The following is a 57,671-nucleotide window of genomic DNA, read 5'->3' as shown; positions in this document are numbered from 1 at the left end:
CCGGGATCACCCGGCCGTCCGCGCCGCGGATCCCGTAACTGCCCTCCCAGCGGGACAGGGCGAGGGCCTCGGCGACGCCGGTGCCGGTGCCGGGGGTCTGCGGCCAGGCCGCCAGTTCGGCGAGCGGCCGGCCGATGGCCTTGGACGCAGGATGGCCGAAAGCGTGCTCCGCGTCCTCGTTCCAGGCCGAGACGGTGCCCGAGCCGTCGATCTGCAGGACCGCGACCCGGACCCGGGTCTCGGCCAGCGGCAGCAGCTGGTCGGGGACGACCGGCCCGGCGGAGCGGGTACCGACCGGCCGGTCCGGCAGGTCGAGGCGGAACCACACGTGTTTGCGGGTCGCGGTGTACTCGACGCCCCAGCGGGTGGCCAGGGCCGCGCACAGCATCAGTCCGCGGCCGCTCTCCCGGTCGGGATCGGCGTACGGCCGGTTCGGCGGCGACAACGGCAGCCCGCGGTCGGGATAGCGGTCGGCGACCTCCACGCGGACACCGTCCCCGGCGCGCAGGCACAGCACCTCGGCACCCGTCCCGGCGTGGACCACCGCGTTGGTGACCAGCTCACTGGTGAGGACCACCGCGTCGTCGACGATATCGGCGAAGCCCCAGCCCTGGAGGGTGTCGCGGACGAATGCGCGGGCCGCGGCGACCGAGCGTCCGACGGGGTCGAAGCTGGCAGCCGCCCTGGCGGTGATCACAGGACTCCTCACGAGCGGATGGACAGTCGGACGCCAGGGTACTTACCCCGGTCGGGGTGCGGGCGCCGTCGGGCGGGATTCCACCCGTGGGGTGTGGGCGATGTGCGAAGGTACCGAAGCGTTATGGCCGGGTTCGGCCAGGGTGAAACACTGGGCAGGCATGTACGGGCGGGGTTGTGCTGGACGGGCAGCCCGGTGGAGTGACGGTCGACCCTTTCGGGAGGGACACGGTGGAGTCTGGCGTAGCGGCGCGGCGGACAGGTGCGCGCGCGAAGGGCGGGCGGTCCCGGCGGGGCGGGACGACGGAGGTCGACACCGCGGCGCTGAACCGTCTGCTCACGGCCCTGGTGTCGATGCGGGACGGGAACTTCCGCAAACGGCTGACCGTCTCCGGCGACGGGGTGATGGCGGAGATCGCCGCCGTCTACAACGAGGTCGCCGATCGGAACCTGCACCTCAGCGGCGAGCTGTCCCGGGTCCGGCGGATGGTCGGCCGGGAGGGCAAGCTCAGCGAACGTCTGGAGACCGGGGCCTGCGAGGGGTCCTGGGCGGCCGCCATCGACGCCTCCAACCAGCTGGTGGAGGATCTGGCCCGGCCGGTCTCCGAGGTCGGACGGGTCCTGTCGGCGGTCGCCGAGGGCGACCTCCAGCAGCGGATGGACCTGCGGACCCAGTCCGCCGACGGGGTGGGGCATCCGCTGCGCGGGGAGTTCCTCAAGGTCGGCCGGACGGTCAACAACCTGGTGGACCAGCTGTCCGCGTTCACCGACGAGGTGACCCGGGTCGCGCTGGAGGTGGGCACCGAGGGCAAGCTCGGCGGTCAGGCCCAGGTGCGCGGGATGTCCGGTTCCTGGAAGGACCTGACCGACTCCGTCAACACCATGGCGTACCGGCTCACCGCCCAGGTGCGTGACATCGCGCTGGTGACCACGGCGGTGGCCAAGGGCGATCTGTCGCGCAAGGTCACCGTGCACGTGGCCGGCGAGATGCTGCAGCTGAAGAACACCGTGAACACGATGGTGGACCAGCTGTCCTCGTTCTCCTCCGAGGTGACCCGGGTGGCCCGCGAGGTGGGCACCGAGGGCGAGCTCGGCGGGCAGGCGCAGGTTCCCGGGGTGGCCGGGGTGTGGAAGGACCTGACCGACTCGGTCAACACCATGGCGGGCAACCTGACCGCCCAGGTGCGGGGGATCGCGCAGGTGACCACGGCGGTGGCCAACGGCGACCTGACCCGGAAGGTGACGGTCAGCGCGCGCGGCGAGGTGGCCCAGCTCGCCGAAACGATCAACCAGATGACGGACACCCTGCGGACCTTCGCCGACGAGGTGACCCGGGTGGCGTCCGAGGTGGGCGCGGAGGGCCTGCTCGGCGGGCAGGCGCAGGTGCCGGGTGCGGCGGGGACCTGGAAGGACCTCACCGACTCGGTGAACACGGTTTTCCGGAACCTGACCACCCAGGTGCGGGACATCGCCCAGGTGACCACGGCGGTGGCCAGCGGTGACCTGTCGCAGAAGGTCACGGTGGACGTGGCCGGAGAGATGCTGGAGCTGAAGAACACCGTCAACACGATGGTGGACCAGCTCCAGGCCTTCGGTGCCGAGGTGACCCGGGTGGCCCGGGAGGTCGGGGTCGAGGGCGAGCTCGGCGGGCAGGCGCAGGTGCCGGGTGCGGCGGGGACCTGGAAGGACCTCACCGACTCGGTGAACACCGCGTTCCGCAACCTCACCGGGCAGGTCCGCAACATCGCCCAGGTGACCACGGCGGTGGCCAACGGCGACCTGTCGCAGAAGGTCACGGTGGACGTCTCCGGAGAGATGCTGCAGCTGAAGAACACCGTCAACACGATGGTGGACCAGCTGTCCTCGTTCGCCGACCAGGTGACGCGGATGGCGCGGGACGTGGGCACGGAGGGCCGGCTGGGCGGTCAGGCCCGGGTGGAGGGGGTGTCCGGCACCTGGAAGGAGCTCACCGACTCGGTGAACTTCATGGCCGGCAACCTGACCTCCCAGGTCCGGCAGATCGCCCAGGTGACCACGGCGGTGGCCCGCGGAGACCTGTCGCAGAAGATCGACGTGGACGCCCGCGGGGAGATCCTGGAGCTGAAGAACACCATCAACACGATGGTGGACCAGCTGTCGGCGTTCGCCGAGCAGGTGACCCGGGTGGCCCGGGACGTGGGTACCGAGGGCCGGCTGGGCGGTCAGGCGCAGGTGCCGGGCGTGGCCGGGGTGTGGCGCGATCTGACCGACTCGGTGAACGGCATGGCCGGGAACCTGACCTCGCAGGTCCGCAACATCGCGCAGGTGGCCACGGCGGTGGCCCGCGGAGACCTGTCGCAGAAGATCGAGGTGGACGCCCGGGGCGAGATCCTGGAGCTGAAGAACACCCTGAACACCATGGTGGACCAGCTCTCGAACTTCGCGGAGCAGGTGACCCGGGTGGCCCGCGAGGTGGGTACCGAGGGCATCCTCGGCGGCCAGGCCGAGGTGAAGGGGGTCTCCGGGACCTGGAAGGACCTCACCCAGTCGGTCAACTTCATGGCGAACAACCTGACCTCGCAGGTCCGCAACATCGCCGAGGTGACCACGGCGGTGGCCATGGGCGACCTGTCCAAGAAGATCACGGTCGACGCCAAGGGCGAGATCCTCGAACTGGTCACCACCGTGAACACGATGGTGGACCAGCTGTCCTCGTTCGCCGAGCAGGTGACGCGGGTGGCCCGCGAGGTGGGTACCGAGGGCATCCTCGGCGGTCAGGCCCGGGTGCGCGGGGTGACCGGCATCTGGAAGGACCTGAGCGACAACGTCAACACCATGGCCGGGAACCTGACGGCCCAGGTGCGCGGGATCGCGCAGGTGTCCACGGCGGTGGCCAACGGCGACCTGACCAAGACGGTCACCGTCGAGGCCCGCGGTGAGGTGGCGCAGCTCGCCGACACCGTCAACACGATGGTGAAGACCCTGTCCTCGTTCGCGGACGAGGTGACCCGGGTGGCCCGCGAGGTGGGCACGGAGGGTCGGCTGGGCGGTCAGGCGCACGTGCCGGGGGTGTCGGGGACCTGGAAGGACCTCACCGACTCGGTGAACTTCATGGCCTCCAACCTCACCGGGCAGGTCCGGCAGATCGCCATGGTCACCACCGCCATCGCCAAGGGCGACATGACCAAGAAGATCGACATCGACGCGCGCGGGGAGATCCTGGAGCTGAAGACCACCATCAACACGATGGTGGACCAGCTGTCCTCGTTCGCCGACCAGGTGACCCGGGTGGCCCGCGAGGTGGGCACCGAGGGGATCCTGGGCGGTCAGGCCCGGGTCCGGGACGTGGACGGGACCTGGCGGGACCTGACCGAGTCGGTGAACGAGATGGCCGGGAACCTGACCCGGCAGGTGCGGGCGATCGCGGCGGTGGCGACCGCGGTGACCCGCGGTGATCTGAACCTGAAGATCGACGTGGACGCCTCGGGGGAGATCCAGGTCCTCCAGGACAACATCAACACGATGATCGCCAACCTGCGGGACACCACGCTGGCCAACAAGGAGCAGGACTGGCTGAAGGGCAACCTGGCCCGGATCTCCGGTCTGATGCAGGGCCGCCGCGACCTCGACGACGTGGCCTCCCTGATCATGAGCGAGCTCACCCCGGTGGTGTCGGCGCAGGCCGGGGCGTTCTTCCTGTCGGTGCCGGCCGGCGGTGCCGCCGAGCTGGCGGCCGACGGGACCGGCGAGGGCTCGTACGAGCTCCACATGCGGGGCAGCTACGCCTACGCGGGGGACCGGATGCCGACCTCCTTCCGGCCGGGGGAGGGGCTGATCGGGACGGTCGCCGAGGAGAAGCGGTCCATCCTGGTGGAGAACACCCCGCCGGGCTATCTGAAGATCTCCTCGGGGCTCGGTGAGGCTCCGCCGGCCCATGTGATCGTGCTGCCGGTGCTGTTCGAGGGCAAGGTGCTCGGGGTCATCGAGCTGGCCTCCTTCCAGCCGTTCACGCAGATCCAGAAGGACTTCCTCAGCCAGATCGCCGAGATGATCGGCACCAGCGTCAACACCATCAGCGTCAACTCCAAGACCGAGGTGCTGCTGAAGCAGTCCCAGGAGATGACCGAGCAGCTGAGGGAGCGTTCGGACGAGCTGGAGAACCGGCAGAAGGCCCTCCAGGCGGCCAACGCCGAACTGGAGGAGAAGGCCGAGCTCCTCGCCCAGCAGAACCGGGACATCGAGGTGAAGAACACCGAGATCGAGGAGGCCCGGCAGGTGCTGGAGGAGCGGGCCGAACAGCTCGCCGTCTCCATGCGCTACAAGTCGGAGTTCCTGGCGAACATGTCGCACGAGCTGCGCACCCCGCTCAACTCGCTGCTGATCCTGGCGAAACTGCTCGCGGACAACGCGGAGGGCAACCTCTCGCCGAAGCAGGTGGAGTTCGCGGAGACCATCCACGGGGCCGGCTCGGACCTGCTCCAGCTGATCAACGACATCCTGGACCTGTCGAAGGTCGAGGCGGGCAAGATGGACGTCTCGCCGACCCGGATCGCCCTGGTGCAGCTGGTGGACTACGTGGAGGCCACCTTCCGGCCGCTGACCGCGGAGAAGGGCCTGGACTTCTCCGTGCGGGTCTCCCCGGAGCTGCCCGCCACCCTGCACACCGACGAGCAGCGGCTGCTCCAGGTGCTGCGGAACCTGCTGTCGAACGCGGTGAAGTTCACCGACAACGGGGCGGTGGAGCTGGTGATCCGGCCGGCCGGGGCGGACGTGCCCACGGCCATCCGGGAGCAGCTGCTGGAGGCCGGCTCGCTGCGCGACGCCGATGCCGACCTGATCGCCTTCTCGGTCACCGACACCGGGATCGGCATCGCGGCGAGCAAGATGCTGGTGATCTTCGAGGCCTTCAAGCAGGCGGACGGCACCACCAGCCGCAAGTACGGCGGCACCGGGCTGGGCCTGTCGATCAGCCGGGAGATCGCCCGGCTGCTGGGCGGCGAGATCCACGCGGCCAGCGAACCGGGCCGGGGTTCCACCTTCACCCTGTACCTGCCGCTGCACCCGAGCGAGCTGCCCCCGCAGGGGTACGCGCCGCCGTCCCCCGGCGGCAGCCGGGACCTCTACCGGCCCGGGCAGGCGGCGCTGCCGGCGGCCGGGGCCCCCGGGGCCGATCGGGGAGCGCCCGCGCTGCCCGCGGGCTCCCGGGAGCCGGTGGAGGCGCGGCAGGAGGGCGGGGAGCCGGGCGGGCCCGGCGGCCAGGGCTCCTCAGCGCTGTTCCGGCGCCGCCGGAAGGCGCTGGGCGAGGCCGCGCCCCGGCCGGAGGCGGCGGGCCGGCCGGCCGCGGAGGAGTGGGTGCTGGCGGAGGACCCGCCGGCGCCGCCCCGCTCGTACGGCTTCCACGGCGAGCAGGTGCTGATCGTCGACGACGACGTGCGGAACGTGTTCGCGCTGACCAGCGTGCTGGAGCAGCACGGGCTCGCGGTGCTCTACGCGGAGAACGGCCGGGAGGGCATCGAGGTATTGGAGCAGCACGACGACGTGACGGTGGTGCTGATGGACATCATGATGCCGGAGATGGACGGCTACGCGACGACGGCGGCGATCCGGCGGATGCCGCAGTTCGAGGGGCTGCCGATCATCGCGCTGACCGCGAAGGCGATGAAGGGCGACCGGGAGAAGGCCATCGACTCCGGCGCGACCGACTACGTCACCAAGCCGGTCGACCCCGATTTCCTGCTGTCGGTGATGGAGCAGCACATGCGGGCGAAGTGAACGGGGCGGGGGGAACCTTCGGGTCTCCCCCCGCGTTTCCGCTACGTGCACAGTGACATCTTGGTGACAGGGTGTGGCGATCTCGGGACTGGGGCTACGATGACCGGCACAAGGACGGGCCGGGGAGGCCCTGTGCCGGGGCGAGGAGGACAGGGCATGGTGCAGAAGGCCAAGATCCTCCTGGTCGACGACCGGCCGGAGAATCTGCTGGCGCTGGAGGCCATCCTCTCCGCGCTCGATCAGACACTGGTGCGGGCGTCGTCGGGGGAGGAAGCGCTCAAGGCGCTGCTGACGGACGATTTCGCGGTCATCCTGCTGGATGTCCAGATGCCGGGAATGGACGGTTTCGAGACCGCCGCGCACATCAAGCGGCGGGAGCGGACCAGGGACATCCCGATCATCTTCCTGACCGCGATCAACCACGGTCCGCACCACACGTTCCGCGGCTATGCCGCGGGCGCGGTGGACTACATCTCGAAGCCCTTCGACCCGTGGGTGCTGCGGGCCAAGGTCTCGGTGTTCGTGGACCTGTACACGAAGAACTGCCAACTGCGGGAGCAGGCGGCGCTGCTGAGGCTCCAGCTGGACGGCGGCAGCCCGGGCGGCAGCGAGAGCAAGGAGGCGGCCGGGCTGCTCGCCGAGCTGTCGGCGCGGCTGGCCGCGGTGGAGGAGCAGGCCGAGGCGCTCACCAAGCAGTTGGGCGAGGAGGCCGCCGAGGCCTCCGTGGTGGCCACCGCCGCCCATCTGGAGCGGAAGCTGACCGGGCTGCGGAGGGCCCTGGACGCGCTGGAACCGGGGGCGGCCGGCGGTGCGCCCGTGCTGCCCGCCCAGAGCTGATCCCAGGTCAGGTCTGCCGGACCGTCAAAACGGTTGTCCGTAGGCCGACACGAACGGGTGAAGGGGTGGGCAGGCGTGTTCACCGGCGCCCGCACCGGTAACCTCGCCCCCATGGCCTCACGTACGTCCGGCAAGGGTTCCCAGAGCAGCGCGGGCAACGCGAAGGCACGCACCGGCCGTACGACGGCACCGGCCGGGAAAGCGTCGCCCGCGGCCAAGCCCCCCGCGAAGAAGGCGGTGCCCGCGAAGCGGGCCCCGGCGAAGAAGGCCGCGGTGCGCAAGGTGCCGCCGAAGCCCGCGCCCTCCCCGACCAACGGGGTGCTGCGGCTGGTCCGCTGGTTCTGGCTGGGGCTGGCCCATGTGGTGGGCGGAACGTTCCGCGGGCTGGGACGCGGGGCCAAGAACCTCGACCCGGCGCACCGCAAGGACGGCATCGGGCTGCTGCTGCTGGCCCTCGCGCTGATCGTGGCGGCCGGCACCTGGTCGAACCTGAGCGGTCCGGTGGGCGATCTGGTCACCATGCTGGTCACCGGGGCCTTCGGCCGGCTCGACCTGCTGGTGCCGGTCCTGCTGGGCGCCATGGCGGTGCGGTTCATCCGGCATCCCGAGGAGGTCGACGCCAACGGCCGGATCGGGGTCGGGCTGTCCGCGCTGGTGATCGGGATCCTCGGTCAGGTCCACATCGCCTGCGGCTCCCCGGGCCGCGGCGAGGGCGAGGCCGCGATGCAGGACGCGGGCGGACTGATCGGCTGGGCCGCCTCCAAGCCGCTGATCTTCACGATGGGGGCGCCGCTGGCCGTCCCGATGCTCGTGCTGCTGACCGTGTTCGGGCTGCTGGTGGTCACCGCCACCCCGGTCAACGCCATTCCGCAGCGGCTGCGCCGGCTCGGCATCCGGCTGGGGGTCATCCAGCCCAACGAGTACGACGAGGAGCACGGGGGGCCGGTCGGCGACCGGCACGACCCCGAGCGCTGGCAGGCCGGATCGGGGGCCGCCCGGCCCGGTGCCGAGGACGACGAGGACCTCGACGAGGTGGCGGCGGCCGAGGAGGCGGCCCTGGCCAAGCGCCGCCGCCGGCCCCGGCGCACCCCGGTGCAGCCCCCGCTGGACCGCGAGATGGACGCCGTGGACGTGGCCGCGGCGGCCGCCGCCGCCCTCGACGGGGCGGTGCTCGGCGGGTTGCCGCCGTCCCCGCTGGTGGCCGGTCTCACCCAGGGCATCACCACCGGCCGCACCGGGGCGGAACCCACCGCGCCGGTGCCGCCGGCCCGGGGGAGCGGCCCGGCGGAGCCGGCCGCCGAACCCGCCGTGGACCAGGACGGCCCGGGCGCCCCGGCCGGTGCCGCCGCCCCGTCCCCGGAGCGGACGGCCCCGGCCGCCCCGCCGGTGCCGGTCGCGCCGCCCACCGCCGGCACCGCCGACGGGGCCGGACTCTTCACCGTGCCCGACCTCACCAAGGCCCCGCCGCAGCCCTCCGTCTCCGCGCTGCCGCCCCGCGCCGAGCAACTGCTGCTCAGCGGGACCTCGTACGTCCTGCCCTCGCCGGAGATGCTGGAGCGCGGCGGCCCGGGCAAGACCCGCAGCGCCGCCAACGACGCCGTGGTCGCCTCGCTGAAGAACGTCTTCGCCGAGTTCAAGGTGGACGCCGATGTCACCGGGTTCACCCGGGGCCCGACCGTCACCCGCTACGAGGTCACCCTCGGCGCGGCCGTCAAGGTCGAGCGGATCATCGCGCTGACCAAGAACATCGCCTACGCGGTGGCCAGCCCGGACGTGCGGATCATCAGCCCGATCCCGGGGAAGTCGGCGGTCGGCATCGAGATCCCGAACACCGACCGGGAGATGGTCAACCTCGGGGACGTGCTGCGCCTGGCGGACGCGGCCGAGGACGACCACCCGATGCTGGTGGCGCTCGGCAAGGACGTCGAGGGCGGCTATGTGATGGCCAATCTGGCGAAGATGCCGCACGTGCTGGTGGCCGGGGCCACCGGCTCCGGAAAGTCCTCCTGCATCAACTGCCTGATCACCTCGGTGATGGTGCGGGCCACCCCGGAGGACGTGCGGATGGTGCTGGTCGACCCCAAGCGGGTCGAGCTGACGGCCTACGAGGGCATCCCGCACCTGATCACGCCGATCATCACCAACCCCAAGCGGGCCGCCGAGGCCCTCCAGTGGGTGGTCAAGGAGATGGACCTCCGCTACGACGACCTCGCCGCCTTCGGCTACCGGCACATCGACGACTTCAACAAGGCCATCCGCGACGGCAAGATCAAACTGCCCGAGGGCAGCGCCCGGGAGCTCAGCCCCTACCCGTACCTGCTGGTGATCGTCGACGAGCTCGCCGACCTGATGATGGTGGCCCCCCGGGACGTGGAGGACTCCATCGTCCGCATCACCCAGCTGGCCCGCGCGGCCGGCATCCACCTGGTGCTGGCCACCCAGCGGCCCTCGGTGGACGTGGTCACCGGTCTGATCAAGGCGAACGTGCCCTCCCGGCTGGCCTTCGCCACCTCCTCGCTGGCCGACAGCCGGGTCATCCTCGACCAGCCGGGGGCCGAGAAGCTGATCGGCAAGGGCGACGGGCTGTTCCTCCCGATGGGCGCCAACAAGCCCGTCCGGCTCCAGGGCGCCTTCGTCACCGAGGAGGAGATCGCCGGGATCGTCCAGCACTGCAAGGACCAGATGGCCCCGCAGTTCCGCAACGACGTGACCGTCGGCCAGAAGCAGGTCCGGGAGATCGACGAGGAGATCGGCGACGACCTCGACCTGCTGTGCCAGGCCGCGGAGCTGGTGGTGTCCACCCAGTTCGGCTCCACCTCGATGCTCCAGCGCAAGCTCCGGGTGGGTTTCGCCAAGGCCGGACGGCTGATGGACCTCATGGAGTCCCGGAGCATCGTCGGCCCGAGCGAGGGCTCCAAGGCCCGGGACGTGCTGCTCAAGCCGGACGAGCTGGACGCGGTCCTCGCCGTCATCCGCGGCGAGTCGGCCTGACGACCTGCGGTTAGCCTTTCAGGGACGGGCCGCTGCCAGCCAGGGCGGCCCGGCGTCCCGTCGTCCAGGTCCCGGGGAGGGATCGCCATGAGGATTCCCCTCCTCGGCGCCTACGCCGACCGCCGCCGCGGCATCCGCAACTACGACCGGGTCTACGGCCCGCTGGTCCCGGACGAGCGGATGTCCTTCGACGGCACCTTCGGGGACGCCGACCTGGACGCCGCCGTCGGCGCCGCCCTCGCCGGCCGCTGGCGGCCCGCCGCCGACCTGCTCGCCGCCAGCGAGCACGACACCGGACTCCGCGAACACCGGCTGGCCACCCTGGCCGGATACGCCGCCGAGGACTCCGGCTGGGCCGAGTCCTGGGCCCGGGACCGGTTCGACGACCGCGATCTGCTGCTGGTCCTCGGCCGGGCCAGGCTCTACCGCGCCTGGGAGATCCGCGGCGGGGACCTCGACCACGACACCCCCGCCAGCCGGCTGGCCGCCTTCGCCGAACTGGTCCCGCAGGCCGAACCGGACTTCCTGCGGGCCGCCGACCTCGACCCGCTGGACGCAGCCCCCTGGAACGGCCTGATGACCCTCGGCCTGGGCGCCGGCCGCCCCGAGGGCTGGCTCCGCGAGACCCTCGACGAGGTCCGCCGCCGGGCCCCGTCCCACCTGGAGGCCCACTGCACCGCCCTCCAGTGGTACTGCGCGAAGTGGTGGGGCTCGCACGACCGGATGTTCGCCTTCGCCCGGGAGGTCGCCGGGACCGCCCCCGAGGGGGACCCGCTGCGCGCCCTCCCGGTCCGGGCCTGGTTCGAGTACGCCGAGGCGAGCGGGCTGCCCGACGGCGAGGTGTGGCGCCGGCCCGCGGCCATCGCCGCCGTGGACCACGCGCTGGCCGGCGGCGGCCCCCGGGGCCACGCCTGGACCGTCGCCGAGACCCGGGGACTGCTGGCCTACGCCCTCTGGCGGCAGGACCGCTGGACCGAGGCCTACCAGGAGTTCCGGCAGATCGGCGGCCGGGCCTCCACCACCTTCTGGGACCGGGTCGACAGCCTCGACGGTCCCGCCGAGTTCCTCGCCGTCCGCAATCTCGTGGCCTGGACGGTCGCCTCCCGGGGCCTTCCGACCACCGGCTGAGACCCGCCCGCCCGGGGGTTTCCGGCCCGGCCGCCCGGGGACTCTCACCCGTACGGGATCGGCGGGCAACCGTTTCCCCGTGCCGTGCGTCGAGTTGAGGGAAGCGGGCGGAACGCCCGGCAGCCATTCGGATGGCGTACCGAGTGCACCCTCCGGTTGCTCCACCCTTTCGTCACCCCCCTAGACTGGACTTCCAGCAGGTGGCTACACGCTCGAAAGGCGCCCTCGTGTCCATCGGCAAATCCAACTCCCCCGAAGACGACCAGCCTTCGACCGCCGAACAGCGGCCGGACGCCGGACCGTCCATCGGCCGGACTCTCCAGCAGGCCCGGATCGCCGCCGGGCTCACCGTCGACGAGGTCAGCTCCACCACGCGTGTGCGCAGCCCGATCGTGCACGCCATCGAGCAGGACGACTTCACCCGCTGCGGGGGAGACGTCTACACCCGCGGCCACATCCGTACGATCGCCCGCGCCGTCGGCACCGATCCCGACCCGCTGATCGAGAGCTACGACGCCGCCCACGGCGGCCGTCCGGCCCCGACCCCCGCCGCACCCCTGTTCGAGGCGGAGCGGATCCGCCCCGAGCGGCAGCGGCCCAACTGGACCGCCGCCATGGTCGCGGCGATCGTCGCCGTGATCGGCTTCGTCGGCTTCACCGCTTTCAGCGGCGGCGACGACACCAAGCGGCCCCAGGCGGAAGGTTCCGCCTCGCCCCAGCCGGCCCCCAAGCAGACCGGCAAACTCATCACCCAGACCCCCCAGGCACCCAAGGCGCCCAAGCCCCCCAAGCCCGACCCCTCGGACAGCGCCATCGCGGCCGCCCCCAAGGACCTGGTGACCGTGGTGCTGACCGCCAACGACGGGGAGAGCTGGATCTCCGCCAAGGACTCCACCGGGCGCCTGATCTTCGACGGCACCCTCCAGCAGGGCGACTCCAAGACCTTCACCGACAAGCGGTCCATCGATCTGGTGCTCGGCGACGCCGGAGCCGTCCAGCTGTTCGTGAACGGCAAGGAGATCAAGGACGACTTCCAGCCGGGACAGGTGGAACGCCTCACCTACACCAAGGACGACCAGCGCCAGGGCCAGGCCCAGGCGGGCTGACACCGGCCGCCGGGCGACCCGGCCACCTGCGAACGAACAGATCATTCCGGATCCCCGGGGCGCGGCGCCGCTTGAGCCGACGGCCCGGGGATCTTGGTGTGCGGGGACGCGCGGCGGGTGCCGGGGCTCGGACGAAGTAGTCTTGAGTCCATGCCCGAACGCCGTACCGTCGCCCTTGTCACTCTTGGCTGCGCCCGTAACGAGGTGGACTCGGAGGAGCTCGCAGGCCGCTTGGCGGCGGATGGCTGGGAGCTCGTCGAGGACGCCGCCGACGCGGACGTCGCCGTGGTCAACACCTGTGGCTTCGTCGAAGCCGCCAAAAAGGACTCCGTAGACGCCCTGCTCGAAGCCAATGACCTGAAGGACCACGGCAAGACCCAGGCCGTGGTCGCCGTCGGCTGCATGGCCGAGCGCTACGGCAAGGAACTCGCCGAAGCGCTCCCCGAGGCCGACGGAGTCCTCGGCTTCGACGACTACGCCGACATCTCCGACCGCCTCCAGACCATCCTCAACGGCGGCATCCACGCCTCCCACACCCCGCGCGACCGGCGCAAGCTGCTGCCGATCAGCCCGGCCGACCGGCAGGGCGCCGGAGTGGCCCTGCCCGGCCACGCCCAGGACGCCCCGGCCGAGGCGCCCGCCGAGGCCCCGGCCGACCTGCCGGAGGGGCTGGCCCCGGCCTCCGGGCCGCGCGCACCGCTGCGCCGACGGCTCGACAAGAGCCCGGTCGCCTCGGTCAAGCTGGCCTCCGGCTGCGACCGCCGCTGCTCCTTCTGCGCCATCCCGTCCTTCCGCGGCTCCTTCATCTCGCGCCGCCCCGGCGACGTGCTGGGCGAGACCCGCTGGCTGGCCGAGCAGGGCGTCAAGGAGGTCATGCTGGTCTCCGAGAACAACACCTCCTACGGCAAGGACCTGGGGGACATCCGGCTGCTGGAGACCCTGCTGCCGGAGCTCGCCGAGGTCCCGGGCATCGAGCGGGTCCGGGTCAGCTACCTCCAGCCGGCCGAGATGCGGCCCGGACTGATCGACGTACTGACCTCCACCCCCAAGGTGGTGCCCTACTTCGACCTGTCCTTCCAGCACTCGGCGCCCGACGTGCTGCGCGCCATGCGCCGCTTCGGCGACACCGACCGGTTCCTGGAACTGCTGGACACCATCCGCGGCAAGGCCCCGCAGGCCGGCGTCCGGTCCAACTTCATCGTCGGCTTCCCCGGGGAGACCGAGGCCGACTTCGCCGAGCTGGAGCGTTTCCTCACGCACGCCCGGCTCGACGCCATCGGGGTCTTCGGCTACTCCGACGAGGACGGCACCGAGGCCGTCACCTACCCGAACAAGCTCGACGAGGAGGTCATCGCCGAGCGGCTCGCGCACATGCAGCGGCTCGCCGAGGAGCTCACCTCCCAGCGGGCCGAGGAGCGGATCGGGGAGACCCTGGAGGTCCTCGTCGAGACCGTGGAGGACCTCGCGGCCGCCGGCGGCGACGAGGGCGAGACCGGGGCCTACGGCCGCGCCGCCCACCAGGCCCCCGAGACCGACGGCCAGGTGGTCTTCACGGACAGCGCCGGCCTGGTCCCCGGCCGTATGGTCATGGCGAAGGTGGTCGGCACCCTGGGCGTGGACCTGGTCGCCGAGCCGCTGGGCCTGGAGGCGCTTGAGGAGGCGGCCGGATGACCGGAGTCCCGGCATCAGCGACGGGCGGGGCCGGGCACCGGCCCGGAGCCCCCGGCGGAAAGCTGGGGGCCGCGGCCGTCAACCAGGCCAGCCTGTGGAACATCGCCAACATCCTGACGATGCTCCGGCTTGTACTGGTGCCGGGATTCGTCCTCCTGCTGCTCGCGGACGGCGGTTACGACCCCGTCTGGCGGGCCTGGGCGTGGGCGGCCTTCGCGGTCGCCATGATCACCGACGTGTTCGACGGGCATCTGGCCCGGACGTACAACCTGGTCACCGACTTCGGGAAGATCGCCGACCCGATCGCCGACAAGGCGATCATGGGGTCGGCGCTGATCTGCCTGTCCTGGCTCGGGGACCTGCCCTGGTGGGTGACCGGGGTGATCCTGGGCCGCGAGCTCGGCATCACCCTGCTGCGGTTCTGGGTGATCCGCTACGGGGTGATCCCGGCCAGCCGCGGCGGGAAGCTGAAGACGCTGGCCCAGGGCACCGCCGTCGGCATGTACGTGCTGGCCCTGACCGGCCCGCTGGCCACCTTCCGGTTCTGGATGATGGCGCTGGCCGTGGTGCTCACCGTGGTGACCGGACTGGACTACATCCGGCAGGCCGTGCTGCTCCGGCGCCGGGGGATCGCCGCGGAGCGGGCCGCAAGGTGACACACGTGACCGTTCACTCGAAAGGGGGACCAGCGGGACTCGATGCCGCGGCCCTCGCCGCGGAGGTCCTCGGACTCCTCGCGGAGAGTGACGGAACCATCGCGGTCGCGGAATCGTTGACCGGAGGGATGGTGGCAGCGGAGCTGACCGCCGTCCCCGGTGCCTCCCGGTCCTTCCGCGGCTCCGTCACGGCCTATGCCACCGAGCTCAAGCACCGGCTGCTCGGGGTGGACGCCGCCCTGCTCGCCGCCCACGGGGCGGTGAACGCGCAGGTCGCGGCCGAGATGGCGGACGGTGTGCGGAAGCTGCTGGGGGCCGGCTGGGGGATCGCGACGACCGGAGTGGCCGGACCGGACACCCAGGACGGCCGGCCGGTGGGCACGGTTTTCGTGTCCGTCGCCGGTCCGGAGTCCGGGAAAACGGTCGGACTGCGGTTGAACGGCTCCCGGGAGGAAATCCGTAGGGAGAGTGCACGCACAGTGCTCGAAGTTCTTGCGAGCGAACTCCGCGAGAATGCGCGAAGTCAGGACAGGGAACGGAACGGGGGGATTTGATGTTTGCAGCCCTGAGTGAACACGACATCGCTCCCCGCACGGCCGCGGCGCGAGGCGGTACGGTGGGGCGTGAAGGATGCGGCTACACGGTCAGAGGAGGGAGCCACCGATGATTCTGCTCCGTCGCCTGCTGGGTGACGTGCTGCGTCGGCAGCGCCAGCGCCAGGGCCGTACTCTGCGCGAAGTCTCCTCGTCCGCCCGAGTTTCGCTCGGCTATCTCTCCGAGGTGGAGCGGGGGCAGAAGGAGGCATCCTCCGAGCTGCTCTCCGCGATCTGCGACGCGCTTGACGTACGGATGTCCGAGCTGATGCGCGAAGTCAGCGACGAACTGTCGCTCGCCGAGCTGGCACAGTCGGCCGCGGCAAGCGAACCGGTGCCCGCGCCGGTCCGCCCGATGCTCAACTCGGTCTCCGTGGCCTCGGTCGCGGGCGGGCCGACCGAGCGGGTGACCATCAAGGCGCCTGCGGAAGCGGTGAACGTCGTAGCCGCCTGAGTGCACGAGTGCGGCCGGAGCCCCGGTCGGCAGGAAGATCCCTTCCTGCCGACCGGGGCTCCGGGCGTTCCGGCGACCGGTTCCGCCGCTCTGGGTGCGGGCGGCCGGGGGGTACGGGAGGATGAGCGGGTCCGGGTCCCGCCCCCTGGGAGGCAGCCGTGCCCCGCTTGCTGATACCCGTGGCCCTGGTGGCCGGGACCCTGTGGTGGTGGGCCGTGCTCCGGCTGGCACTGACCCCCGCGGAGTCCGGCCCGGTCGAGGGAGCGGTCGCGGTGGGCGGCTGGGGGCTGAGCCTGCTCCCCGTCCACTGCGCCCGCCGGGCGGTCACCAGGGCATCGCGATCCCGCCGTTCGGACGCAGGATCTGGCCCGTCATGAAGGCCGAGGCGTCCGAGGCGAGGTAGAGCACGGCCCGCGCCACGTCCTCCGGTTCGCCGGCCCGGCGCAGCGGGGACATCCGGACCATCGCGGCCTCGGTCTGCTCCTGCACCTCACTGCCGTGCCGGCCGGTCATCGGGGTGCGGATCCAGCCCGGGGCGACCACGTTCGCCCGGATCCCGTACGGCCCGTTCTCGGCGGCCAGGATCTTCGTCATCTGGACCACGGCGGCCTTGGCCGCGCTGTAGCAGAGCAGTCCCGGCCCCGCGGTGTCCACCGCCCCCGAGGCCATGGTGACGATGGAGCCCGGGGTCCCGGCGGCCAGCATGGCCCGCGCGGTCTCCTGGCAGGCGTACAGCACCCCCTTGAAGTTCACGTCCAGCACCCGGTCCAGATCCTCGTCGAGGGTCTCGACCACGCTGCTGGTGTGCATGATCCCGGCGATGGCGGCGGTGATGTCGAGGCGGCCGGCGGCCTCGACGGCGGCCCGGACCGCCGCCCGGTCGGTGACGTCGAGCGGGTGGGCGACGGCCGTCCCGCCCTTGTCGGTGATCAGGCCGACGGTCTCCGCCAGCCCGGTCTCGTCACGGTCGGCGCAGTGGACGGCGGCGCCGGCCTCCGCGAGGAGCAGGGCGCTGGCGCGGCCGATGCCGCTCGCGGCGCCCGTGATCAGCGCGGTGCGGCCGGTGAGGTCGTACGGGGCGAAGGGCATGACCGGGACGGTACGACCGGATCTGACGGACCGTCAATGGGTGGGGGTGGGGCCGGGCTGGCAGCGGGGGCACCAGTAGGTGGGGCGGCCGTCCTGGTCGGCCCGCCGGACCGGGCCGCCGCAGCGCAGACAGGGCCGGTGCTCGCGCCCGTAGACGAACAGGTCGGGGGAGCGGCGGCCGGTGGTGTTGCGGCGCCGGTCCTTGTTGGCCTCCAGCAGCCGGCGGGCCGCCGCCACCAGCCGCAGCGGGTCGGGGGAGTCCCCGACCCGGGTCCACGGGGTGACCTGGGCCAGGAAGCAGAGCTCCGACTTGTACACGTTGCCGACGCCCGCCAGGTTCCGCTGGTCCAGCAGGGCCTCGCCGAGCGGCCGGTCCGGGTCGGCGCCCAGCCGGGCGGCGGCCAGCTCCGGATCCCAGTCCGGGCCCAGCAGATCCGGGCCCACATGGCCGACCACGGTGGCCTCGTCGGCGGTGCGGAGCAGCTCCAGCACCGGCAGCCGATAGCCGACCGCGCTGTGGCCGGAGGTGCCCAGGACCGCCCGGATCTCGTACTCCGGGCCGCCCCGCCAGCGCTCGCCGACGGCGAACACCCGCCAGGCCCCGTCCATCCGCAGATGGCTGTGCAGGGTCAGACCGCCCTCGATCCGGGCCAGCAGGTGCTTGCCGCGCGGCACGACCTCCAGGACCCGCCGCCCGGTCAGATCGGCGGTGGCGAACCGGGGCACCCGCAGATCGCTACGGGTCAGCACCCGCCCGCCCAGCGCCTCCTGCAGCCGGCGGGCGGCCCGCCAGACACTGTCTCCCTCGGGCATGGCTCCATTGTGGGCCCCCCCGGCCCGGGGAGCCCTCCCGGAGCCCGGCCACGGCGGACGCGGGCCGGGCTCAGGGGCGCAGCCGCAGCCCCCGGGGAGTGGCATGGAACCCGGCCGCCTCCAGAGCGGCCCCGAAGGGGGAGGTCAGGGCCGGGGCGGTGTTGATCCGCTCCACCGTGAGACCCGGCAGGGTGCCGGCCCGCGAGGCGGCCGCCAGCGCGGCGGTGGCCGCCTCCAGCCTCGGATCCTCCGGATCCGCCCAGGCCAGCAGGGTCTTCCCGCCCCGCTCCAGATACAGCAGCAGCTCCCCGTCCACCAGCACGACCAGCGAACCGGCCTTGCGGCCCGGCTTGTGGGTGACCCCGGCCGGCGGCTCCGGCCAGCCCAGGGCCGCCCCGTACGCGTTCGCCGGATCGGCCGCCGCCAGCACCACCGCCGCCAGCGGCGGCGGAGTCCGCTCGGCCGCCCGCAACCGGTCCACCGCCCCGTCCATCGCGAACTGGGCCGCACCCAGCCCCTCCACCACATAGCCCCGGCGGGCCTGCCCGCTGTCCTCGAACGCCGACAGCACCCGGTACACCGCGCTGAACCCGCCCTCCACACCCTCGGCCTGCACCGCGCCCCGGGTGACCACCCCGTGCCGGTCCAGCAGGGCCCGGGCCCGGGCGTGCGCCCGGTGCGTGGGATCGGCGGTCGCGGCCGGCAGCAGCGACCAGCGGCCCGCCACCGTCGGCGGCCCGGACCGGGACACCGAGGCGGACAGGGTGCCGTAACGGCCCCGGGGGACCGGACGGCGGGCCCGGTGCGCGGTGGCCCCCGCGGTCCGCCCCGAACCCAGCAGGGCGCGCAGCGGGGCCAGCGAGTCGTTGGTGAGCCGCCCCGACCAGGCCAGGTCCCACACCGCTTCGGACAGCTGGACATCGGTGGCCTCGGGCCACTGGACCCGCACCGACTCCGCGATCTGCCGGAAGAACAGGCCGTACCCGCCCGCCAGACAGTCCAGCACCGCCCGGTGCAGCGGACCCGGCTCCAGCGGATGGGCCGGCGGCAGCAGCAGCGGGGCCGAGTCCGCCAGGTACAGCGACACCCAGCCGTCCTTCCCCGGCAGCGCCCCGGCGCCCGCCCACAGGACCTCGCCGGTGGTGGTCAGCTCGTCCAGCAGGGCGGGGGAGTAGCCGGCCACCCGGGAGGGCAGGACCAGCCGCTCCAGCGCCGAGGCCGGCACCGGCGCGCCCTGCAGCTGCTCGACCGCCCGGGCCAGCCCGTCGATACCGCGGAGCGCCCCGCCCAGGTGCTGCCACTGCGGGAGGAACACGGCCAGCGAGGACGGCGGGACCGGCTCCAGCTCCTGCCGCAGCGCCGCCAGCGACCGGCGGCGGAGCCGCCGCAGCACCGTCGCGTCGCACCACTCCTGCCCGCTGCCCGAGGGATGGAACTCGCCCTGGACCACCCGCCCGGTCGCCGCCAGCCGGTGCAGGGCCCCGTCGGTGACCGCGGCCCCCAGCCCGAAGCGGGCGGCGGCCTGCGCGGTGGTGAACGGGCCGTGGGTGCGCGCATGGCGGGCCAGCAGATCACCCAGCGGATCCTTGACCGGTTCGGTGAACGCCTCGGGGACCCCCACCGGCAGGGCCGTGCCCAGGGCGTCCCGGAGCCGGCCCGCGTCCTCGATGGCCGCCCAGTGGTCGGCGCCCGCGATCCGCACCTCGATCACCCGCCGGGCCGCCGCCAGCTCCCGGACCCAGGCCCGGTCCGCACCCCGCCCGTTGAGCTCGGCGTCCGTCAGCGGGCCCAGCAGCCGCAGCAGATCGGCGACCGACTCGGCGTCCTTGACCCGGCGGGCCGGATTCTCCGGATCCAGCCACTGCAGCTCCCGCTCCAGCTCGGCCAGCACCTCGGGGTCCAGCAGCTCCCGCAGCTCCGCCCGGCCCAGCAGCTCGGCCAGCAGCCCGGAGTCCAGCGACAGGGCCGCCGCCCGCCGCTCGGCCAGCGGGGAGTCCCCCTCGTAGAGGAACTGGGCCACGTAACCGAACAGCAGGGACCGGGCGAACGGTGAGGCCTCTGGGGTGGTGACCTCCACCAGGCGGACCCGGCGCGCCTCGATGTCCCCCATCAGCTCGGTCAGCCCCGGCACGTCGAACACGTCCTGGAGACACTCCCGGACGGCCTCCAGGACGATCGGGAAGGACCCGAACTCGGAGGCCACCTGGAGCAGCTGCGAGGCCCGCTGGCGCTGCTGCCACAGCGGGGTCCGCTTCCCGGGGCTGCGCCGGGGCAGCAGCAGGGCCCGGGCCGCGCACTCCCGGAACCGGGAGGCGAACAGCGCCGAACCGCCGACCTGCTCGGTGACGATCCGGTCGACCTCCCCCCGGTCGAAGGCCACGTCGGCGGCGCCCAGCGGGGCCTGCCCGTCGTCGAAGGCGAACCCCGGGTCCCGCCCCGGATCGGCGGCGGCCCCGCCGGGCGGCCCCGCCGGGTCGTGGTCGAGGAGGTCCATGCCCAGCAGGTCCGCGTCCGGCAGCCGCAGCACGATCCCGTCGTCGGCGTGCATCACCTGGGCGTCCATGCCGTACCGCTCCGCGAGCCGGGCGCCCAGCGCCAGCGCCCACGGGGCGTGCACCTGGGCGCCGAAGGGGGAGTGCACCACCACCCGCCAGTCGCCCAGCTCGTCCCGGAACCGCTCCACCACGATCGTGCGGTCGTCCGGCACATGACCGCAGGCCTCGCGCTGCTCCGCCAGATACGCCAGCACGTTGTCGGCGGCCCAGGCGTCCAGCCCGGCCGCCAGCAGCCGCAGCCGGGCGTCCTCCGCCGACAGCCCGCCCAGCTCCCGCAGGAAGGCGCCGACCGCCCGGCCCAGCTCCAGCGGCCGGCCCAGCTGGTCGCCCTTCCAGAACGGCAGCCGGCCCGGCACCCCGGGCGCCGGGGACACCAGCACCCGGTCCCGGGTGATGTCCTCGATCCGCCAGGACGTGGTGCCCAGGGTGAACACGTCCCCGATCCGGGACTCGTACACCATCTCCTCGTCGAGCTCCCCGACCCGGCCGCCGCCCTTCTTCGGGTCCGCGCCGGCCAGGAACACCCCGAACAGCCCGCGGTCCGGGATGGTCCCGCCGGAGGTCACCGCCAGCCGCTGGGCACCGGGCCGGCCGGTGACCGTACCGGCCACCCGGTCCCACACCACCCGGGGCCGCAGCTCAGCGAAGGCGTCCGAAGGGTAGCGGCCGGCCAGCATGTCCAGCACCGCCGTGAAGGCCGAGTCGGGCAGCGCCGCGAACGGGGCCGCCCGCCGCACCAGCGCCACCAGGTCGTCGAACTGCCAGGTGTCCATGGCGGTCATCGCCACCAGCTGCTGCGCCAGCACGTCCAGCGGGTTGGCGGGGATCCGCAGCGACTCGATGGCCCCCGACCGCATCCGCTCGGTCACCACCGCCGACTGCACCAGGTCCCCCCGGTACTTGGGGAACACCACCCCCCGGGAGACCGCCCCGACCTGGTGCCCGGCCCGGCCCACCCGCTGGAGCCCGGAGGCCACCGAGGGCGGCGACTCCACCTGCACCACCAGGTCCACCGCACCCATGTCGATGCCCAGCTCCAGACTGGAGGTGGCCACCACGGCCGGCAGCCGGCCGGCCTTCAGGTCCTCCTCCACCAGCGCCCGCTGCTCCTTGGACACCGACCCGTGGTGGGCCCGGGCCAGCAGCGGCGGAGCGCCCAGCGCCGCCCCCGACTGGGCCATCACCTCGGCGGGCGGCGCCCCCTCGGGCAGGGGGGTGCCGGAGGCGCGTTCGTAGGCGATCTCGTTCAGCCGGTTGCACAGCCGCTCGGCGAGCCGCCGGGAGTTCGCGAACACGATCGTCGACCGGTGGGCCTGCACCAGATCGACGATCCGCTCCTCCACATGCGGCCAGATCGACGGCTTGTCCCCGCCGTCCCGCTCCTCGGAGGCCGGGGAGCCGCCCAGCTCGCCCATGTCCTGGACCGGGACGACCACCGACAGGTCGAACTCCTTGGCCGACGGCGGCTGGACGATCTCCACCCTGCCGCGCGGGGCCAGATAGCGGGCCACCTCCTCCACCGGGCGGACCGTCGCGGACAGCCCGATCCGGCGGGCCGGGCGGGGCAGCAGCTCGTCCAGCCGCTCCAGCGACAGCGCCAGATGCGCGCCCCGCTTGGTGCCCGCGACCGCGTGGACCTCGTCCAGGATCACCGTCTCGATGCCGGCCAGGGCGTCCCGGGCGGCCGAGGTCAGCATCAGGAACAGCGACTCGGGGGTGGTGATCAGGATGTCCGGCGGCCGGGTGGCCAGCGCCCTGCGCTCGGCCGGCGGGGTGTCCCCGGACCGGATGCCCACCCGGATCTCCGGCTCGGGCAGCCCCAGCCGCACCGACTCCTGCCGGATCCCGGTCAGCGGACTCCGCAGGTTCCGCTGGACGTCCACCGCCAGGGCCTTCAGCGGGGAGACGTAGAGCACCCGGCAGCGCTGCTTCGGGTCGGCCGGCGGAGGGGTCGCGGCCAGCCGGTCCAGGGCCGCGAGGAAGGCGGCCAGGGTCTTGCCGGAGCCGGTCGGCGCCACCACCAGCACGTCCGATCCGGCGCCGATGGCCCGCCAGGCCCCCTCCTGCGCGGTGGTGGGCGCGCGGAAGGCCCCGGAGAACCAGGAGCGGGTCGCGGGAGAGAACGAGTCGAGCGCGGAGCCGGCCATGGCACCATCGTGCACCCCGCCACCGACAACGGTCCGGAGCCCGGGGAACTCGCGGAGCGGGCGGGGCGCAGAATGGGGGAATGGGGAGAGAAGCCGGCACCGGAGGCCGCGGTGCCGAATGGGCGCGGCACTGGCAGTACCGGGAGCTGCCCGGCCTGGACCTGCTGCGGGCCCACTACGTCCGCCACACCTTCCCCCGGCACGCCCACGACGGATACGTGATCGCCGCCGTCACCGGCGGCATAGAGGAGGTCGGCCTGCCCGGCCGCACCGAACGGGCCGGACCGGGCAGCGTGGTCCTGATCAACCCGGAGGTGCCGCACAGCGCCCGGGCCGGGGCCCCCGAGGGCTGGGCCTACTCCACCCTCTACCCGGCCAGGGAACTGGTCGCCGAGGTGGCCGCCGACGTCTCCGGGCTGCGCGGCACCCCCGGCTTCACCGCCTCCGTCGTCCCGGACACCGAGGGCGGCCGGCTGATCACCGAGGTGCACCGGGCCGCCGAGCAGGGGAACGCGCTGGCCGCCGACAGCCTGCTGCGGATCGCGGTGGCCCGGATGCTCCGCGGCCACGGCGGCCCGCTGCCCGGCCGGCCGTCGCCCGGCGCGGGCGCCGGAACCGCCGAGCGGGCCCGGGCCGTGCTGGAGGAGCGCCTCGCCGACCCGCCCTCCCTGGAACAGCTGGCCGCCGAGCTGGGAACCAGCCCGTTCGCCCTGCTGAGGGCCTTCCGCGACCGCTACGGCATGCCCCCGCACACCTGGCTGACCGACGCCCGGGTCCGCCGGGCCCGGCTGCTGCTGGCCTCCGGTACCGCGCCCGCGGCGGCGGCCGTGGCGGTCGGCTTCACCGACCAGCCGCATCTGAACCGGCACTTCACCCGGATCGTGGGCGTCCCGCCCGGCGCCTACCGGCGGGAACGGGCGGCCGGCTGAGCCTCCGGGCGCAAGAACGTACAAGACCGGGGGGCGGGCCGCGCCTAGCGTCACGGTGTGACAGAGCAGCAGACGGACCGCGCGGCGGGCACGAAGGCACCGGTGCCCGCGGAGAACATGGCGGCCATGACAGGTGGAACGGGCGGACCCGGCGCCCCGGGCCGGGAGGTCCCGGACCCAGCCTCGGGCGCGGCCCCGGCATCGGACCGCAGGGCGGTGATCAGGGACTCCCTGGGCGTCGGGGTGGCCGTCGGCCTGTCCGGGTTCGCCTTCGGGGTGACCGCCGCCGGATCCGGCCTCAGCCTGGCCCAGGCCTGTGTGCTCAGCCTGCTGGTGTTCACCGGCGCCTCCCAGTTCGCCCTGGTCGGCGCCCTGGCCGCGGGCGGGAACCCCTTCACCGCGGCCGCCGGTGCCTTCTTCCTCGGCACCCGCAACGCGTTCTACGGGCTGCGGCTGTCCCAGCTGCTGGGCCTGCCCCGGGCGGTCCGCCCGTTCGCCGCGCACTGGGTGATCGACGAGACCGCCGCCGTCTCCCTGGCCCAGCGGGACCGGGCCTCGGCCCGGCTCGGGTTCACCGTCACCGGTCTCACCCTCTACCTGCTGTGGAACCTGACCACCCTGCTCGGCGCGCTCGGCGCAGAGGCCATCGGCGACACGTCCAAGTGGGGACTGGACGCCGCCGGGCCGGCCGTCTTCCTCGCCCTGCTCGCCCCGATGCTGAAGACCTCGACCGAACGGGCGGTGGCCGCGCTGGCGCTGGTCCTCGGCCTGGGCTTCCTGCCGGTGCTGCCCGCCGGGGTGCCGGTGCTGGTCGCGGCCCTGGCCGCGCCCGTGATCCTCTTCGTGAAGGGACGCCGCTCGTGAACGTCTGGATCGCCATCGGCGCCACCGTCGCCGGCTGCTACCTGCTCAAGCTGGCCGGGCTGCTGGTGCCGGCCGGAGCCCTGGAGCGGCCGCTGGTGCGCCGCCTCGCCGCGCTGCTGCCGGTCGCCCTGCTGGCCGCGCTGACCGCGCAGCAGACCTTCAGCTCGGGCCAGCACCTGGTCCTGGACGCCCGGGCCGCCGGACTGGCGGCCGCCGGCATCGCCCTGCTGCTGCGGGCCCCCTTCCTGGTCGTGGTCGCGGTGGCCGTACTGGTCACCGCCGGCATCCGGGCCATCGGCGGCTAGTCCGCGCAGGTCCGTCCGTCCGGCGGGCCGGGTGGGTCGGGTGGGCCTCCTGGTGCGTGGCCGATCGGGCGGCCGTACGCGCGCAGGGTGAGCAGGGCCTCCAGGGTGGCGATCGGCCGCCGTTCCAGGGAACTGCCCGGGGCCCCCGGCCGGTGCGGCACCGGCCAGCCCCCGTCCTCCTCCTGCCGGGCCGCCAGGAAGTCCAGGGAGCGCTCCAGCTCCGCGTCGGTGAACCAGGAACGGGCCACCGACTCGGGGCGCCGCGCGAAATCGTGCGGGAACAGGTGCTCGCCCGGGGCGTAGCCGGCGGCGGCCGGCTGTTCGGCACGCAGCCCCGGGTCGAGCAGCACCAGCCCCGCCGAGCGGGCCAGCCGGCCCAGCCGGTCGGCCGCCGCCACCGCCCGCGGCCGGTCCGGCACCCCGTCCAGGAAGGCGACCGCCGCCTGGATCTCGTACGGGTGCCAGTGCCGCAGGCCCTCCACCCGCTCCCAGCAGAAGTCGGTGGCCCGGAACAGCCAGGCGTCCCAGACCCGGTTCCGGTGCAGCAGCCCCACCACCGGACCGGTGGTCAGCAGGGCACCCCGCGGGTCCTCCCGCACCGGGTGGTACGGGTCGGCCGGACAGCGGCGCGGCCCCGGCAGGACCACCGGGAGCGCCCCCTCGGCGGTGGAGCCGAGGGCGAGCTGCCGGCACAGCCGCTCGATCCGCCGGCCGGCGCAGCGGCCCAGGCCGTCCAGCACCCGGAGCGCGTGCGCGCAGTGCAGCGGCTGGCTGAGCGGCCCCCGCAGATCCGGATCCAGCCCGTGCCCGTATCCGCCGTCCCGGTTGAGGTACGAGCCCAGGGCGGTGTCCACCTCCTCTGCGGTGCCGCCGAGGAAATGGAAGGCGAACCGCCGCTGCTCCAGCACCCGGGCCGTGAGCCAGACGAACTCCTCGGCCCGGTGCAGGGGCGATCCGGTCGCCGCTTCGTCTCCAGCCATGGCCGCACCGTAGGGCGGCGGCCGGGTGCCGGAGGCCGGAACGGGCCGGGGTGCACTCCTGGGAGCGGGATACTGGAGTCATGAGGTTGACAATCTTCTGGGAGCGGATGGCCGACCACTTCGGGGCCGGCTACGCCGACTCCTTCGCGCGCGACCACGTCATGTCCGAGCTGGGCGGCCGCACGGTCCACCAGGCGCTCGACGCGGGCTGGGAGGCCAAGGACGTGTGGCGCGCGGTGTGTTCGGCGATGGGTGTACCGGCCCACCTGCGCTGAGCTGGGCCGCACCCCCACCGGTGCGGGAGACTGGCCGGGTGGCAGCCACCGATGAGACCGACACCTCCGGCCCGGCCTCGGCCGGCCGGCCCGCGCCGACGACCGGCCGGGGCCAGGGGCCCGTACCGGGCGCCCGGGCCGCGGAACCCGTGACGGACCGGCCGGTCCCGGGACCGGCCCGACCGCCCGGACCCGCGTCAGGGCAGCAGCCCGGAGCCGGGGCCGGGAGCCCCGCCGACGGGCCCGCCGGTCCCGAGGCCTCGCCCGGCGGACCCCCCGGTTCCGGGCCCGGCCGGTGGACGGCGGCCCCCGGGGAGCGGATGCCCCGCTGGCTGCCGCGTGCCGTGGTGCTCGTGCTGGCCCTCTACGCCTGCTTCCAGCTGGGCAGCTGGGCCTTCCACCAGCTGATCGGGCTGCTGGTGAACATCCTGATCGCCTTCTTCCTCGCCCTCGCGATCGAGCCCGCGGTCTCCCGGATGGCGGCCCGCGGGGTCCGGCGGGGGCTGGCCACCTTCCTGGTCTTCCTGGCGGTCTTCGTGGCCGGGGTCGGTTTCGTGGTCCTGCTCGGTTCGATGCTCGCCGGGCAGATCATCCAGATCATCGAAGACTTCCCGCAGTACCTCGACGATGTGATCGGTTCGATCAACACCACCTTCCACACCGAGCTGTCCCGGCTGGAGATCCAGGACAGCCTGCTGCACTCCGACTGGCTGCAGAAGTACGTCCAGAACAGTGCCAGCGGGGTCCTCGACGTGTCCGCCACGGTGCTCGGCGGACTGTTCCGGCTGCTGACGGTCGGCCTGTTCGCCTTCTACTTCGCCGCGGACGGTCCGCGGCTGCGCCGTGCCCTGTGCTCGGTCCTGCCGCCGGCCCGGCAGTCCGAGGTGCTGCGCGCCTGGGAGATCGCCGTCACCAAGACCGGCGGCTACCTCTACTCGCGCGGGCTGATGGCGCTGATCTCGGGTGTGGCGCACTACATCGTCTTCGTGGTCCTGGACCTGTCCTACGCTCCGGCGCTGGCCGTGTGGGTGGGTCTGGTCTCCCAGTTCATCCCCACCATCGGCACCTATCTGGCCGGTGCCCTGCCGATGCTGATCGCCTTCACGGTCAACCCCTGGTACGCGCTGTACGTGCTCGGGTTCGTGGTGATCTACCAGCAGTTCGAGAACTATGTGCTGCAGCCCAAGCTGACCTCCAGGACGGTGGACATCCATCCGGCGGTGGCCTTCGGCTCGGTCATCGCCGGCACCGCGCTGCTGGGCGCGGTCGGTGCGTTGATCGCGATTCCGGCGGTGGCCACCCTGCAGGCCTTCCTCGGCGCCTATGTGCGGCGCTACGAGGTGGCCGACGAGGTGGGGCCCGCCGGCCGGCGCGGGGCGAACGGTGTCCGGGTGTGGTTCGGCGACTGGCGCGGGACCGGCCGGACCGGCCGGACTAGGGGGCCGGGGTCGGAGGGATAGGGGAGCCGAAGGCGGCCAGGGCCTCGGCGACCGTGGCCTCGGCCACGGATTTCTCGACCCCGAGTCCGCTGAGCACTCCGGTGCCGTTCTCCTGCTCCAGCAGGGCGAGCAGTATGTGCTCGGTGCCCACGTAGTTGTGGCCGAGTCTGAGGGCCTCCCGGAAGGTCAGTTCCAAGGCCTTCTTGCTGCCGGCGTCGAAGGGGACGAGATCGGGCACGGAGTCGGCGGGGGCGGGGTCCGGCAGCGTGGCGGTGGCCGCGGCGCGGACGGCTCCGCCGTCGATCCGCTGGGCCTTCAGGGCGAGGCCGGCCAGGCCCTCCGGCTCGGCGAGCAGGCCGAGCACCAGGTGTTCGGTGCGGATCTCGGTGCCGCCGGCCGCGCGGGCCTCGTTCTGCGCGCTCATGACCACATTGCGGGCGCGCTCGGTGAACCGGGCGAAGCCCTGGCCGGGGTCGAGGTCGGTGTCGGCCTTGGGGACGAACCGCTTCTGGGCGGCCTGGCGGGTGACGCCCATGCTGCGGCCGATGTCGGTCCAGGAGGCGCCGGAGCGGCGGGCCTGGTCGACGAAGTGGCCGATGAGGTGGTCGGCGACGTCACCGAGGTGCTCGGCGGCGACCACGGCCCCGCTCAGCTGTTCCAGGGCGTCGGCGTGGGCCTGCTTGATGGCGTCGATGAGGTCGTCGAGGCGGACGGGATGGGTCGTGCGGACGGGTTCCACAGGAGGATTCGTCATGGTGCAACCGTAGGTTGACAGTCCGAGGGGTGTCAACCCGCGGTTGTCAGTTCGTGCCGGCCTGTGGAAAACCGGGCCGCGGACCGGTGGCGACCGCGCGCCGAGGTGCGCGGGGGCTCCCCGGTGGGCGAGGGTGGTGAGTCCTGCCGTCGAAGAGGAGGCCGCCGTGAACTGGACCCTGGAAGTCATCCCGATCCCCGTCACCGACCTGGACCGGGCGAAGGCGTTCTACGCGGACGGGGTCGGCTTCACCGTCGACCTCGACGACGAGGTCGCCCCCGGCATGCGCATCGTCCAGCTGACCCCGCCCGGCTCCCGCTGCTCGGTCGCGCTGCTCCAGGGCATGCCGCCGCTCCCCGGCACCCGGACGATGGACCCGGGCACCCTCCACGGCCCCCAGCTCTGCGTCACCGACATCGAGGCCGCCCGCGCCGACCTGCTGGCCCGCGGGGTCGAGGTCTCGCCCATCCGGCACGTGGGCGCCACCGGCTGGGAGGAGGGCAAGGGCGACACCTGGAACTCGTTCATGTCCTTCACCGACCCCGACGGCAACGGCTGGATGGTCCAGGAGGCCCCCTCGGAGCTCTCGGAGCGCTGAGGGGTCGCCCGGCCCGCCCCGTGGGATCGTGGGACCAGGGGGCGAAGGCCGCGCATCCCGCAGGAAGAGGTGGGTCCGATGGCTCACACGAGACGGTCGAGGATCAATTTCACGGCGGCGCTCGCGGCAGCCGCGCTGGCGGGCGGTCTGCTGTTCGGGGCCCCCGCCGGAGCGACGGCCGCCCCCGGCGGCGCCCCGGCGGCCGTACCCGGGGCCCCCTGTCCGGTCACCCAGCTGATCGCCGACGGGGCGCGGCGGACCGGCTCCGGAGTGCGGATCACCGTGCTCAACGAGGGGCCGAAACCGTGTGAGCTGCGGGGCTTTCCGACCGTGGCCCTCGCCGGCCAGGGCTCGCCGGATCGCGCCAAGGCGCTCGCGGTCACCCGCAGGGGAGAGGCGCGGACGGTGCGGCTGCCGGTCGGCGGCCGGGCCTCGACCGACCTGTCCTTCGCCCCGGTGCTCGGGGAGGCGGGCGGATACTGCGCCTCCGGCGCCGAACCGCTCGTCGCGCCCTCCCTGGTGGTGGGCGTCGGTGGCGGGCTGCTCCAGCTGGCGCCCGACGACGGCGGGGACTTCGCCCTGTGCGGCGGGGTGGGTGCCACCGCCTTCCGCTGAAGGCGGTACCACCCGGTACGCCGTGCGCGGCGTGGTCCGCTTGACAGGAAAATCGAACACGTATTCTGATTGATTGTCCACAGCCGAAACGGCCGTGGAGGCGCGTTGTCAGTGGCAGGCATTAGCGTCTTCGGCGTGAAGCGATCGACTCAAGCATCCCGGGTGGAACCCATGGCAGGCACCGACCGCGAGAAGGCGCTCGACGCCGCTCTCGCACAGATTGAACGGCAATTCGGCAAGGGCGCGGTGATGCGCCTCGGGGACCGTCCGAACGACCCCATCGAGGTCATCCCCACCGGGTCGACCGCTCTGGACATCGCCCTCGGCGTCGGCGGGCTCCCCCGCGGCCGCGTGGTGGAGGTGTACGGACCGGAGTCCTCCGGCAAGACGACCCTGACCCTGCACGCCGTCGCCAACGCGCAGAAGGCCGGCGGCACCGTCGCCTTCGTGGACGCCGAGCACGCCCTCGACCCCGAGTACGCGAAGGCGCTGGGCGTCGACACCGACAACCTCATCCTGTCCCAGCCGGACACCGGTGAGCAGGCCCTGGAGATCGTGGACATGCTGGTCCGCTCCGGTGCCCTCGACCTCATCGTCATCGACTCCGTCGCGGCCCTCGTGCCCCGCGCCGAGATCGAGGGCGAGATGGGCGACTCGCACGTGGGCCTCCAGGCCCGACTGATGAGCCAGGCGCTCCGGAAGATCACCAGCGCGCTGAACCAGTCCAAGACCACGGCCATCTTCATCAACCAGCTCCGCGAGAAGATCGGTGTGATGTTCGGCTCCCCGGAGACCACCACCGGTGGCCGGGCGCTGAAGTTCTACGCCTCGGTCCGGCTGGACATCCGCCGCATCGAGACCCTCAAGGACGGCACCGACGCGGTCGGCAACCGCACCCGGGTCAAGGTCGTCAAGAACAAGGTCGCCCCGCCCTTCAAGCAGGCCGAGTTCGACATCCTCTACGGCCAGGGCATCAGCCGCGAGGGCGGCCTGATCGACATGGGCGTGGAGCACGGCTTCGTCCGCAAGGCCGGCGCCTGGTACACGTACGAGGGCGACCAGCTCGGCCAGGGCAAGGAGAACGCCCGCAACTTCCTCAAGGACAACCCCGACCTCGCCAACGAGATCGAGCGGAAGATCAAGGAGAAGCTGGGCGTGGGCGTCCGCAAGGACGCGCAGCCCGCCCCGGACGCGGCCGCCGCCGGCGACGCGCCCGCCGAGGACGCGGCCAAGGCCGTGCCCGCGCCGGCCGCCAAGGCCAAGGCGGTCAAGGCCACGGCCGCCAAGAGCTAGCCGATGCGGGAGTACGACGGGGGCGGCCGCCCCGGTCCGTCGAGGGCCGGACCGGAGCTGCCGCCCCAGAGCCCCGAGGAGCAGGCGCGGGCCATCTGCCTGCGCCTGCTCACCGGGAGCCCGCGCACCAGACGCCAGCTCGCGGACGCCCTGCACAAGCGGGACATCCCCGAGGAGGTGTCCGAAGAGGTCCTCTCCCGGTTCGAGGAGGTCGGCCTCATCGACGACGCCGCGTTCGCCGGCGCCTGGGTCGAATCCCGGCACCGGGGCCGCGGCCTGGCCCGCCGCGCCCTCGCCCGGGAACTCCGCACCAAGGGCGTCGACGGCGGCCTGGTCGCCGAAGCCCTGGAACGGCTCGACCCCGACCAGGAGGAGGAGACCGCCCGGGAACTGGTCTCCCGCAAGCTCCGCTCCACCCGGGGACTGGACCGCGACAAACGCCTCCGCAGACTCGCCGGAATGCTCGCCCGCAAGGGATATCCGGAGGGCATGGCCCTACGGGTCGTCCGCCGCGCCCTGGAGGAGGAGGGCGAGGACACCGACGACCTCCCCTACGGGGACCCGTCCCACGGAGGGTAGGGGTAGCCCCCGGTCAGGAGGCCGGGGTGCTCCACTGTCAGAAAGGGCCCTGGCCAGCAGAGTTGACCGCATGATGCTGCGCTACGCCCTCAAGACCGTCCGGCACCGCAAGGCCGGCTTCCTCGGCGCCTTCGTCGCCCTCCTGTGCGCGGCGGCCCTCGTCACCGCCTGCGGAATCCTGCTCGAAACCGGACTGCGCGGCACCATCCGCACCGAGCGCTACGCGGACACCCCCGTGCTGGTCTCCGCCGACCAGAACGTGCACCGCACCACGGTCAAGGCCAAGAAGGGCAAGACCAAGGTCAAGCACAAGGCCAAGCCCGTCCCCGAGCGGGCCTGGCTGCCCGCCGTCACCCTGGACACCGTCCGCCGACTCCCCGGAGTGGCGCGCGCCCTGCCCGAACTGACCTTCCAGGCCGTGCCACTGGCCCCGGGCGCCGCCGACGGCAACCCCGGCTACGGGCACGCCTGGGAATCCGCCGCACTCACCCCCTTCACCCTGGAATCCGGCCGGGCCCCGCGCACCGACCGCGAGGTCGTCGTCGACCGGAAGCTCGCCGCCCGCACCGGACTGCGCCCCGGCTCCCCGCTCACCGTGCAGGCCACCGGTGAACCCCGCCGCTACACCGTCAGCGGTGTTGCCCGCGCCGCCCACGGCGACCTCGCCCGGCAGACCACCCTGTTCTTCGCCGACCCCGAAGCCCACAGACTGGCCGCCCGCGACGGCCTGGTCGCGGCCATCGGCCTCCAGCCGAAGCCCGGGGTGACCACCACCGCCCTCGCCGCCGAGGTCAGGAAGGCCCTGGCCGGCAGCACCGCCCGGATCAGCACCGGCGAGGACCGGGGCCCGGTCGAGTTCCTCGACGCGGCCGGCGCCCGCACCAGACTGGTCTCCCTGGGCGGCGCCATGGGCGGCACCTCCCTGCTCGTCGCCGTCCTCGTGGTCGCCGGCACCTTCGCCCTCTCCGTCCAGCAGCGGCACCGGGAACTCGCCCTGCTCCGCGCCATCGCCGCCACCCCCGGACAGCTCCGCCGGATGCTCGGCCGGGAAGCGCTGATCGTCGGCCTGGCCGCCGGGGCCCTCGGCGCCCTCGCGGGCCTCCCGCTCGCCGCCTGGCTGCACGGCCGCTTCATCGAGCTCGGCGCGGTCCCCGCCACCCTGGAGCGCACCGCCGGCATCCTCCCGATGCTCGCCGCCCTCGCCACCACCCTGCTCGGCGCCTGGGCCGCCGCCCGGATCGCCGCCCGCCGGATCACCCGGATCCGCCCCGCCGAGGCCCTCGCCGAAGCCGCCGTCGAACCCGCCCGGCCCGCCTGGGCCCGGATCGCCGCCGGACTGCTGCTGCTCGCCGGCGGAGCCGTGCTCGTCGCCGTGCTCTCCACCCTGCGCACCGAACCGGCCTCCACCCCGGTCACCTTCCTCGCCGTGGTGGTCCTCGCCGGGGCGGTCTCCCTGCTCGGCCCGCTGCTGGTCCGCGCCGCCACCGCGCTGCTCACCGGCCCGCTGCGCCTCACCGGAGTCAACGGCCGTCTCGCCACCGCCAACCTGCGCGGCAACGCCGGCCGGATGGCCGCCGCCGTCACCCCGCTCACCCTGCTCGTCGGCATGACCTGCACGGTCCTCTTCGTCCAGCCCACCCTCGGGGACGCCGCCCGCGCCCAGGCCCGGGAGGGAGTGCGGGCCGGCTGGGTGCTCGCCGCGAGCGGCCCCGGCGTCGGACCGGCCGCCGCCGACGCGGTCCGCCGCACCCCCGGGGTCACCGCCGCCACCGAGATCCTCCGCACCACCGTCCGGGTCGGCCTCACCAAGTACCCGGCCCAGGGAGTCACCCCGGCCGGCCTCACCCGCACCTGGGACCCGTCCGTCAGCAGCGGCAGCCTCGCCGGATTCGGCGAAGGCGCCGCCGCCGTCAGCGAACTCGCCGCCGACCAGTTGGGCCTGAGGCCCGGCAGCCCGCTCACCGTGCACCTCGGCGACGGCACCCCCGTCACCCTCACCGTCTCCGCCGTCTACCGCCGGGGCCTCGGCTTCGGCGACCTCACCCTCCCGCACGACCTGGTCGCCGCCCATGTGGACAACCCCCTCGCCGGCCGGGTGCTCGTCGCCACCGACCCGGGCACCGGGCCCAGCGAGCTCAGCGCCGTACTCGCCCGATTCCCCGGCACCACCCTGCTGTCCGCCGCCTCCGCGGACCGGCTGAACGCCGAACGCGGGCGGGCCGGAGCCGAGATCAACCTGCTCGGCATGGCCCTGGTCCTGGCCTTCGCCGCCATCGCCGCGGCCAACACCCTGGCGATGTCCACCGGCGAACGCGTCCGTGAGTTCGCGGTCCTGCGACTGGCCGGCGCCACCCGCCGCCAGGTGCTGCGGATGGTCCGCACCGAAGCCCTGTCGGTGGTGCTGATCGCCACCGTCCTCGGCTCCGCGATCTCCGCCGCCGTCCTGACCGCCTTCAGCGTCGGGATGACGGGCGCGGCCGCCCCCTCGGTGCTGCCCCCGGTCTACGCGGCGCTGGTGGCAGCCGTCGCGCTCGTCGCCCTGGCCGCCACCGCCCTGCCCGGCCGGCTGGCCCTGCGGCCCCGCCCGGTGGACGTGGCCGCGGCCCGCGCCCACTAGGCGGCGACGGACGCAGGGGAGGGAGACACGGGGGAGCCCGGGCCGACCAGGCCCGGGCTCCCCGCGCGCGTCCCGCCGGTCAGCCCCGGGAGACGGGCACCACCGGGAGGCCCGCGGACTTCCAGGCCTGGAAGCCGCCGATCAGGTCGGTGGCCCGGTGCAGTCCCAGACCGTGCAGCGAGGCCACCGCCAGGCTGGAGGCGTAGCCCTCGTTGCACAGCACGATCCAGCGCAGGTCATGACCGGTCGCGGCGGGGGTGCGGTGGCTGCCCTGAGGGTCCAGCCGCCACTCCAGCTCGTTCCGTTCGACCACCAGCGCGCCCGGGATGACCCCGTCGCGTTCGCGCAGCGCCTGGTAGCGGGTGTCCACCAGCAGGGCCTCGCCCGCCTCCACGGCCGCGTACGCCTCCAGCGCCTCGATCCGCCGGTAGCCCGCGCGGACCAGTTCCAGGTGCTCGTCGATGCCGACCGGGGCCGCCGGCTCCGGGGCGCTCACTCCCAGTCCGCCGGACGCTCGACGCGCTCCAGGGTGAGCACCGGGCCGGACCGGCTGTACCGGCGGATCTGCGGCAGCGGCGGGTAGTAGGCGTGCACCGAGATCGCGTGCTCCCCGGCCGACTCGTTGAGGACCTCGTGGACATGGTGCTCGCCGAAGGCCCGGCCGACCCCCGGCCCCAGCACCCGGCTGCGGTCGTTGCCCTCCGCCAGGTGCAGGCTCCGCCAGCCCTCCGAAGGCAGCCGGACGGCCAGCGAGTGCTCGGTCAGCCGGCCCCGGGCGGTGGCGAACGCCCCGCGCGATTCGGCGTGGTCGTGCCAGCCGGTACCGGTGCCGGGCGGCCAGCCGATCAGCCAGGCCTCGCTGCCGCCGGGCCCATCCAGCCGCACCCAGGTGCGGCCCTCCGGATCCAGCGGCAGGGCGGCGATCAGCTCGGGGTCGGCCGCGGTGCGCAGCGCGAAGTCGAGGAGCTCGGCGGCGCCGGGACCGGCGGGCGCGGCACCGCCAGGGTGCGGATGCCGCTGGGCAGGGGCGGGCGCGGGGGCGTGCGTGGGTGCAGACATCGGGGTGTGACCGTCCTGTGGGTTCGCGTGGGGGCGCGCACGACGGCGCGCGGGAGGAGGCGAATCAGCAGGAAGGGCGACAGACGCAGCCCGCGTAGCGGAGCAGGTCCATGTGGACCCTCCGCCAGAGGAACACGTCGTTGCCGGTCATGTCCGCGAGTGAACCACGACTGCCCTTGAGGGTCAATCGATCACTGCTGTGGTGTGGAGGACTCCCCGGCGGTCCGTACCGGGCCCGGGGAGGAGCCTGGTTCGGGCGCGACCGCCGGAGCCGGTACGGCCGGCAGCGCGGCCACCGCCGCCCCCGCGGCCGGCCCCGGGGTGCCGGGACCCTCCGGGGGACCCTTGCGGAGGGCGTCCGCGGCCTCGTACAGCTCGGCCGGCCGGACCCCGGCGAAGGTCCCGGTCAGATGCCCGTCCGGCCGGACCAGCAGCACCGTGTGCGCCGGGGCCCCCGGATAGCCGTCCGCGACCAGCAGCTCCGCCCGGACCGGCAGGGCGCTCACCGCGGCCGCCAGCCGGGGCATCAGCCCGGCCTTCATCCAGTGCCGCCGGTCCCACACCCCGGTGCCCGGGGCCACCAGCACCACCAGGGCCCGGCCCTGGCCCAGCCGGTCCCGCAGCGGTACGGTCGTCCCGTCCGGCACCGTCACCGGCACGTCCGCCACCCCGCCGCCCGGCTCCGTGTCGGTCGGCACCTCGCGGACCGCCACCGGAGGGGCGTACGCCGGGGGCGCGCCGAGCGGGCCGCGCCCCAGATGCCCTTCGGTGAGCAGGAGTTCGTGGGTGCGCGCGGTGCCCGGCAGATAGGTCCGCAGCCCGCCGCCCCCGCGCAGTACCGGCATGGCCTGGTCGGCGGCCCGCAACCGGGCGGCGACGGCGGTCCGCCGCTCGCCCTGATAGCTGTCCAGCAGGGCCTCGGAAGCCCCCTGGTGCCAGGCCAGGGCCAGCTTCCAGGCCAGGTTCTCGGCGTCCCGCAGGCCCTCCTCCACCCCCTGGGTGCCGACCGCGCCCAGCAGGTGCGCGGCGTCCCCGGCGAGGAAGGCCCGGCCGTCGCGCCAGCTCCGGGCCAGCCGGTGGTGCAGGGTGTGCACCCCGGTGTCGATCAGCTCGTACGGGGGAGTGCTGCCCCCGCACCAGCCGGCCAGGGTGTCCCGGATCAGGCCGATCAGCGCGTCCGGGGTGACCAGTTCGCCCCGCGGCGGCAGCAGCCAGTCCAGCCGCCACACCCCGTCGGGCAGCGGCCGGGCCGTCACCTCGGCCGCCCCGGAGGAGGGGTGGCCGCGGTGCAGCAGCGCCTCGCCGGGCCAGGGCAGCTCGGTGCGCAGCGCGGCCACCGCGTACCGCTCGACGGCGGTGCGGCCGGGGAAGCGGATGCCCAGCAGCTTGCGGACGGTCGACCGGGCGCCGTCGCAGCCCACCAGCCAGCTGCCGCGCCACCAGGTGGTCTCCGCGCCCGGGGTGTGGACGGTGACCCCGTGCGCCTCCTGCTCCAGCGAGTCGAGCCTGCTCTCGGGGACCAGCCGGACCAGCGGATGGGCGGCGGCCGCGGCGCGCAGGCCGCGGGCCAGGGCGTGCTGCGGCAGGTGCAGCGGGGCGTGACCGTCCTCGAAGGTGATGCGGCGGGTCTCCTGGCGCCGCCGCATGGTCCGCCAGGCGGCGAACCGGGCCCCCTCGTCGCCGAGCGTGGCGCAGCCCAGCCGGTGCGCCATGGCGGCGGTGTCGGAGTGCAGCACCACCGTCCGGGCCGGGCGCGGCTGGTCCTTCCCGGGGCCCTCGTCGAGGAGGACGGAGGGCACGCCGTGGCCGGCCAGGGCGAGGGCGAGGGAGAGTCCCACGGGCCCCGCGCCGACGACGATCACCGGGTCCATGGCGCGGCTCCCGGTGTCCGGTATGTGATCACAGAACGTATGCAACCCACTGGAGGTGCGTGCGTCAAGTGACACCCGGCCTGGTGGGGCGGAAGAAGACGCGCGCGGTGCGGCGGAGGTGATCCGCCGTGCCGCGCGCGTCGGGTGATGCGCAGTCAGGTGTGACGTGCGATCACGGGGTACCGGCGGTGGGCCGGTGGTCCGGGTCAGACGGCCTTGCCGCCACCGATCAGGTCGGCCGTCTCCTTGGCCATCACACCGGTGGCCTTCTTGGACTGGCGGAGGCGCTTCTCCAGCCAGGAGGCGAAGCCGGTGAGGGCGAAGTTCACGAGCACGAAGAGCAGGGCGATGACCACCAGGGTGGCGATGGTGTTGCTGTAGTTGGCGGTGATCTGCCGGTTCATGGAGAGCAGTTCGCCGTAGCCGAGCAGCGCGCCGGCCAGCGCCGTGTCCTTCAGGATCACCACGAGCTGGCTGACCAGCGCGGGGAGCATCGCCGTGACGGCCTGCGGGATGAGCACGTAGGCCATGGTCTGGCCCTTGCGCATGCCGATCGCCTTGGCGGCGTCGGTCTGTCCGGAGGGCAGCGAGAGGATGCCGGCGCGGACGATCTCGGCGATCACCGAGGCGTTGTAGAGGACCAGGCCGGTGACACAGGCGTAGAGCGGCCGGATGTCGGAGCTGACGGTGGAGAACTTCACGTAGAGCGCGCTGCCGAAGACCATCAGGATCAGCACCGGGATGGCACGGAAGAACTCCACCCAGGCGCCGACCGGGACCCGCACCCAGGCGTGGTCGGAGAGCCGGCCGATGCCCAGCAGGACGCCGAGGGGCAGGGCGATCACCATGGCGATGGCGCCGGCCTTGAGGGTTTCCAGCAGGCCCGGGAGCAGGAAGGTGGTCCACACCTTCCCCTCGGTGACGAAGGGGCTCCACTTGTCGCCGTCCAGCTGGTTCTGGTCGGCCAGGGCGGAGAGGACCCACCAGGCCGCCAGGCCCATCAGGACCACGAAGACCGCGGTGTAGACCAGGTTGCGGGCCTTGGCCTTGGGGCCGGGCGTGTCGAAGAGCACGGAGTTCATCGCTTCACCGCCATTCGCTTGGCCACCCAGCCCAGCACCAGGCCGGTGGGCAGGGTCAGCAGGACGAAGCCGAGGGCGAAGACGCCGAAGACGGCGAACAGGGAGTCCGGCTCGTTCTCGATCATCTCCTTCATCAGCAGGGACGCCTCGGCCACGCTGATGGCCGCCGCCACCGTGGTGTTCTTGGTGAGGGCGATGAGGACGTTGGCGAGCGGGGCGATGACCGCCCGGAAGGCCTGCGGGAGCACGATCAGGGTGAGCACCTGGAAGAAGCTCAGCCCCAGCGCGCGGGCCGCTTCGGCCTGGCCGATCGGCACGGTGTTGATGCCGGAGCGCAGCGCCTCGCAGACGAAGGTGCCGGTGTAGGCGATGAACCCGAGGACGGCCAGGCGGAAGCCGATGTCCTCCGAGGTGGTCCCGCCCAGGGTGATGCGCAGGGTCTGGTCCAGGCCGAACGAGCAGCCGATGATCAGAACGGTGAGCGGGATGTTCCGTACGACGTTCACGTACGCGGTGCCGAAGGCACGCATCATGGGGACCGGGCCGACCCGCATCCCGGCGAGCACGGTGCCCCAGATCAGGGAACCTATCGCCGAGTAGACGGTGAGCTTCACCGTCACCCAGAAGGCGCCGAGCAGGTCGTACTGCCCGGAATCAAGAAAATCGAACACGTTGTCCTGCGCTCTCCCCAGGATGGCCGGTGGGGCGCGCCGCCGCCCGTGACAGGCGGGCGGCGACGTGCCGCACCGAGGACTCAGCTGCCTTCGGTGATCTGCGGGGCAGGCTCGTTCTTGTAGTTGGCCGGGCCGAAGTTCGCCTTCACGAACTTGTCCCAGGAACCGTCCTCGACCATCTTCTTGAGGGCGCCGTTGATCTTCGTCTGAAGGTCCTTGTCACCCTTCTTCAGGCCGATGCCGTAGTTCTCGTTGCTCAGGCTCAGCCCGACCAGCTTGAACTTGCCCTGGTTGTTCTGCTGCGCCGCGTAGCCGGCCAGGATCGAGTTGTCCGTGGTCAGCGCGTCGACCGACTTGTTCTCCAGGCCGGTCAGGCAGTCCGAGTAGCCCGGGACCTGCCGCAGGTCGGCCTTGGGGGCCAGCTTGTCCTTGACGTTCTGGGCCGAGGTGGAGCCGGTGACCGAGCACAGCTTCTTGCTGTTCAGGTCCTCGGGCTTGGTGATCGAGGTGTCGTCGGCGCGGACCAGCAGGTCCTGGTGGGCCAGGAAGTACGGGCCGGCGAAGTCGACCTTCGCCTTGCGCTTGTCGTTGATCGAGTAGCTGGCGACGATGAACTTGACGTCGCCGTTCTGGATCATGTTCTCGCGCTCGGCGCTGACCGCCTGCTTGAACTCGATCTTGTCCGGGGCGTAGCCCAGTTCCTTCGCCACGTAGGTCGCGACGTCCACGTCGAAACCGGTGTACTTGCCGTCCGGGGTCTTCAGGCCCAGGCCGGGCTGGTCGAACTTGATGCCGATGGTGACCTTGCCGCCGGAGCCCGCGTCCTTGTCGTCGCTGCCGCCGCAGGCGGTGGCGGTCAGGGCGAGAGTGAGCGCTACGGCCGCGGCCGCACCGGTCTTGAGAGCCTTCATGGTGAACTTCCCTCGGATGAGACGATGTTGAACTGCCACGGGATCAGTACCAGACCGAAATCCTCAGTGGTGCAGGATTTTCGACAGGAAGTCCTTGGCGCGGTCGCTGCGCGGGTTGGAGAAGAACTGCTCGGGCGCCGCCTCTTCGACGATCTTCCCGTCGGCCATGAAGACGACCCGGTTGGCCGCGGAGCGGGCGAAGCCCATCTCGTGGGTGACCACGACCATGGTCATCCCCTCGGCGGCGAGCTGCTGCATGACCTCCAGCACCTCGTTGATCATCTCGGGGTCGAGGGCCGAGGTGGGCTCGTCGAAGAGCATCACCTTGGGCTCCATCGCCAGGGCCCGGGCGATCGCCACCCGCTGCTGCTGGCCGCCGGAGAGCTGGGCGGGGTACTTGTCCGCCTGGGTCCCGACGCCCACCCGGTCGAGCAGGGCGCGGGCCTTCTCCTCGGCCGCGGCCTTGTCCTTCTTGCGGACCTTCACCTGGCCGAGCGTCACGTTCTCCAGCACCGTCTTGTGCGCGAAGAGGTTGAACGACTGGAAGACCATGCCCACATCGGCGCGCAGCCGTGCCAGTTCCCGTCCCTCGGAGGGGAGTTCGGAGCCGTCCAGGGTGATGGTGCCGGAGTCGACGGTCTCCAGTCGGTTGATGGTCCGGCACAGTGTCGACTTGCCCGACCCCGAAGGCCCGATGACCACCACGACCTCGCCGCGGGCGATGCTCAGGTTGACGTCCTGAAGCACGTGCAGGGCGCCGAAGTGCTTGTTGACGTTACTCAGTACGACCAGATCGCCGCTCATCGGCTCACCACGCTCCGTCCTCCTCGGTTGGGAGGACAGTAGTGAGCGGGTGTGCGCACCGTCACCACATCTGAGCGAGAATTGAGGATAACGATCCGGCTTCCCGCCGCCACGCTGCGTACACGACCGGAGATGCCTTGCGGTATGCCCCCGGTGTGCTGTTTTACTGAGCGCGACTTCACCGTGCGCGACCAGGAAAGGGGGACCGGAATGAGACTGCTGCTCGTCGAGGACGACGACCACGTCGCGGCGGCCCTGTCCGCCATCCTGGCCCGGCACGGCTTCAAGGTGACCCATGCGCGCAGCGGCGAGGAGGCCCTCCAGGCCCTGCTGCCGGCCGGCCTCCCGGCCACCGTGCCGTCCTACGGGGTGATCCTCCTCGACCTCGGCCTGCCCGACCAGGACGGCTACGAGGTCTGCGGCAAGATCCGCAAGCGCACCGCCATCCCGGTGATCATGGTGACCGCCCGGGGCGACGTCCGTTCCCGGATCCACGGCCTGAACATGGGTGCCGACGACTACGTGGTCAAGCCCTACGACACCGGCGAGCTCCTGGCCCGGATCCACGCCGTCGCCCGCCGCACCGGCCCCGGGCCCGGCACCGGATCCGGTGCCGCCGCGGGCCCCGAGGGCACCGCCCCGGCCGGCCCCGGCCAGGGCCCCGCGGGCACCCCCGGAATGGTCCGGCTCGGCTCCGTCAGCATCGAGCTGCCCACCCGCCGGGTCGCCGTGGACGGGGTCGACGTACCCCTCACCCGCAAGGAGTTCGACCTCCTCGCCCTGCTCGCCCAACGCCCGGGCGTGGTCTTCCGGCGGGAGCAGATCATCAGCGAGGTCTGGCGCACCAGCTGGGAGGGCACCGGCCGCACCCTCGAAGTGCACGTGGCCTCCCTCCGTTCCAAACTCCGGATGCCCGCACTGATCGAAACGGTCCGCGGGGTGGGCTACCGGCTCGTCGCCCCCGGCCCCGGCACCCCCCAGTAGGCCGATCACCGTGCGCGCCAGGCTGCTCCCCCTGCTCGTCGTCCTGATGGCGGGCATGCTCATCGCCCTCGGCTTCCCGCTCGCCGTCAGCCTGGCCGCCGGCCAGCAGCAGCGGGTGATCGTGGACCGGATCGACGACAGCGCCCGGTTCGCCGCCCTCGCCCAGTTCGTCGTGGACTCCGAGGGCTCCGGGGACAAGGGGGCCGACGAGCGCCGCGAGACCCTCCGGCTGGAGCTCGCCCGCTACCAGGAGCTGTACGGGATCCGGGTCGGCGTCTTCCACCGCGACGGCAACGCCATGGTCCGCGCCCCCGGCTGGTGGCAGCTGCCGGGCACCGACGAGGCCCGCCGGGCCTTCGAGGAGGCCCTCGCCGGCCGCCGCAGCCATGACCCCGGCCAGGTGTGGCCCTGGCAGCGGCACGGAAAACTGCTGGTCGCCTCCCCGGTGGTGCTCGACGGGGACGTGGTCGCCGTGGTGGTCACCGAATCGCCCACCGACCGGATGCGCTCCACCACCCTGCGCGGCTGGCTGCTGATCGGCGCCGGGCTGGCCGCCGCGATGCTCGTCGCCTTCGGCGCCGCCCTCCGGCTCACCAGCTGGGTCCTCAAGCCCGTCGGCACCCTGGACGCGGCCGCCCACGGCATCGCCACCGGCCGGATGAACTCCCGGGTCGCCGCGTCCGGCGGCCCCCCGGAACTCCGGCGGCTGGCCCGTTCGTTCAACGAGATGGCCGACAACGTCGAGGAAGTCCTCGAACAGCAGCGGGCCTTCGTCGCGGACGCCTCCCACCAGCTCCGCAACCCGCTCGCCGCCCTGCTGCTGCGGATCGAACTGCTCGCCCTGGAACTCCCCGAGGGCAACGAGGAGATCGCCTCGGTCCGCACCGAGGGCAAACGCCTCGCCCGGGTCCTGGACGACCTGCTGGACCTGGCGCTGGCCGAGCACGCCTCCGCCGAGATCCGCGTCATCGACATCGGCGCCCTCGCCACCGAGCGGATCGCCGCCTGGCGGCCGCTCGCCGAGGACAAGGGCGTCCGCCTCACCGGCACCGGCCGCACCGCCGCCACCGGCTGGGCCGACCCGATCGCGCTCTCCAGCGCCCTGGACGCGGTCATCGACAACGCCCTGAAGTTCACCCCGGCCGGCGAGGAGGTGGAGGTCACCGTGGACACCGAGGGGAACTCCGCCCGGGTGGTCGTCGCCGACCGCGGGCCCGGACTCGGCGAGGAGGAGCTGGCCCGGATCGGCGACCGGTTCTGGCGCAGCGGCCGCCACCAGAACATCAAGGGCTCCGGACTCGGCCTGTCGATCTCCCGGGCGCTGCTCGCCGCCGGGGGCGGCACCATCGGCTTCGAGACCAACCCCCCGCACGGGCTGCGGGTCACCGTCTCCGTCCCGCGCACCGCCCCGGACCCGGGCTGACCGCAGCCGCCCGCGCGGCCGGCGCGCATACTGGACCGACCCCTCCCAGGAGCGCCGCCACCGTGACCAGGCCCAGCCAGCCCCTCCAGCAGCCCACCGGACCGTCCGCCCGCCAGGGCGCGGACCCGGCCGGGTCCGCCGCCGCACCGACCGCCGCCGGCCCGGCCTCCGTCGTGCCCGCGCCGCGGCCGTACGGCGGGTCCGCCGACCCCGAGGGGCTCACCCTCGCCATCGACATCGGCGGCACCAAGATCGCCGGGGCGCTGGTGCACCCCGACGGCGGGCTCGGCGCCACCGCCCGCCGGCCCACCCCGCGCGGGGCCGGCCAGGACGGGGACACCGTGATGGCGGCCGTCGCCGAGGTGGTCGCCGACCTCGCCGCCGACCCGGGCTGGCCCGCCGTACGCCGCTGCGGGATCGGCAGCGCCGGCCCGGTGGACGCCGTCCGCGGCACGGTCAGCCCGGTGAACATCGGCGCCTGGCGGGACTACCCGCTGCTCGCCCGCACCGAGGCCGCCCTCGCCGCCCACGGCCGGCCGGTCCCCACCGTCCTGGTCGGCGACGGGGTCGCCATGACCGCCGCGGAACACTGGCTGGGCGCCGCCCGGGGCCACGCCAACGCCCTGTGCATGGTGGTGTCCACCGGAGTCGGCGGCGGACTCGTCGTCGACGGCAGGCTGCTCCCCGGCCCCACCGGCAACGCCGGCCACATCGGCCATATGAGCGTGGCCTTCGACGGCCCGGAATGCGCCTGCGGGGGCCGCGGCTGTGTCGAGGCCATCGCCTCCGGCACCGCCATCGCCCGCTGGGCCCGGGAGGCCGGCTGGACCGGAACGGACCCCTCCGCCGCCGGGGTGGCCGCCGCCGCCCGTGCCGGGGACCCGGTCGCCCTCGCCGCCTTCGACCGGGCGGGCCGCGCCCTGGCCGCCGCCATCGCCGCCACCGCCACCCTGATCGAGACCGACATCGCCGTCATCGGCGGCGGGGTGGCCGCCGCCGGCGACACCCTCCTCGGCCCGGTCCGCGCCCATCTGCCGGCCTACGCCACCCTCGACTTCGTCCGGGACCTGCGCATCGCCCCGGCCGCCCTGGGCACCGAGGCCGGACTGATCGGCGCCGCCGCCGCGGCCCTCCGCCTCCTCCCGGCCTGAGCACAGGCCCCCGGGAGGGGTTTACGGCTTGACCGAGCGGTAGTAGCGGCGCGCGCCCTCGTGCAGGGGCACCGGGTCGGTGTAGATCGCGGTCCGCAGGTCCACCCGCTGCGCGGCGTGCACGACCTCTCCGATCCCGTTCCGGCTGGAGATCACCGTCCGGGTGAACCGCTCGGTCAGCCCGGGACTCGTCCGCACCGTCGTGACCAGCAGGTTCGGCACGGCCACGGTGGTCACCGCCGAAGTGTTCCTGGCCCGGGCATAGGCGTCCTGAGGCATCACCGCCGCCCGGTACCAGCGGCCCGGCGCCCCGTCCCGCTGCAGCTCGGGCAGCAGGTCGCCCAGCGGTACCAGCCGGATGTCGAACCGGTCCGAGAGCTCCCGCACCGCGTTCGTCGGCAGCCCGCCGGACCAGAAGAACGCGTCGATCCGGCCCGCCTCCAGCTCCGCCGGCATGGTGTCGATCCCTATCGACACCGCCTCCACGTCCCGCCGGGGATCCAGTTTCGAGGCCGCCAGCAGCCGCTCCGAGATCAGCCGGACCCCGGAACCGGGCTGCCCGACGGCCACCCGCTTCCCCTTCAGGTCCCGGGCCGACTGCACCTCGGACCCGGCGGGCACCACCAGCTGCACGTAGTCGTCGTAGAGCCGGGCCACCCCCCGCAGTCCCTCGGCGCCGGGCTTGCCGTCCTGCCGGTACTTGGACACCGCGTCGGCCGTCGCCACCGTGTAGTCCGCCTCGCCCGCCGCCAGCCGCGCCAGGTTCTCCTGCGAGCCCTCGCTGGGCAGCAGCCGTACGTCCACCCCGGGCAGGTCCTGGCCCAGCGCCCCCTTCAGCAGCTCCCCGTACCGGTGGTAGACGCCCGTCCGCACGCCCGTGCTGAACGTCAGCGGCCCCTCCGGCTCGGAGTCCCCGAACGGCCACAGCCACCAGCCGAGCAGCGCGAACACGACCAGGGCGGCCGACAGCCCCCGCAGCGCACGGCGCCTGCGGAGGCCCGGAGCCCGGGACGGTTCGAGAGACATGCGCGCGATCCTGCCAGCCGTCCGCCGTCCTGTCACGGTCCGACCGGACGGGCGTTCGCACCGGCGGCCCGGGAGCACCCCTTACCCTTGTCGGGTGAGTGTCGAGGGCGAGGCTGCTGTTTTGAAAACGTACGAGGTGCGCACCTACGGGTGCCAGATGAACGTGCACGACTCCGAACGCCTCTCCGGCCTCCTGGAGGGCGCCGGCTACGTCCGCGCCCCCGAGGGCTCCGACGGCGACGCCGACGTGGTCGTCTTCAACACCTGCGCGGTCCGTGAGAACGCCGACAACAAGCTGTACGGGAACCTCGGCCGGCTCGCCCCGATGAAGACCAGGCGCCCCGGCATGCAGATCGCCGTCGGCGGCTGCCTGGCCCAGAAGGACCGCGACACCATCGTCCGCCGGGCCCCCTGGGTGGACGTGGTCTTCGGCACCCACAACATCGGCAAGCTGCCGGTCCTGCTGGAGCGCGCCCGCGTCCAGGAGGAGGCGCAGATCGAGATCGCCGAGTCCCTGGAGGCCTTCCCCTCCACGCTGCCCACCCGCCGCGAGTCCGCCTACGCGGCCTGGGTGTCGATCTCGGTCGGCTGCAACAACACCTGCACCTTCTGCATCGTCCCGGCGCTGCGCGGCAAGGAGGAGGACCGCCGTCCCGGCGACATCCTCGCCGAGATCGAGGCGCTGGTCGGCGAGGGCGTCTCCGAGATCACCCTGCTCGGCCAGAACGTCAACGCCTACGGCTCCGACCTCGGCGACCGCGAGGCCTTCAGCAAGCTGCTGCGCGCCTGCGGCCAGATCGAGGGCCTGGAGCGGGTCCGGTTCACCTCCCCGCACCCGCGCGACTTCACCGACGACGTGATCGCGGCGATGGCCGAGACCCCGAACGTGATGCCGCAGCTGCACATGCCGCTGCAGTCCGGCTCGGACGGCATCCTCAAGGCCATGCGCCGCTCCTACCGGCAGGAGCGCTTCCTCGGGATCATCGAGAAGGTCCGCGCCGCGATCCCGCACGCGGCCATCTCCACCGACATCATCGTGGGCTTCCCCGGCGAGACCGAGGAGGACTTCCAGCAGACCATGCACACCGTCCGCGAGGCCCGCTTCGCGAACGCCTTCACCTTCCAGTACTCCAAGCGGCCCGGGACCCCCGCCGCCACCATGGAGGGCCAGATCCCCAAGGAGGTCGTCCAGGACCGCTATCTGCGGCTGGTCGCCCTCCAGGAGGAGATCTCCTGGGCGGAGAACAAGAAGCAGGTCGGCCGCACCCTGGAGGTCATGGTCGCGGAGGGCGAGGGCCGCAAGGACGGTGCCACCCTCCGGCTCTCCGGCCGCGCCCCCGACAACCGCCTCGTCCACTTCACCCAGCCCGAGGCGGAGGTCCGCCCCGGCGACGTGGTGACCGTCGAGATCACCTACGCGGCCCCGCACCACCTGCTCGCCGAAGGCCCCACCACCGCCGTACGGCGCACCCGCGCGGGCGACGCCTGGGAGAAGCGGAACGCCGCCCCGGCCCAGCCGCAGGGCGTGCTCCTCGGCATCCCGACGCTGGGCGTCCCGGCCCCGCTGCCGGCGGCCACCGGGGGCTGCGCCGTTCCCTCGGCCTGACCCGCCGGGCGGGGCACCCTGCCGGTCGATACGGCTAGGCTGCGGATCATGCTCGTAGCCGCAGCCGTATGCCCCGCCCCGCCCCTGCTGGTCCCGGCGGTCGCAGCCGACGCCGCCGAGGAGCTGAGGGAGGCCCGGGCGGCCTGCTCCGACGCCCTCGCGGTGCTCGCCGCCGCCCGCCCCGACCTGCTGGTCGTCGTCGGGGCGGCCGCCGAGGGCGGCGGCTACGACCAGGGCACCCCCGGGAGCTTCGCGGGCTTCGGCGTGGACCTGGCCGTCACCCTCGGCCCCGCCACCGGTGAACCGCCGTCCGGTGAGGCCACCGGCGGCAGCCTCCCGGCCTCCCTCGCGGTGGCCGGCTGGCTGCTGGAGCAGGCCCGCTGGGCCGCCGCCCCGGTCGCCGGGGTGGCCGTCGCCGAAGACCTCGTACCGGAGGGCTGCCGGGTTCTGGGAGCCGACCTCGGCGGATCCGCCGACCGGGTGGCCATGCTGGTCCTCGGCGACGGCAGCGCCTGCCGCACCCTCAAGGCCCCCGGCTACCTGGACGACCGCGCCGAGGCCTTCGACGCCGCCGCGGCCCGCGCCCTGGGCGGCGCCGACACGGCCGCGCTGGCCGCCATCGACCCGGACCTCGCCCGTCAGCTCCAGGCCGCCGGGCGGGCCCCCTGGCAGGTCCTGGCCGGGGCCGGCGGGGGAGCGGGGCTGGAGGGCCGGCTGCTCTACGAGGACGCCCCTTACGGGGTCGGCTACTTCGTCGCCGCCTGGTCCTAGTGGGACCGGGCGCACCGGAAGGGGGGCGCGGGCCGATCGGCCCGCGCCCCCCTTCTGGTCACCGCGGCTCAGGAGGTCTCAGGGAGCGGCGGGCGGCCGGGCCGGGCCGTCGCCCGGGGCGTCCTTGTGCGCGATCTTCCCCAGGGCGTCCTTGGCCTTGCCGGTGCCCGTCTCGATCTTGTCGCTGTACTTGCCCTTGGTCTTGGAGTCCACGGCCTTGGCGACCTTGTCGAGGCCTTCGCCGATCCTGCCCTCGTGCTGCTGCGCGAGGCCCTCGACCTTGTCCTTGGCGGGTGCGAGCTTGGCCTTGAGATTGTCCAGCAGGCCCATGGGTCACCTTCTCCTGGCTGTCACTTGGCTGTTGACTACCGACGGGCGCCTTCGCCGGCCTCGGCGGCGAAACCTGCCGAATGCGCCCATGTCCACCTGCTCCAACGGTACGCGCGAGGGTGGAGTTCCGCCCTGGTCACAGGACCGCGGCGACCGGAAGCCCGCCGCGCCCGCGACATCACCTCACTCGTTCGGGCAGCCGTCACCGGGTTTGCGAGACTGTTCCGGTGAGAAGTGCAGCCCCCGCCCCGCGGGTCATCGCCGTCGTCGGTCCCACCGCGGCCGGAAAGTCCGATCTGGGCGTAGCCCTGGCCCGCCATTTCGACGGCGAAGTCGTCAACGCCGACTCCATGCAGCTCTACCGCGGGATGGACATCGGCACCGCCAAGCTGACGACCGCGGAACGCGGCGGAGTCCCGCACCACCTCCTCGACATCTGGGAGGTCACCGAAACCGCCAACGTGGCCGAGTACCAGCGGCTGGCCCGCGCCGAGATCGACGCCCTCCTCGCCGCCGGCCGCACCCCCGTCCTGGTCGGCGGCTCCGGCCTCTACGTCCGCGGCGCCCTGGACGTGATGGAGTTCCCCGGCACCGACCCCGAGGTCCGCGCCCGGCTCGAAGCCGAACTCACCCTGCGCGGCCCCGGCGCCCTGCACGCCCGGCTGGCCGCCCTCGACCCCGCCGCCGGCACGGCCATCCTGCCCAGCAACGGCCGCCGCATCGTCCGCGCCCTCGAAGTCATCGACCTCACCGGCAAACCCTTCACCGCCAACCTCCCCGGCCACGAGTCGGTCTACGACTGCGTGCAGATCGGCGTCGGCGTCGGCCGCCCCGAACTCGACGAGCGGATCACCGTCCGGGTCGACCGGATGTGGGAGGACGGGCTGGTCGACGAGGTCCGGGCCCTCGAAGCCGCCGGACTCCGCGAAGGCGTCACCGCCTCCAGGGCCCTCGGCTACCAGCAGGTCCTGGCCGCCCTGGCCGGCGAGTGCACCGAGGCCGAGGCCCGCGCCGAGACCGTCCGCGCCACCAAGCGGTTCGCCCGCCGCCAGGAGTCCTGGTTCCGCCGCGACCCGCGCGTCCACTGGCTCAGCGGCGCCGCCGAGGACCGCGGGGAACTGGTCGGACTCGCGCAGTCGTTGGTCGAACGAGCGGTTACAGCCTGATCACGTGATGGCATCGGGACGCCCCGTGCGCCCGTGGCGGGGCTCCTGGCGTGCCATCATCAAATTCCGACGGTGCCGTCACCGGCGGTGAACGGCGGCGTACGAAGTCCGAGTGGGGAGGGCACGTGGCGATGGAGGCCGGCCCTCGCGACACCGGGCGGGACGACACCCGACAGGAAGCGGACCCAATGGTTCGGGGCCTGGCCGACGAAACCGGCCCGCAGGACGGACTCGGCCTGCCCGCCGATCCCACCCGTCTCACCCCCGACGGCCCGGACGGCACCGAGGGCCTCGACGGCACCGAGGAGCTCAGCGGCCCCGCAGTGGAGGTCGAGCTCCGCCCCCAGCGGCGGCTGCGGATCTGGCAGCTCGCCCCCATCGTCACCCTCGCCGCCGCCGGCTCCCTGATGTTCGCCTTCCCCCTCGCCTTCGAGTTCGGCGACGGCGGAGCCCTCGTCGCCATGCTCGGCCTCCTGATCAGCTCCTGCGCCGGCGGCTGGGGCATGATGGCCGCCCGCCGGGTCGGCTACACCTGGCCCGGCCTGCCCGCCCGGGGCTCCGGCATCCGCTCCGACTGGCGGGTCATCGCCCTCTACACCCTGATCGCCCTCGCCGTGGTCGCCCTCGCCGTCTGGCGCGTGGCCCGGCTGCGCTGACCCCGCCCGGGGCCCGCGCGGGGCGCGGCCCGACCGGACCCGCCCCCCCCGACCGGACCCGCCCCCCGGCCGGACCCGGCCACCGCTCGTTACCATGAAGGCGTGACCAGCAGCCTCGCCTTCCTCAAGGGCCACGGGACCGAGAACGACTTCGTCATCCTCCCGGACCCCGACAACGCCCTCGACCTGACGCCCACCGCCGTCGCCCGCCTCTGCGACCGCAGGGCCGGACTCGGCGCGGACGGCATCCTGCACGTCGTACGCTCCACAGCCCACCCCGAGGCCCGGCACATGGCCGACGAGGCCGAATGGTTCATGGACTACCGCAACAGCGACGGCTCGGCGGCCGAGATGTGCGGCAACGGCGTCCGCGTCTTCGCCCGCTACCTCCACCACGCCGGCCACGCCGAACCCGGCGACCTGGCCATCGCCACCCGCGGCGGGGTCAAGCGGGTCCACCTCCACAAGCAGGAGCTCGTCACCGTCTCCATGGGCCGCGCGCTGCTCCCCGAGGGAGAGGTCACCGTCTCCGTCGGCGACCGCAGCTGGCCCGCCCGCAACGTGAACATGGGCAACCCGCACGCCGTCGCCTTCGTCGACTCCCTCGACGAGGCCGGCGACCTGTACGAGGCGCCCCCGTTCAGCCCCGCGGCCGCCTACCCGGACGGCGTCAACGTCGAGTTCGTCGTCGACCGCGGCCCCCGCCACGTCGCCATGCGGGTCCACGAACGCGGCTCCGGCGAGACCCGCTCCTGCGGCACCGGCGCCTGCGCCGTGGCCGTGGCCACCGCCCGCCGGGACGGCGCCGACCCGGCCCGCACCGGCGAACCGGTCAGCTACCGGGTGGACCTCCCCGGCGGCCGGCTGGTGATCACGGAGCACCCCGACGGGACCGTGGAGATGACCGGACCCGCCGTCATCGTGGCCGCCGGGGAGTTCGACCCGGCCTGGCTCGACGAAACGGTTTTCGCCTGAAGGTTCCCTCTCATGGGTGATCCGTTTCACGCTCAGCGAGAGCCGGACTCCGCCACGTGGTGGGGTCGGTAGCATCAGACACCGGCCCTGAGGGCTCACCCCATGCCCACCACCGCCGGTCGAAGCCGCCGGAGGTGCCCATGAGTGCAGAGGCCACGAACCCCGATGCACGCCCCGAGCTGCGCAGACGCGGCCGCACCCGCCTGGATCTGCGCAGGCTGGGGCGTGCCGCACTGCTGGGCCCGGCCCCCCGGGACCGACTCCCGGACGCCATCAGCCATGTCGCCGAAGCCCATCGCGCCCACCATCCGGACGCCGATCTCGATGTGCTCCGCCGGGCGTACACGCTCGCCGAGTCCTCGCACCGGGGCCAGATGCGCAAGAGCGGCGAGCCGTACATCACCCACCCGCTCGCCGTCACCCTGATCCTCGCCGAGCTCGGCGCCGAGACCACCACCCTGACCGCCTCCCTGCTCCACGACACCGTCGAGGACACCGAGGTCACCCTCGACCAGGTGCGCGCCGAGTTCGGGGCCGAGGTCTGTTTCATCGTGGACGGGGTCACCAAGGTCGAGAAGATCGACTACGGTGCCGCGGCCGAACCCGAGACCTTCCGCAAGATGCTCGTCGCCACCGGCAACGACGTCCGCGTGATGTCGATCAAACTCGCCGACCGCCTCCACAACATGCGCACCCTCGGGGTGATGCGCCCCGAGAAACAGGCCCGCATCGCCAAGGTCACCCGGGACGTCCTCATCCCGCTCGCCGAACGCCTCGGCGTGCAGGCCCTGAAGACCGAACTGGAGGACCTGGTCTTCGCGATCCTGCACCCCGAGGAGTACGAGCACACCCGCGCCCTGATCGCCGCCCACTCCGGGACCGCCGACCCGCTGCCCGCGGTCGCCGAGTCCGTCCGGGCCGTGCTGCGCGAGGCCGGCATCCCCGCCGAGGTCCACATCCGGCCCCGCCACTTCGTCTCCGTCCACCGCATCTCCCTCAAACGCGGGGAACTGCGCGGCTCCGACTTCGGCCGGCTGCTGATCCTGGTCGGCGAGAACGCCGACTGCTACGGGGTGCTCGGCGAACTCCACACCTGCTTCACCCCGGTGGTCTCCGAGTTCAAGGACTTCATCGCGGTACCCAAGTTCAACCTCTACCAATCCCTCCACACCGCCGTCGCCACCGCCGGCGGCGAGGTCGCCGAGGTCATCGTCCGCACCCGCCAGATGCACCGGGTCGCGGAAGCCGGCGTGGTCGCCCTCGGCAACCCGTACTCCCTCACCGAGGCCGGTGCCGCCGCCGCGGCCGCCGTGTCCGGCGACGCCGACGAGGAACGCGTGGACCCGACCCGCCCCGGCTGGCTCTCCCGGCTCCTCGACTGGCAGCAGTCCGCCCCCGACGCCGACACCTTCTGGAGCTCCCTGCGCGCCGAACTCGCCCAGGACCGGGAGATCACCGTCCTCACCGCCGACGGGGCCGGCCGCCTCGGCCTGCCCGCCGGAGCCACCTGTATCGACGCGGCCTACGCCCAGCACGGCGAGGCCGCCCACGGCTGTATCGGCGCCCGGGTCAACGGGCGCCTCACCTCCCTCTCCAGCCCGCTCGCCGACGGGGACACCGTCCAACTGCTGCTGGCCCAGGACGCCTCCTCCGGGCCCGCCCCCGACTGGCTGGACCACGCGCACACCCAGGCCGCCCGGATCGCCATCAGCGGCTGGCTCCAGTCCCATCCGGACGGCGGACGGCCCGACCCGGCGGCCCCCCGGGCCCCGCTCTCCGTGGTCGGGGCCCGCGGCGGCGGCGGGAACGCCGTCGCCGACCTGCCCGACGCCCCCGTCCGGCTGGCCGGCTGCTGCACCCCCGTCCCGCCGGACGCCGTCGCCGGATTCGTCGTCCGCGGCGGCGCCGTCACCGTCCACCGGGTGACCTGCACCGCCGTCGCCCAGATGCGCTCCCTGGGCCGGACCTCCGTCGCCGTGCACTGGCGGGCCACCGCCGACTGCCGGGTCACCCTGGTCGCCGAATCGTTCGGCCGCCCCCACCTCCTCGCCGACCTCACCGAGGCCATCTCCCGGGAGGGCGTCGACATCGTCTCCGCCACCGTGGACCCCCCCGACGAGCAGCGGGTCCGGCACCGCTACACCCTCCAACTGCCCGACGCGACCGTCCTGCCCACCCTGATGCGGGCCATGCGGGACGTCCCGGGGGTCTACGACGTCGCCCGGGCCTGACCCCGCCGGCCCCGGGCGGGGCGGCCCGGCCCCGCCCCGTTCGGGTGGGCCCGGGTCGCCCGCCGCCGCGCCGCCCCCACCCGAACGGCCGCTCCTGGTATCGCGTAGGGGATGCGCCTCACCTCCCCCCGCCTGCGCGCCGCCCTGCTCGCCACGGCCTCCCTCACCCTCGTCGCCGCCGTCCTGCCCACACCCCCGGCCCTCGGCATCGGCGACCGCCTCTTCCCGGAACTCGGCAACCCCGGATACGACGTCCTCGCCTACGACCTGTCCCTCGCCTACCGGGACAACCGCACCCCGCTCGACGCCGTCACCGTCATCGACGCCCGCACCCTGCGCGCCCTGGACCGGATCAACCTGGACTTCACCCACGGCACCGTGCGGTCCGCGCAGGTCAACGGGGAACCCGCCCGCTTCGAGAGCAGCGGGGAGGACATCGTCCTCACCCCGGCCCGGCCCCTCGCCGAACACGCCCCGCTGCGCATCACCATCCGGCACACCAGCGACCCGCGCGGCCGCGGCGACGGCGGCTGGGTCCCCACCGAGGACGGGCTGGCCATGGCCAACCAGGCCGACGCCGCGCACCGCGTCTTCCCCTGCAACGACCACCCCGCCGACAAGGCCTACTTCACCTTCCGGATCACCGCCCCGAACGGGCTGACCGCCGTCGCGAACGGCCTGCCCCTCGCCCCGCCCCACCGTGCCGCGGGCCGCGCCGCCGGGACCGACACCACCTGGACGTACCGCACCCGCCACCCCATGGCCACCGAGCTCGCCCAGGTCTCCATCGGCGACTCCGCCGTGGTCCACCACACCGGCCCGCACGGCCTGCCGCTGCGCGACGTGGTCCCCGCCGCCGACCGCGAGCGCCTCGACCCCTGGCTGAAGAAGACCCCCCACCACCTGGAGTGGATGGAGGAACGCGTCGGCCGCTACCCCTTCGAGAACTACGGGATCCTGGTCGCCCGCGCCACCACCGGCTTCGAGCTGGAGACCCAGACCCTCTCCCTCTTCGAACGCGGCCTCTTCACCGGCGCCGGCTACCCCGAGTGGTACGTGGAGTCCGTGATGGTCCACGAACTCGCCCACCAGTGGTTCGGCGACAGCGTCAGCCCCCGCACCTGGTCCGACCTCTGGCTCAACGAGGGCCACGCCACCTGGTACGAGGCCCTGTACGCCGACGGGCTCGGCAAGTACCCGCTGGAGCGCCGGATGCGCGAGGCCTACCAGCGCTCCGACCAGTGGCGGGCGGCCGGCGGCCCGCCCGCCTCCCCCAAGGGGCCCGAGCCCGGCAAGAAGATCAGCCTCTTCCGGCCGGTGGTCTACGACGGCTCCGCGCTGATCCTCTACGCCCTCCGGCAGGAGATCGGCACGCCCGCCTTCGACCGCGTCCAGCGACGCTGGGTCACCGAGTACGCCGACTCCGTGGCCGGCACCGAGGACTTCGTCAGGCTCGCCTCCCAGGAGGCCGGCCGGGACCTCACCGCCTTCCTGAACCCCTGGCTGTACGGCACCACCACCCCGCCCATGCCCGGCCACCCCGACTGGAGCGGAGCCCCCGCTCCGGCCACCGGCACCCCGAAAAGGGTGTGACGCGCCCGGAACGGGCATGTCACCATCGAGCGGTCCGGCCGGCCCGTCCGGCGGCGCCGGGAATCCCCGGCCGGTGTGACACGTTGTACCCGTACACCATTCGTATCGACGTAAGGATCCAATGACCTCCTCTTCTTCCCCTTCCCAGGACGCGCGGGACGCGCAGAGCTTCAATGAGAGCCTCCGGGCCGATGCCCTGATGGAAGAGGACGTCGCCTGGAGCCACGAGATCGACGGAGCACGGGACGGCGACCAGCTGGAGCGCTCCGACCGCGCGGCCCTGAGGCGCGTCGTCGGACTCTCCACCGAACTCGAAGACGTCACCGAGGTCGAGTACCGCCAGCTCCGCCTGGAGCGCGTGGTGCTCGTCGGGGTCTGGACCTCGGGAACCGTGCAGGACGCCGACAACTCGCTCGCCGAGCTCGCCGCCCTCGCGGAGACCGCCGGAGCCCTCGTGCTCGACGGCGTCATCCAGCGCCGCGACAAGCCCGACCCGGCCACCTTCATCGGTTCCGGCAAGGCCCGGGAGCTCCGCGACATCGTCGTCGAGACCGGCGCCGACACCGTCGTCTGCGACGGTGAGCTCAGCCCCGGCCAGCTGATCGCCCTCGAAGACGTGGTCAAGGTCAAGGTGGTCGACCGGACCGCCCTGATCCTCGACATCTTCGCCCAGCACGCCAAGTCCCGCGAGGGCAAGGCGCAGGTCGCGCTCGCGCAGATGCAGTACATGCTGCCGCGACTGCGCGGCTGGGGCCAGTCGCTGTCCCGGCAGATGGGTGGCGGCGGCGGTGGCGGCATGGCCACCCGAGGCCCGGGTGAGACCAAGATCGAGACGGACCGGCGCCGGATCCGCGAGAAGATGGCGAAGATGCGCCGGGAGATCGCGGAGATGAAGACCGGCCGCGACCTCAAGCGCCAGGAACGCAAGCGCAACAAGGTGCCCTCGGTCGCCATCGCCGGCTACACCAACGCCGGCAAGTCCTCCCTGCTCAACCGGCTCACCGGCGCGGGCGTGCTGGTGGAGAACGCCCTGTTCGCCACCCTCGACCCGACCGTGCGCCGGGCCGAGACCCCGACCGGCCGGGTCTACACCCTGGCCGACACCGTCGGCTTCGTCCGGCACCTGCCGCACCACCTCGTCGAGGCCTTCCGCTCGACCATGGAGGAGGTCGGGGACTCCGACCTCATCCTGCACATCGTCGACGGATCGCACCCGGCGCCGGAGGAGCAGCTGGCGGCCGTGCGCGAGGTCATCCGCGAGGTCGGCGCGGTCAACGTGCCGGAGATCGTGGTGATCAACAAGGCGGACGCCGCGGACCCGCTGGTCCTGCAGCGGCTGCTGCGCATCGAGCGGCACTCCATCGCCGTGTCCGCCCGCACCGGGCGGGGCATCGAGGAGCTCCTCGCGCTGATCGACACCGAGCTCCCGCGGCCCGCGGTCGAGATCGAGGCGCTGGTGCCCTACACCCGCGGCTCGCTCGTGGCCCGGGCGCACGCCGAGGGCGAGGTGATCTCCGAGGAGCACACCGCGGAGGGCACCCTGCTCAAGGCCAGGGTCCACCAGGAACTGGCGGCGGACCTCGCTCCGTACGTTCCGGCGGCCCGCTGACCGAGGACGGCACGGCACAGCACGAAGGGGTGTGGCCCCCGCCCTACCGGCGGGGGCCACACCCCTTCGTGCGTCCGCCCGAGGGCGGCTACTTGAACTTGCGGCTGACGGCGTCGAAGATGCCCTTCGCCTCCTTGCCCAGCCGCGGTCCGGCCAGCCAGGTCGCCTTGGCCGGTCCGATCGAGGTGTTCGACACCAGTGCGGGCTCACCGTCGGACCCCTTGGCGACCCAGCCGCCACCCGAGGACCCGCCGGTCATGGTGCAGCCGATGCGGTACATCACCGGATCCGTCCGGTTCAGCGACAGCCGGCCCGGCTTGTCCGAGCACTGGAAGGCCCGCTGGCCGTCGAACGGCTCGGCCGCCGGGTAACCCGTCGCCGTCATCTTGGAGATCTTCGGCACCGAGGGCGCCGCGAACTCCACCGGCAGCGCCGAACCGACCGTCTCCTCAAGGGACTTGGAGGACCCCTTCTCCGGGGTCACATGCAGCACCGCGAAGTCGTACGGGGCGCCCGCGCCACCCGTCGGACCACCCGTGGCGATCCACTGGTCCGAGGTCTGGGCCCAGTCGCTCCACCACACGCCGTACGGGGCGACCTCGTCACGGCTCGCCCCCTTCAGCTGGGCCGAGGACTTGGCGGAGTCGTTGTAGGAGGGCACGAAGGCGATGTTGCGGTACCAGCCGCCCTTGGCGCCGGCGTGCACACAGTGCCCGGCGGTCCACACCATGTTGGACTTGCCCGGGTGCGCCGGGTCCTTCACCACGGTCGCCGAGCAGACCATCGAGCCCTCGGGGCCGTCGAAGAACACCTTCCCGGCCTGCGGAACCCGCTCGTGGTACGGCGCGGCCACGGACTTCGCCGGAACGGCGGCCGGAGTGGGGTCGGTGACCCCCTGGTCCTTGCCCAGATCGGGGTCGGCGCCGCCGCGCTCGGGCTTCTGCGCGTCCCGCATCCGGTCGGGGTCCCACAGGTCCTCGATGATCGGGTTGACGTAGTCCTCGGCCTCGCGCAGCCAGTCCTCCTTCTTCCAGTTCTTCCACTCACCGCCCTTCCACTTGTCCAGGTCGATGCCGCGCTCCTTGAGCTTCTCCTTCCACTGGTCCGGGATCTTGAGCCCGTCGGACCCGGAGGGGACGCTCGCCGACACGGTGGGATTGGTGTCACCGCCCGCCTCGTCGTCGCCCGGCCCGCAGGCCGCGGCCGTGAGCGTGAGCGCCGCCGCGCAGAGTACGGCGGTGACCGGTCGCATCGGTCGCATGTTGTGAATCCCCCATGGGTGATCGAGAAGTTCCGGGACGCGAAGTGCAAGCCCCCACTATGCCGATGCCGTTGGGGACGGCACGGAGCGGGTCCACGGTTCCGCCAAGGATCTTGCGACTACCCGTGATCCCCCGCGGACACCGTCGTTGGTACGTACGGGGGAAGCGGGGGCAGCGTTCATGTTCGAACCGCCATCCCCGCGCAGCCGACCGGAACCCATCGCGCGGGAGGACCGACAGCCGTGGCCGTGCCGACCGAACAGGCCGCAGCGGCGGCCGCCCGCACCTACGCCCGCTCCCTTCCGGTCGTACCCGTCCGGGCCCGCGGACTGACCATCGAAGGCGCCGACGGCCGCCGCTATCTCGACTGCCTCTCCGGATCCGGCACCCTGCCCCTCGGCCACAACCACCCCGTGGTCCTCGAAGCCATCCGCGGAGTCCTGGACTCGGGCGCCCCCCTCCAGGCCTGCGGCCTCACCACCCCGGTCCAGGACGCCTTCACCGCCGAACTCCTCGCCGGCCTGCCGCCCGGGCTCGCCGCCGACGCCCGCGTCCGGTTCTGCGGACCGGCCGAGGGCGACGCCGTCCCCGCCGCCCTCGCCCTGGTCCGCACCGCCATGGGAGCAGACCGGACCGGACCGCCCGGGACACTCGTCGAGACCGTCCGGGCCGAGGACGGCATGCTGCCCCTGCCCGACGACCGGCTCCGCCGGATCCGCGCGGTCACCGAGGCCCGCGGCACCCCGCTGATC

General features: G+C 73.3%; 48 protein-coding genes (2 of these 48 only partly in view). 31 read left to right on the top strand and 17 right to left on the bottom strand.

Annotated elements, in window-relative coordinates; all coding sequences use genetic code 11:
• Positions 1-697 carry the start of a SpoIIE family protein phosphatase gene (locus ACZ50K_RS21575; protein ID WP_468905356.1) on the bottom strand. It extends 1,823 nt beyond the left edge of the window, so 697 of the gene's 2,520 nt are visible here — the first part of the coding sequence; it begins with the start codon at positions 695-697; the stop codon falls past the left edge of the window.
• Positions 698-927: 230 nt separating this feature from the next.
• Here ACZ50K_RS21575 and ACZ50K_RS21570 point away from each other — a divergent pair, with 230 nt between their 5' ends.
• The 9 genes from ACZ50K_RS21570 to ACZ50K_RS21530 all read left to right on the top strand — a co-directional run bounded on the left by ACZ50K_RS21570 (position 928) and on the right by ACZ50K_RS21530 (position 15,883).
• Entirely contained in the window at positions 928-6,447 is a 5,520-nt protein-coding gene (locus ACZ50K_RS21570; protein ID WP_468905353.1) for a HAMP domain-containing protein, read from the top strand.
• Between the two features lie 156 nt (positions 6,448-6,603).
• Positions 6,604-7,284 (top strand): response regulator, encoded by a 681-nt coding sequence (locus tag ACZ50K_RS21565; RefSeq protein ID WP_468905350.1) that lies wholly within the window; start codon positions 6,604-6,606, stop codon positions 7,282-7,284.
• A gap of 111 nt (positions 7,285-7,395) precedes the next feature.
• A complete protein-coding gene (locus ACZ50K_RS21560) occupies positions 7,396-10,275 on the top strand; it encodes a DNA translocase FtsK (protein ID WP_468905348.1) in 2,880 nt (959 codons plus the stop codon).
• Positions 10,276-10,362: 87 nt separating this feature from the next.
• Complete coding sequence (locus tag ACZ50K_RS21555) at positions 10,363-11,403, top strand: hypothetical protein (RefSeq protein ID WP_468905345.1); 1,041 nt, start codon at positions 10,363-10,365, stop codon at positions 11,401-11,403.
• A 227-nt stretch (positions 11,404-11,630) separates the two neighbouring features.
• Entirely contained in the window at positions 11,631-12,509 is an 879-nt protein-coding gene (locus tag ACZ50K_RS21550; RefSeq protein WP_468905343.1) for a helix-turn-helix domain-containing protein, read from the top strand.
• 150 nt (positions 12,510-12,659) lie between these two features.
• On the top strand, positions 12,660-14,180 hold the full coding sequence (gene rimO / locus ACZ50K_RS21545; RefSeq protein ID WP_468905340.1) for a 30S ribosomal protein S12 methylthiotransferase RimO: 1,521 nt from the start codon (positions 12,660-12,662) through the stop codon (positions 14,178-14,180).
• Positions 14,177-14,836, top strand: coding sequence for a CDP-diacylglycerol--glycerol-3-phosphate 3-phosphatidyltransferase (gene pgsA, locus ACZ50K_RS21540; protein ID WP_468905337.1), 660 nt, complete (start codon positions 14,177-14,179; stop codon positions 14,834-14,836). The genes rimO and pgsA overlap by 4 nt, the downstream gene beginning before the upstream one ends.
• Before the next feature lie 5 nt (positions 14,837-14,841).
• Positions 14,842-15,390, top strand: a complete 549-nt coding sequence (locus ACZ50K_RS21535) for a CinA family protein (protein ID WP_468905334.1) — start codon at positions 14,842-14,844, stop codon at positions 15,388-15,390.
• A gap of 109 nt (positions 15,391-15,499) precedes the next feature.
• Positions 15,500-15,883 (top strand): helix-turn-helix domain-containing protein, encoded by a 384-nt coding sequence (locus tag ACZ50K_RS21530; protein ID WP_468905332.1) that lies wholly within the window; start codon positions 15,500-15,502, stop codon positions 15,881-15,883.
• A gap of 324 nt (positions 15,884-16,207) precedes the next feature.
• Here the strand turns inward: ACZ50K_RS21530 and ACZ50K_RS21525 are convergent, their stop codons facing one another.
• From ACZ50K_RS21525 to ACZ50K_RS21515, 3 genes are all read right to left on the bottom strand, one after another.
• Positions 16,208-16,972, bottom strand: a complete 765-nt coding sequence (locus tag ACZ50K_RS21525) for an SDR family NAD(P)-dependent oxidoreductase (protein WP_468905329.1) — start codon at positions 16,970-16,972, stop codon at positions 16,208-16,210.
• A 33-nt stretch (positions 16,973-17,005) separates the two neighbouring features.
• Positions 17,006-17,785 carry an Fpg/Nei family DNA glycosylase gene (locus ACZ50K_RS21520; RefSeq protein ID WP_468905326.1) on the bottom strand — a complete coding sequence of 260 codons (780 nt, stop codon included), beginning with the start codon at positions 17,783-17,785 and terminating at the stop codon, positions 17,006-17,008.
• 70 nt (positions 17,786-17,855) lie between these two features.
• Positions 17,856-22,487 carry an Lhr family helicase gene (locus tag ACZ50K_RS21515; RefSeq protein ID WP_468905324.1) on the bottom strand — a complete coding sequence of 1,544 codons (4,632 nt, stop codon included), beginning with the start codon at positions 22,485-22,487 and terminating at the stop codon, positions 17,856-17,858.
• A gap of 80 nt (positions 22,488-22,567) precedes the next feature.
• Here ACZ50K_RS21515 and ACZ50K_RS21510 point away from each other — a divergent pair, with 80 nt between their 5' ends.
• The 3 genes from ACZ50K_RS21510 (at position 22,568) to ACZ50K_RS21500 (ending at position 24,585) form a co-directional block, all read left to right on the top strand.
• The gene (locus ACZ50K_RS21510; protein ID WP_468905321.1) at positions 22,568-23,416 is read left to right on the top strand and encodes an AraC family transcriptional regulator; all 849 of its coding nucleotides are present in this window, start codon (positions 22,568-22,570) and stop codon (positions 23,414-23,416) included.
• 117 nt (positions 23,417-23,533) lie between these two features.
• Positions 23,534-24,280 (top strand): AzlC family ABC transporter permease, encoded by a 747-nt coding sequence (locus ACZ50K_RS21505; protein WP_468905389.1) that lies wholly within the window; start codon positions 23,534-23,536, stop codon positions 24,278-24,280.
• A complete protein-coding gene (locus tag ACZ50K_RS21500; protein WP_468905318.1) occupies positions 24,277-24,585 on the top strand; it encodes an AzlD domain-containing protein in 309 nt (102 codons plus the stop codon). The genes ACZ50K_RS21505 and ACZ50K_RS21500 overlap by 4 nt, the downstream gene beginning before the upstream one ends.
• On the opposite strand, the gene ACZ50K_RS21495 is transcribed toward ACZ50K_RS21500, so the two are convergent.
• On the bottom strand, positions 24,582-25,565 hold the full coding sequence (locus tag ACZ50K_RS21495) for a hypothetical protein (RefSeq protein ID WP_468905315.1): 984 nt from the start codon (positions 25,563-25,565) through the stop codon (positions 24,582-24,584). The two genes, ACZ50K_RS21500 and ACZ50K_RS21495, sit on opposite strands and share 4 nt — an antisense overlap.
• Before the next feature lie 80 nt (positions 25,566-25,645).
• Between ACZ50K_RS21495 and ACZ50K_RS21490 the strand changes: the two genes are divergently transcribed.
• Together ACZ50K_RS21490 and ACZ50K_RS21485 are read left to right on the top strand one after the other, a co-directional pair.
• A complete protein-coding gene (locus ACZ50K_RS21490; RefSeq protein WP_468905312.1) occupies positions 25,646-25,840 on the top strand; it encodes a DUF3046 domain-containing protein in 195 nt (64 codons plus the stop codon).
• Between the two features lie 320 nt (positions 25,841-26,160).
• Positions 26,161-27,300, top strand: coding sequence for an AI-2E family transporter (locus ACZ50K_RS21485; RefSeq protein ID WP_468905387.1), 1,140 nt, complete (start codon positions 26,161-26,163; stop codon positions 27,298-27,300).
• Here ACZ50K_RS21485 and ACZ50K_RS21480 read toward each other — a convergent pair.
• Entirely contained in the window at positions 27,275-28,033 is a 759-nt protein-coding gene (locus ACZ50K_RS21480; protein ID WP_468905309.1) for a Clp protease N-terminal domain-containing protein, read from the bottom strand. The genes ACZ50K_RS21485 and ACZ50K_RS21480 overlap by 26 nt on opposite strands.
• A 166-nt stretch (positions 28,034-28,199) precedes the next feature.
• On the opposite strand from ACZ50K_RS21480, the gene ACZ50K_RS21475 reads away from it, so the two are divergent.
• The 5 genes from ACZ50K_RS21475 to ACZ50K_RS21455 all read left to right on the top strand — a co-directional run bounded on the left by ACZ50K_RS21475 (position 28,200) and on the right by ACZ50K_RS21455 (position 33,735).
• Positions 28,200-28,631, top strand: coding sequence for a VOC family protein (locus tag ACZ50K_RS21475; protein ID WP_468905306.1), 432 nt, complete (start codon positions 28,200-28,202; stop codon positions 28,629-28,631).
• 78 nt (positions 28,632-28,709) lie between these two features.
• The gene (locus ACZ50K_RS21470) at positions 28,710-29,246 is read left to right on the top strand and encodes a DUF4232 domain-containing protein (protein WP_468905304.1); all 537 of its coding nucleotides are present in this window, start codon (positions 28,710-28,712) and stop codon (positions 29,244-29,246) included.
• 171 nt (positions 29,247-29,417) lie between these two features.
• Positions 29,418-30,539, top strand: coding sequence for a recombinase RecA (recA, locus tag ACZ50K_RS21465; RefSeq protein WP_468905301.1), 1,122 nt, complete (start codon positions 29,418-29,420; stop codon positions 30,537-30,539).
• Between the two features lie 3 nt (positions 30,540-30,542).
• Positions 30,543-31,118, top strand: coding sequence for a recombination regulator RecX (gene recX, locus ACZ50K_RS21460; RefSeq protein WP_468905299.1), 576 nt, complete (start codon positions 30,543-30,545; stop codon positions 31,116-31,118).
• A 70-nt stretch (positions 31,119-31,188) separates the two neighbouring features.
• Positions 31,189-33,735 carry an FtsX-like permease family protein gene (locus ACZ50K_RS21455; protein ID WP_468905297.1) on the top strand — a complete coding sequence of 849 codons (2,547 nt, stop codon included), beginning with the start codon at positions 31,189-31,191 and terminating at the stop codon, positions 33,733-33,735.
• A 79-nt stretch (positions 33,736-33,814) separates the two neighbouring features.
• On the opposite strand, the gene ACZ50K_RS21450 is transcribed toward ACZ50K_RS21455, so the two are convergent.
• The 8 genes from ACZ50K_RS21450 to ACZ50K_RS21415 form a co-directional block, all read right to left on the bottom strand.
• The gene (locus tag ACZ50K_RS21450; RefSeq protein WP_468905294.1) at positions 33,815-34,231 is read right to left on the bottom strand and encodes a rhodanese-like domain-containing protein; all 417 of its coding nucleotides are present in this window, start codon (positions 34,229-34,231) and stop codon (positions 33,815-33,817) included.
• Positions 34,228-34,794 (bottom strand): cupin domain-containing protein, encoded by a 567-nt coding sequence (locus ACZ50K_RS21445; RefSeq protein ID WP_468905291.1) that lies wholly within the window; start codon positions 34,792-34,794, stop codon positions 34,228-34,230. The genes ACZ50K_RS21450 and ACZ50K_RS21445 overlap by 4 nt, the downstream gene beginning before the upstream one ends.
• A 64-nt stretch (positions 34,795-34,858) precedes the next feature.
• Entirely contained in the window at positions 34,859-34,906 is a 48-nt protein-coding gene (locus tag ACZ50K_RS21440; RefSeq protein WP_311314449.1) for a hypothetical protein, read from the bottom strand.
• 79 nt (positions 34,907-34,985) lie between these two features.
• On the bottom strand, positions 34,986-36,665 hold the full coding sequence (locus ACZ50K_RS21435; RefSeq protein WP_468905288.1) for an FAD-dependent monooxygenase: 1,680 nt from the start codon (positions 36,663-36,665) through the stop codon (positions 34,986-34,988).
• A gap of 206 nt (positions 36,666-36,871) precedes the next feature.
• Positions 36,872-37,747: an amino acid ABC transporter permease gene (locus ACZ50K_RS21430; protein ID WP_468905285.1), complete on the bottom strand. Its 876-nt coding sequence runs from the start codon at positions 37,745-37,747 to the stop codon at positions 36,872-36,874.
• Entirely contained in the window at positions 37,744-38,418 is a 675-nt protein-coding gene (locus tag ACZ50K_RS21425) for an amino acid ABC transporter permease (protein ID WP_468905283.1), read from the bottom strand. The genes ACZ50K_RS21430 and ACZ50K_RS21425 overlap by 4 nt, the downstream gene beginning before the upstream one ends.
• An 83-nt stretch (positions 38,419-38,501) precedes the next feature.
• Positions 38,502-39,332: a glutamate ABC transporter substrate-binding protein gene (locus ACZ50K_RS21420; RefSeq protein ID WP_468905280.1), complete on the bottom strand. Its 831-nt coding sequence runs from the start codon at positions 39,330-39,332 to the stop codon at positions 38,502-38,504.
• Between the two features lie 63 nt (positions 39,333-39,395).
• Positions 39,396-40,136: an amino acid ABC transporter ATP-binding protein gene (locus tag ACZ50K_RS21415; protein WP_468905278.1), complete on the bottom strand. Its 741-nt coding sequence runs from the start codon at positions 40,134-40,136 to the stop codon at positions 39,396-39,398.
• 210 nt (positions 40,137-40,346) lie between these two features.
• Between ACZ50K_RS21415 and ACZ50K_RS21410 the strand changes: the two genes are divergently transcribed.
• From ACZ50K_RS21410 to ACZ50K_RS21400, 3 genes are all read left to right on the top strand, one after another.
• The gene (locus tag ACZ50K_RS21410; RefSeq protein WP_468905275.1) at positions 40,347-41,120 is read left to right on the top strand and encodes a response regulator transcription factor; all 774 of its coding nucleotides are present in this window, start codon (positions 40,347-40,349) and stop codon (positions 41,118-41,120) included.
• A 10-nt stretch (positions 41,121-41,130) separates the two neighbouring features.
• Positions 41,131-42,543: a sensor histidine kinase gene (locus ACZ50K_RS21405; RefSeq protein ID WP_468905273.1), complete on the top strand. Its 1,413-nt coding sequence runs from the start codon at positions 41,131-41,133 to the stop codon at positions 42,541-42,543.
• Positions 42,544-42,716: 173 nt separating this feature from the next.
• A complete protein-coding gene (locus tag ACZ50K_RS21400; protein WP_468905386.1) occupies positions 42,717-43,694 on the top strand; it encodes an ROK family protein in 978 nt (325 codons plus the stop codon).
• 21 nt (positions 43,695-43,715) lie between these two features.
• On the opposite strand, the gene ACZ50K_RS21395 is transcribed toward ACZ50K_RS21400, so the two are convergent.
• Positions 43,716-44,720, bottom strand: a complete 1,005-nt coding sequence (locus ACZ50K_RS21395; protein WP_468905270.1) for a TAXI family TRAP transporter solute-binding subunit — start codon at positions 44,718-44,720, stop codon at positions 43,716-43,718.
• A 94-nt stretch (positions 44,721-44,814) separates the two neighbouring features.
• On the opposite strand from ACZ50K_RS21395, the gene miaB reads away from it, so the two are divergent.
• Both miaB and ACZ50K_RS21385 read left to right on the top strand, forming a co-directional pair.
• Positions 44,815-46,326, top strand: coding sequence for a tRNA (N6-isopentenyl adenosine(37)-C2)-methylthiotransferase MiaB (miaB, locus tag ACZ50K_RS21390; protein ID WP_468905267.1), 1,512 nt, complete (start codon positions 44,815-44,817; stop codon positions 46,324-46,326).
• 48 nt (positions 46,327-46,374) lie between these two features.
• Positions 46,375-47,097: a class III extradiol ring-cleavage dioxygenase family protein gene (locus ACZ50K_RS21385; protein WP_468905265.1), complete on the top strand. Its 723-nt coding sequence runs from the start codon at positions 46,375-46,377 to the stop codon at positions 47,095-47,097.
• A gap of 78 nt (positions 47,098-47,175) precedes the next feature.
• Here ACZ50K_RS21385 and ACZ50K_RS21380 read toward each other — a convergent pair whose 3' ends face one another.
• Positions 47,176-47,427 (bottom strand): antitoxin, encoded by a 252-nt coding sequence (locus ACZ50K_RS21380; protein WP_468905262.1) that lies wholly within the window; start codon positions 47,425-47,427, stop codon positions 47,176-47,178.
• Positions 47,428-47,654: 227 nt separating this feature from the next.
• Between ACZ50K_RS21380 and miaA the strand changes: the two genes are divergently transcribed.
• The 6 genes from miaA to hflX all read left to right on the top strand — a co-directional run bounded on the left by miaA (position 47,655) and on the right by hflX (position 55,657).
• Positions 47,655-48,593, top strand: a complete 939-nt coding sequence (miaA, locus tag ACZ50K_RS21375; protein WP_468905259.1) for a tRNA (adenosine(37)-N6)-dimethylallyltransferase MiaA — start codon at positions 47,655-47,657, stop codon at positions 48,591-48,593.
• Positions 48,594-48,724: 131 nt separating this feature from the next.
• Entirely contained in the window at positions 48,725-49,249 is a 525-nt protein-coding gene (locus ACZ50K_RS21370; RefSeq protein WP_468905384.1) for a hypothetical protein, read from the top strand.
• Positions 49,250-49,351: 102 nt separating this feature from the next.
• Positions 49,352-50,224 carry a diaminopimelate epimerase gene (dapF, locus tag ACZ50K_RS21365; RefSeq protein WP_468905257.1) on the top strand — a complete coding sequence of 291 codons (873 nt, stop codon included), beginning with the start codon at positions 49,352-49,354 and terminating at the stop codon, positions 50,222-50,224.
• 140 nt (positions 50,225-50,364) lie between these two features.
• A complete protein-coding gene (locus ACZ50K_RS21360) occupies positions 50,365-52,455 on the top strand; it encodes a RelA/SpoT family protein (RefSeq protein WP_468905254.1) in 2,091 nt (696 codons plus the stop codon).
• A 111-nt stretch (positions 52,456-52,566) separates the two neighbouring features.
• Entirely contained in the window at positions 52,567-54,048 is a 1,482-nt protein-coding gene (locus ACZ50K_RS21355; protein WP_468905252.1) for a M1 family metallopeptidase, read from the top strand.
• A 121-nt stretch (positions 54,049-54,169) separates the two neighbouring features.
• Positions 54,170-55,657, top strand: a complete 1,488-nt coding sequence (gene hflX / locus ACZ50K_RS21350) for a GTPase HflX (RefSeq protein ID WP_468905249.1) — start codon at positions 54,170-54,172, stop codon at positions 55,655-55,657.
• 88 nt (positions 55,658-55,745) lie between these two features.
• On the opposite strand, the gene ACZ50K_RS21345 is transcribed toward hflX, so the two are convergent.
• Positions 55,746-56,918: a trypsin-like serine peptidase gene (locus ACZ50K_RS21345; protein ID WP_468905246.1), complete on the bottom strand. Its 1,173-nt coding sequence runs from the start codon at positions 56,916-56,918 to the stop codon at positions 55,746-55,748.
• Positions 56,919-57,161: 243 nt separating this feature from the next.
• On the opposite strand from ACZ50K_RS21345, the gene ACZ50K_RS21340 reads away from it, so the two are divergent.
• Positions 57,162-57,671, top strand: partial view of an aminotransferase class III-fold pyridoxal phosphate-dependent enzyme gene (locus tag ACZ50K_RS21340; protein WP_468905243.1) — the 5' end (the start) only. 582 nt of this gene lie beyond the right edge of the window; only the first 510 of its 1,092 coding nucleotides appear in the window; it begins with the start codon at positions 57,162-57,164; its stop codon lies off the right edge, out of view.

Source organism: Streptomyces sp. NPDC033845 (assembly GCF_055576225.1).
Note: the sequence above shows the minus strand (reverse complement) of the source record. Positions and strands in the feature narration are given on the sequence as shown.

Bases quoted from the DNA above. Each gene is read 5' to 3' on its own strand.
- ACZ50K_RS21565 (WP_468905350.1), top strand. From the start codon at position 6,604: ATGGTGCAGAAGGCCAAGATCCTCCTGGTCGACGACCGGCCGGAGAAT.
- ACZ50K_RS21560 (WP_468905348.1), top strand. From the start codon at position 7,396: ATGGCCTCACGTACGTCCGGCAAGGGTTCCCAGAGCAGCGCGGGCAAC.
- ACZ50K_RS21555 (WP_468905345.1), top strand. From the start codon at position 10,363: ATGAGGATTCCCCTCCTCGGCGCCTACGCCGACCGCCGCCGCGGCATC.
- rimO (WP_468905340.1), top strand. From the start codon at position 12,660: ATGCCCGAACGCCGTACCGTCGCCCTTGTCACTCTTGGCTGCGCCCGT.
- pgsA (WP_468905337.1), top strand. From the start codon at position 14,177: ATGACCGGAGTCCCGGCATCAGCGACGGGCGGGGCCGGGCACCGGCCC.
- ACZ50K_RS21530 (WP_468905332.1), top strand. From the start codon at position 15,500: ATGATTCTGCTCCGTCGCCTGCTGGGTGACGTGCTGCGTCGGCAGCGC.
- ACZ50K_RS21525 (WP_468905329.1), bottom strand. From the start codon at position 16,972: ATGCCCTTCGCCCCGTACGACCTCACCGGCCGCACCGCGCTGATCACG.
- ACZ50K_RS21520 (WP_468905326.1), bottom strand. From the start codon at position 17,785: ATGCCCGAGGGAGACAGTGTCTGGCGGGCCGCCCGCCGGCTGCAGGAG.
- ACZ50K_RS21515 (WP_468905324.1), bottom strand. From the start codon at position 22,487: ATGGCCGGCTCCGCGCTCGACTCGTTCTCTCCCGCGACCCGCTCCTGG.
- ACZ50K_RS21510 (WP_468905321.1), top strand. From the start codon at position 22,568: ATGGGGAGAGAAGCCGGCACCGGAGGCCGCGGTGCCGAATGGGCGCGG.
- ACZ50K_RS21505 (WP_468905389.1), top strand. From the start codon at position 23,534: ATGGCGGCCATGACAGGTGGAACGGGCGGACCCGGCGCCCCGGGCCGG.
- ACZ50K_RS21495 (WP_468905315.1), bottom strand. From the start codon at position 25,565: ATGGCTGGAGACGAAGCGGCGACCGGATCGCCCCTGCACCGGGCCGAG.
- ACZ50K_RS21490 (WP_468905312.1), top strand. From the start codon at position 25,646: ATGAGGTTGACAATCTTCTGGGAGCGGATGGCCGACCACTTCGGGGCC.
- ACZ50K_RS21485 (WP_468905387.1), top strand. From the start codon at position 26,161: ATGCCCCGCTGGCTGCCGCGTGCCGTGGTGCTCGTGCTGGCCCTCTAC.
- ACZ50K_RS21480 (WP_468905309.1), bottom strand. From the start codon at position 28,033: ATGACGAATCCTCCTGTGGAACCCGTCCGCACGACCCATCCCGTCCGC.
- ACZ50K_RS21470 (WP_468905304.1), top strand. From the start codon at position 28,710: ATGGCTCACACGAGACGGTCGAGGATCAATTTCACGGCGGCGCTCGCG.
- recA (WP_468905301.1), top strand. From the start codon at position 29,418: ATGGCAGGCACCGACCGCGAGAAGGCGCTCGACGCCGCTCTCGCACAG.
- recX (WP_468905299.1), top strand. From the start codon at position 30,543: ATGCGGGAGTACGACGGGGGCGGCCGCCCCGGTCCGTCGAGGGCCGGA.
- ACZ50K_RS21455 (WP_468905297.1), top strand. From the start codon at position 31,189: ATGATGCTGCGCTACGCCCTCAAGACCGTCCGGCACCGCAAGGCCGGC.
- ACZ50K_RS21445 (WP_468905291.1), bottom strand. From the start codon at position 34,794: ATGTCTGCACCCACGCACGCCCCCGCGCCCGCCCCTGCCCAGCGGCAT.
- ACZ50K_RS21435 (WP_468905288.1), bottom strand. From the start codon at position 36,665: ATGGACCCGGTGATCGTCGTCGGCGCGGGGCCCGTGGGACTCTCCCTC.
- ACZ50K_RS21430 (WP_468905285.1), bottom strand. From the start codon at position 37,747: ATGAACTCCGTGCTCTTCGACACGCCCGGCCCCAAGGCCAAGGCCCGC.
- ACZ50K_RS21420 (WP_468905280.1), bottom strand. From the start codon at position 39,332: ATGAAGGCTCTCAAGACCGGTGCGGCCGCGGCCGTAGCGCTCACTCTC.
- ACZ50K_RS21415 (WP_468905278.1), bottom strand. From the start codon at position 40,136: ATGAGCGGCGATCTGGTCGTACTGAGTAACGTCAACAAGCACTTCGGC.
- ACZ50K_RS21410 (WP_468905275.1), top strand. From the start codon at position 40,347: ATGAGACTGCTGCTCGTCGAGGACGACGACCACGTCGCGGCGGCCCTG.
- ACZ50K_RS21395 (WP_468905270.1), bottom strand. From the start codon at position 44,720: ATGTCTCTCGAACCGTCCCGGGCTCCGGGCCTCCGCAGGCGCCGTGCG.
- ACZ50K_RS21385 (WP_468905265.1), top strand. From the start codon at position 46,375: ATGCTCGTAGCCGCAGCCGTATGCCCCGCCCCGCCCCTGCTGGTCCCG.
- ACZ50K_RS21380 (WP_468905262.1), bottom strand. From the start codon at position 47,427: ATGGGCCTGCTGGACAATCTCAAGGCCAAGCTCGCACCCGCCAAGGAC.
- ACZ50K_RS21370 (WP_468905384.1), top strand. From the start codon at position 48,725: ATGGAGGCCGGCCCTCGCGACACCGGGCGGGACGACACCCGACAGGAA.
- ACZ50K_RS21360 (WP_468905254.1), top strand. From the start codon at position 50,365: ATGAGTGCAGAGGCCACGAACCCCGATGCACGCCCCGAGCTGCGCAGA.
- ACZ50K_RS21355 (WP_468905252.1), top strand. From the start codon at position 52,567: ATGCGCCTCACCTCCCCCCGCCTGCGCGCCGCCCTGCTCGCCACGGCC.
- hflX (WP_468905249.1), top strand. From the start codon at position 54,170: ATGACCTCCTCTTCTTCCCCTTCCCAGGACGCGCGGGACGCGCAGAGC.
- ACZ50K_RS21345 (WP_468905246.1), bottom strand. From the start codon at position 56,918: ATGCGACCGATGCGACCGGTCACCGCCGTACTCTGCGCGGCGGCGCTC.